General features: G+C 60.4%; 58 protein-coding genes and 2 tRNA genes (1 of these 60 running past the window's edge). 27 read left to right on the top strand and 33 right to left on the bottom strand.

The genetic code is table 11. The features are described from left to right. The coding region (locus B2344_RS04635) for an NAD+ synthase (protein WP_290484758.1) at window positions 1-1050 on the top strand (1050 nt) is incomplete at its 5' end. 15 nt (window positions 1051-1065) lie between these two features. Here the strand turns inward: B2344_RS04635 and B2344_RS04640 are convergent. Continuing rightward, the gene (locus tag B2344_RS04640) at window positions 1066-1890 is read right to left on the bottom strand and encodes a hypothetical protein (RefSeq protein ID WP_290482616.1); all 825 of its coding nucleotides are present in this window, start codon (window positions 1888-1890) and stop codon (window positions 1066-1068) included. A 129-nt stretch (window positions 1891-2019) separates the two neighbouring features. Between B2344_RS04640 and gltX the strand changes: the two genes are divergently transcribed. Together gltX and B2344_RS04650 are read left to right on the top strand one after the other, a co-directional pair. Then, entirely contained in the window at window positions 2020-3360 is a 1341-nt protein-coding gene (gene gltX / locus B2344_RS04645; RefSeq protein ID WP_290480943.1) for a glutamate--tRNA ligase, read from the top strand. 159 nt (window positions 3361-3519) lie between these two features. Further along, entirely contained in the window at window positions 3520-3849 is a 330-nt protein-coding gene (locus tag B2344_RS04650) for a hypothetical protein (protein WP_290478635.1), read from the top strand. A gap of 133 nt (window positions 3850-3982) precedes the next feature. Here B2344_RS04650 and B2344_RS04655 read toward each other — a convergent pair whose 3' ends face one another. Together B2344_RS04655 and B2344_RS04660 are read right to left on the bottom strand one after the other, a co-directional pair. Then, window positions 3983-5887 (bottom strand): acetyl/propionyl/methylcrotonyl-CoA carboxylase subunit alpha, encoded by a 1905-nt coding sequence (locus B2344_RS04655; protein WP_290484759.1) that lies wholly within the window; start codon window positions 5885-5887, stop codon window positions 3983-3985. After that, window positions 5829-6749: a DUF817 domain-containing protein gene (locus B2344_RS04660; RefSeq protein WP_290484760.1), complete on the bottom strand. Its 921-nt coding sequence runs from the start codon at window positions 6747-6749 to the stop codon at window positions 5829-5831. Before B2344_RS04660 ends, B2344_RS04655 begins: the two co-directional genes overlap by 59 nt. A 141-nt stretch (window positions 6750-6890) precedes the next feature. Between B2344_RS04660 and B2344_RS04665 the strand changes: the two genes are divergently transcribed. After that, window positions 6891-7247: a hypothetical protein gene (locus tag B2344_RS04665; RefSeq protein ID WP_034816664.1), complete on the top strand. Its 357-nt coding sequence runs from the start codon at window positions 6891-6893 to the stop codon at window positions 7245-7247. Here the strand turns inward: B2344_RS04665 and B2344_RS04670 are convergent. The 5 genes from B2344_RS04670 to B2344_RS04690 form a co-directional block, all read right to left on the bottom strand. Then, window positions 7231-8031: an enoyl-CoA hydratase-related protein gene (locus B2344_RS04670; RefSeq protein ID WP_034816662.1), complete on the bottom strand. Its 801-nt coding sequence runs from the start codon at window positions 8029-8031 to the stop codon at window positions 7231-7233. The two genes, B2344_RS04665 and B2344_RS04670, sit on opposite strands and share 17 nt — an antisense overlap. 5 nt (window positions 8032-8036) lie before the next feature. Beyond that, window positions 8037-9083 (bottom strand): acyltransferase family protein, encoded by a 1047-nt coding sequence (locus B2344_RS04675; protein ID WP_290484761.1) that lies wholly within the window; start codon window positions 9081-9083, stop codon window positions 8037-8039. 83 nt (window positions 9084-9166) lie between these two features. After that, window positions 9167-9475: an EF-hand domain-containing protein gene (locus B2344_RS04680; RefSeq protein WP_206992274.1), complete on the bottom strand. Its 309-nt coding sequence runs from the start codon at window positions 9473-9475 to the stop codon at window positions 9167-9169. 118 nt (window positions 9476-9593) lie between these two features. Beyond that, complete coding sequence (locus B2344_RS04685) at window positions 9594-10181, bottom strand: NAD(P)H-dependent oxidoreductase (RefSeq protein ID WP_290478631.1); 588 nt, start codon at window positions 10179-10181, stop codon at window positions 9594-9596. Window positions 10182-10253: 72 nt separating this feature from the next. Further along, window positions 10254-11861 (bottom strand): carboxyl transferase domain-containing protein, encoded by a 1608-nt coding sequence (locus B2344_RS04690; RefSeq protein ID WP_034816656.1) that lies wholly within the window; start codon window positions 11859-11861, stop codon window positions 10254-10256. Window positions 11862-11996: 135 nt separating this feature from the next. Here B2344_RS04690 and B2344_RS04695 point away from each other — a divergent pair, with 135 nt between their 5' ends. Continuing rightward, the gene (locus B2344_RS04695) at window positions 11997-13775 is read left to right on the top strand and encodes a patatin-like phospholipase family protein (RefSeq protein WP_290484762.1); all 1779 of its coding nucleotides are present in this window, start codon (window positions 11997-11999) and stop codon (window positions 13773-13775) included. A gap of 10 nt (window positions 13776-13785) precedes the next feature. Here B2344_RS04695 and B2344_RS04700 read toward each other — a convergent pair whose 3' ends face one another. The 4 genes from B2344_RS04700 to B2344_RS04715 all read right to left on the bottom strand — a co-directional run bounded on the left by B2344_RS04700 (window position 13786) and on the right by B2344_RS04715 (window position 18069). Continuing rightward, entirely contained in the window at window positions 13786-14958 is a 1173-nt protein-coding gene (locus tag B2344_RS04700) for an isovaleryl-CoA dehydrogenase (protein WP_206992269.1), read from the bottom strand. A 36-nt stretch (window positions 14959-14994) separates the two neighbouring features. After that, window positions 14995-16188 carry a lysozyme gene (locus tag B2344_RS04705; RefSeq protein WP_290484763.1) on the bottom strand — a complete coding sequence of 398 codons (1194 nt, stop codon included), beginning with the start codon at window positions 16186-16188 and terminating at the stop codon, window positions 14995-14997. 107 nt (window positions 16189-16295) lie between these two features. Continuing rightward, window positions 16296-17678, bottom strand: a complete 1383-nt coding sequence (gene mgtE / locus B2344_RS04710) for a magnesium transporter (protein WP_290482533.1) — start codon at window positions 17676-17678, stop codon at window positions 16296-16298. Between the two features lie 306 nt (window positions 17679-17984). Continuing rightward, window positions 17985-18069: transfer RNA gene (locus tag B2344_RS04715), tRNA-Leu, on the bottom strand. Between the two features lie 85 nt (window positions 18070-18154). Here B2344_RS04715 and lipB point away from each other — a divergent pair. Further along, on the top strand, window positions 18155-18853 hold the full coding sequence (gene lipB / locus B2344_RS04720) for a lipoyl(octanoyl) transferase LipB (protein ID WP_349679779.1): 699 nt from the start codon (window positions 18155-18157) through the stop codon (window positions 18851-18853). Here lipB and B2344_RS04725 read toward each other — a convergent pair. The 4 genes from B2344_RS04725 to B2344_RS04740 all read right to left on the bottom strand — a co-directional run bounded on the left by B2344_RS04725 (window position 18850) and on the right by B2344_RS04740 (window position 22925). Then, a complete protein-coding gene (locus B2344_RS04725; protein WP_290478625.1) occupies window positions 18850-19620 on the bottom strand; it encodes a hypothetical protein in 771 nt (256 codons plus the stop codon). The genes lipB and B2344_RS04725 overlap by 4 nt on opposite strands. A 23-nt stretch (window positions 19621-19643) precedes the next feature. Then, window positions 19644-20159 carry a DUF805 domain-containing protein gene (locus B2344_RS04730; protein ID WP_290484765.1) on the bottom strand — a complete coding sequence of 172 codons (516 nt, stop codon included), beginning with the start codon at window positions 20157-20159 and terminating at the stop codon, window positions 19644-19646. A gap of 153 nt (window positions 20160-20312) precedes the next feature. After that, window positions 20313-20759, bottom strand: a complete 447-nt coding sequence (locus B2344_RS04735; RefSeq protein WP_034816639.1) for a DUF805 domain-containing protein — start codon at window positions 20757-20759, stop codon at window positions 20313-20315. Window positions 20760-20921: 162 nt separating this feature from the next. Next, window positions 20922-22925, bottom strand: a complete 2004-nt coding sequence (locus B2344_RS04740) for an acetyl-CoA carboxylase biotin carboxylase subunit (protein WP_290482531.1) — start codon at window positions 22923-22925, stop codon at window positions 20922-20924. A gap of 143 nt (window positions 22926-23068) precedes the next feature. On the opposite strand from B2344_RS04740, the gene B2344_RS04745 reads away from it, so the two are divergent. Further along, entirely contained in the window at window positions 23069-24046 is a 978-nt protein-coding gene (locus B2344_RS04745) for a hypothetical protein (RefSeq protein ID WP_206992263.1), read from the top strand. On the opposite strand, the gene B2344_RS04750 is transcribed toward B2344_RS04745, so the two are convergent. Together B2344_RS04750 and B2344_RS04755 are read right to left on the bottom strand one after the other, a co-directional pair. Beyond that, complete coding sequence (locus B2344_RS04750; protein ID WP_206992262.1) at window positions 24043-24495, bottom strand: ion channel; 453 nt, start codon at window positions 24493-24495, stop codon at window positions 24043-24045. The genes B2344_RS04745 and B2344_RS04750 overlap by 4 nt on opposite strands. Before the next feature lie 16 nt (window positions 24496-24511). Further along, entirely contained in the window at window positions 24512-25453 is a 942-nt protein-coding gene (locus B2344_RS04755) for a hypothetical protein (protein ID WP_290484766.1), read from the bottom strand. Window positions 25454-25600: 147 nt separating this feature from the next. Here B2344_RS04755 and B2344_RS04760 point away from each other — a divergent pair, with 147 nt between their 5' ends. From B2344_RS04760 to B2344_RS04770, 3 genes are all read left to right on the top strand, one after another. Then, entirely contained in the window at window positions 25601-26416 is an 816-nt protein-coding gene (locus tag B2344_RS04760; protein ID WP_290484767.1) for an SDR family NAD(P)-dependent oxidoreductase, read from the top strand. Between the two features lie 172 nt (window positions 26417-26588). Beyond that, window positions 26589-27263, top strand: a complete 675-nt coding sequence (locus tag B2344_RS04765; protein WP_034816626.1) for a TorF family putative porin — start codon at window positions 26589-26591, stop codon at window positions 27261-27263. Between the two features lie 158 nt (window positions 27264-27421). Further along, window positions 27422-29230 (top strand): cation:proton antiporter, encoded by a 1809-nt coding sequence (locus B2344_RS04770; RefSeq protein ID WP_290484768.1) that lies wholly within the window; start codon window positions 27422-27424, stop codon window positions 29228-29230. 12 nt (window positions 29231-29242) lie between these two features. Here B2344_RS04770 and B2344_RS04775 read toward each other — a convergent pair whose 3' ends face one another. Continuing rightward, complete coding sequence (locus tag B2344_RS04775) at window positions 29243-29779, bottom strand: MlaC/ttg2D family ABC transporter substrate-binding protein (RefSeq protein WP_206992258.1); 537 nt, start codon at window positions 29777-29779, stop codon at window positions 29243-29245. Window positions 29780-30074: 295 nt separating this feature from the next. Beyond that, window positions 30075-30161: transfer RNA gene (locus tag B2344_RS04780), tRNA-Leu, on the bottom strand. A gap of 175 nt (window positions 30162-30336) precedes the next feature. Between B2344_RS04780 and B2344_RS04785 the strand changes: the two genes are divergently transcribed. Continuing rightward, window positions 30337-30702, top strand: a complete 366-nt coding sequence (locus B2344_RS04785) for a hypothetical protein (RefSeq protein ID WP_290484769.1) — start codon at window positions 30337-30339, stop codon at window positions 30700-30702. Here B2344_RS04785 and B2344_RS04790 read toward each other — a convergent pair. The 5 genes from B2344_RS04790 to B2344_RS04810 all read right to left on the bottom strand — a co-directional run bounded on the left by B2344_RS04790 (window position 30699) and on the right by B2344_RS04810 (window position 35405). After that, window positions 30699-31910, bottom strand: coding sequence for an acetyl-CoA C-acetyltransferase (locus tag B2344_RS04790; protein ID WP_290482525.1), 1212 nt, complete (start codon window positions 31908-31910; stop codon window positions 30699-30701). The genes B2344_RS04785 and B2344_RS04790 overlap by 4 nt on opposite strands. Window positions 31911-31916: 6 nt before the next feature. Then, a complete protein-coding gene (locus B2344_RS04795) occupies window positions 31917-32699 on the bottom strand; it encodes an enoyl-CoA hydratase (RefSeq protein ID WP_206992254.1) in 783 nt (260 codons plus the stop codon). Window positions 32700-32785: 86 nt separating this feature from the next. Then, window positions 32786-33271, bottom strand: coding sequence for a hypothetical protein (locus B2344_RS04800; RefSeq protein WP_290478617.1), 486 nt, complete (start codon window positions 33269-33271; stop codon window positions 32786-32788). Next, window positions 33268-34041, bottom strand: a complete 774-nt coding sequence (locus B2344_RS04805) for a competence/damage-inducible protein A (RefSeq protein WP_034816615.1) — start codon at window positions 34039-34041, stop codon at window positions 33268-33270. The genes B2344_RS04800 and B2344_RS04805 overlap by 4 nt, the downstream gene beginning before the upstream one ends. A 23-nt stretch (window positions 34042-34064) precedes the next feature. After that, window positions 34065-35405, bottom strand: coding sequence for a serine hydrolase domain-containing protein (locus tag B2344_RS04810; protein ID WP_290484770.1), 1341 nt, complete (start codon window positions 35403-35405; stop codon window positions 34065-34067). A gap of 126 nt (window positions 35406-35531) precedes the next feature. On the opposite strand from B2344_RS04810, the gene B2344_RS04815 reads away from it, so the two are divergent. From B2344_RS04815 to map, 3 genes are all read left to right on the top strand, one after another. Beyond that, window positions 35532-35969, top strand: coding sequence for an OsmC family protein (locus tag B2344_RS04815; protein ID WP_290482522.1), 438 nt, complete (start codon window positions 35532-35534; stop codon window positions 35967-35969). A 22-nt stretch (window positions 35970-35991) separates the two neighbouring features. Next, window positions 35992-36228: a hypothetical protein gene (locus tag B2344_RS04820; RefSeq protein WP_290481682.1), complete on the top strand. Its 237-nt coding sequence runs from the start codon at window positions 35992-35994 to the stop codon at window positions 36226-36228. A gap of 100 nt (window positions 36229-36328) precedes the next feature. Beyond that, on the top strand, window positions 36329-37150 hold the full coding sequence (gene map / locus B2344_RS04825; RefSeq protein ID WP_034816611.1) for a type I methionyl aminopeptidase: 822 nt from the start codon (window positions 36329-36331) through the stop codon (window positions 37148-37150). A 6-nt stretch (window positions 37151-37156) separates the two neighbouring features. Here the strand turns inward: map and B2344_RS04830 are convergent, their stop codons facing one another. Beyond that, window positions 37157-37780, bottom strand: a complete 624-nt coding sequence (locus B2344_RS04830; RefSeq protein WP_206992248.1) for a cupin domain-containing protein — start codon at window positions 37778-37780, stop codon at window positions 37157-37159. Window positions 37781-37907: 127 nt separating this feature from the next. Here B2344_RS04830 and radC point away from each other — a divergent pair, with 127 nt between their 5' ends. After that, window positions 37908-38597, top strand: coding sequence for a RadC family protein (gene radC, locus B2344_RS04835; protein ID WP_290478613.1), 690 nt, complete (start codon window positions 37908-37910; stop codon window positions 38595-38597). On the opposite strand, the gene B2344_RS04840 is transcribed toward radC, so the two are convergent. Beyond that, window positions 38598-39179, bottom strand: a complete 582-nt coding sequence (locus B2344_RS04840) for a TetR/AcrR family transcriptional regulator (protein WP_290484771.1) — start codon at window positions 39177-39179, stop codon at window positions 38598-38600. It lies immediately after the preceding gene. 66 nt (window positions 39180-39245) lie between these two features. On the opposite strand from B2344_RS04840, the gene B2344_RS04845 reads away from it, so the two are divergent. Together B2344_RS04845 and B2344_RS04850 are read left to right on the top strand one after the other, a co-directional pair. Next, complete coding sequence (locus tag B2344_RS04845) at window positions 39246-40103, top strand: NAD(P)H-binding protein (protein WP_290484772.1); 858 nt, start codon at window positions 39246-39248, stop codon at window positions 40101-40103. A 79-nt stretch (window positions 40104-40182) separates the two neighbouring features. Further along, entirely contained in the window at window positions 40183-40692 is a 510-nt protein-coding gene (locus B2344_RS04850; protein WP_290482519.1) for a DUF1772 domain-containing protein, read from the top strand. Here the strand turns inward: B2344_RS04850 and B2344_RS04855 are convergent. Then, the gene (locus B2344_RS04855; protein WP_206992243.1) at window positions 40689-41366 is read right to left on the bottom strand and encodes a Fe2+-dependent dioxygenase; all 678 of its coding nucleotides are present in this window, start codon (window positions 41364-41366) and stop codon (window positions 40689-40691) included. The two genes, B2344_RS04850 and B2344_RS04855, sit on opposite strands and share 4 nt — an antisense overlap. A 76-nt stretch (window positions 41367-41442) precedes the next feature. Here B2344_RS04855 and B2344_RS04860 point away from each other — a divergent pair, with 76 nt between their 5' ends. The 6 genes from B2344_RS04860 to rnhA all read left to right on the top strand — a co-directional run bounded on the left by B2344_RS04860 (window position 41443) and on the right by rnhA (window position 47525). Beyond that, window positions 41443-42294, top strand: a complete 852-nt coding sequence (locus tag B2344_RS04860) for a hypothetical protein (protein WP_290482518.1) — start codon at window positions 41443-41445, stop codon at window positions 42292-42294. Between the two features lie 144 nt (window positions 42295-42438). After that, window positions 42439-43956, top strand: coding sequence for a spinster family MFS transporter (locus tag B2344_RS04865; protein WP_206992241.1), 1518 nt, complete (start codon window positions 42439-42441; stop codon window positions 43954-43956). 28 nt (window positions 43957-43984) lie between these two features. Beyond that, window positions 43985-45469 (top strand): spinster family MFS transporter, encoded by a 1485-nt coding sequence (locus B2344_RS04870; RefSeq protein ID WP_290484773.1) that lies wholly within the window; start codon window positions 43985-43987, stop codon window positions 45467-45469. Between the two features lie 9 nt (window positions 45470-45478). Then, entirely contained in the window at window positions 45479-46459 is a 981-nt protein-coding gene (locus B2344_RS04875; RefSeq protein WP_290484774.1) for a homoserine kinase, read from the top strand. Beyond that, complete coding sequence (locus B2344_RS04880; RefSeq protein ID WP_206992238.1) at window positions 46456-47043, top strand: hypothetical protein; 588 nt, start codon at window positions 46456-46458, stop codon at window positions 47041-47043. Before B2344_RS04875 ends, B2344_RS04880 begins: the two co-directional genes overlap by 4 nt. A 38-nt stretch (window positions 47044-47081) precedes the next feature. After that, window positions 47082-47525 (top strand): ribonuclease HI, encoded by a 444-nt coding sequence (gene rnhA, locus B2344_RS04885; protein ID WP_290478605.1) that lies wholly within the window; start codon window positions 47082-47084, stop codon window positions 47523-47525. Here the strand turns inward: rnhA and mnmH are convergent. Next, window positions 47522-48574, bottom strand: coding sequence for a tRNA 2-selenouridine(34) synthase MnmH (gene mnmH / locus B2344_RS04890; protein ID WP_206992237.1), 1053 nt, complete (start codon window positions 48572-48574; stop codon window positions 47522-47524). The two genes, rnhA and mnmH, sit on opposite strands and share 4 nt — an antisense overlap. Window positions 48575-48650: 76 nt before the next feature. Between mnmH and selD the strand changes: the two genes are divergently transcribed. Continuing rightward, a complete protein-coding gene (gene selD, locus B2344_RS04895; RefSeq protein WP_290484775.1) occupies window positions 48651-49697 on the top strand; it encodes a selenide, water dikinase SelD in 1047 nt (348 codons plus the stop codon). A gap of 67 nt (window positions 49698-49764) precedes the next feature. Then, window positions 49765-50205, top strand: coding sequence for a thioredoxin domain-containing protein (locus tag B2344_RS04900; RefSeq protein WP_290478602.1), 441 nt, complete (start codon window positions 49765-49767; stop codon window positions 50203-50205). A 3-nt stretch (window positions 50206-50208) separates the two neighbouring features. Here the strand turns inward: B2344_RS04900 and B2344_RS04905 are convergent, their stop codons facing one another. The 4 genes from B2344_RS04905 to pdeM all read right to left on the bottom strand — a co-directional run bounded on the left by B2344_RS04905 (window position 50209) and on the right by pdeM (window position 54106). Next, a complete protein-coding gene (locus B2344_RS04905) occupies window positions 50209-50640 on the bottom strand; it encodes a hypothetical protein (protein WP_290478601.1) in 432 nt (143 codons plus the stop codon). Window positions 50641-50662: 22 nt separating this feature from the next. After that, window positions 50663-51652, bottom strand: a complete 990-nt coding sequence (locus tag B2344_RS04910) for an NAD(P)H-dependent flavin oxidoreductase (RefSeq protein WP_290482512.1) — start codon at window positions 51650-51652, stop codon at window positions 50663-50665. Window positions 51653-51739: 87 nt separating this feature from the next. Next, window positions 51740-53164, bottom strand: a complete 1425-nt coding sequence (locus tag B2344_RS04915; protein ID WP_290478600.1) for a DEAD/DEAH box helicase — start codon at window positions 53162-53164, stop codon at window positions 51740-51742. Window positions 53165-53383: 219 nt separating this feature from the next. Continuing rightward, window positions 53384-54106, bottom strand: coding sequence for a ligase-associated DNA damage response endonuclease PdeM (gene pdeM, locus B2344_RS04920; protein WP_206992232.1), 723 nt, complete (start codon window positions 54104-54106; stop codon window positions 53384-53386). Between the two features lie 126 nt (window positions 54107-54232). Between pdeM and B2344_RS04925 the strand changes: the two genes are divergently transcribed. After that, complete coding sequence (locus tag B2344_RS04925) at window positions 54233-54634, top strand: thiol-disulfide oxidoreductase DCC family protein (protein WP_290478598.1); 402 nt, start codon at window positions 54233-54235, stop codon at window positions 54632-54634. After that, a protein-coding gene (locus tag B2344_RS04930; protein ID WP_290482511.1) for an SDR family oxidoreductase crosses the window boundary here: on the top strand, window positions 54627-56225 show its 5' portion. 63 nt of this gene lie beyond the right edge of the window; the window shows 1599 of its 1662 coding nt (coding positions 1-1599); the start codon lies at window positions 54627-54629; the stop codon falls past the right edge of the window. Before B2344_RS04925 ends, B2344_RS04930 begins: the two co-directional genes overlap by 8 nt.

Genomic DNA, 56225 nt, shown 5'->3' on the forward strand with positions numbered 1-56225 from the left:
CTGTTCGTGAACCAGGTGGGCGGGCAGGACGAGCTGGTCTTTGACGGCAGCTCCTACGCGGTCGATCATGACGGGACCGAGCACCAGCTGCTCGGCGATTTCGTGACCGGCACGGCGATGGTGGCTTATGATCCGGCCACGCATTGTTTCGAGAGCGACGCGCAGGCCGAGCTGACCGAAGGCTGGCATGCCGAATACCGCGCGGCGGTGCTGGCGCTGGGCGATTATGTCAACAAGAACAGATTCCCCGGCGTCGTGCTGGGCATGTCGGGCGGGATCGATTCGGCGCTGACGGCGGCGATGGCGGTGGACGCGCTGGGGCCGGACCGGGTCTGGTGCGTGATGATGCCGTCGAAATATACGTCCTCGGACAGTCTGGAAGACGCCAAGGCCTGCGCCGAGGCGCTGGGCGTAAAGTATGACAGCATCAATATTGCCCCCGGCGTGGGCGCGATGGGCGAGATGCTGGCCGACCAATTCGCGAACACGACACCGGACACGACCGAAGAGAACATCCAGTCGCGCCTGAGGGCCGTGACGCTGATGGCGCTGTCGAACAAGTTCGGCCATATGGTGGTGACGACGGGCAACAAGAGTGAGATGGCGGTCGGCTATGCGACGCTCTATGGCGACATGTGCGGCGGCTACAATGCGCTGAAGGATTTCTACAAGACCGAAGTGTTCGAACTGGCCAAGTGGCGCAACACGATGGTGCCGCGCGGCGCGCTGGGCCCGGCGGGCGAAGTGATCCCGGAGCGGATCATCACCAAACCGCCCTCTGCGGAGCTGCGCGAGGACCAGCGCGACGATGACTCGCTGCCGCCCTATGACGTGCTGGACGATATATTGCGCGGGCTGGTGGACGAGGAAGAACCGATCGAGGCAATCCTGGCGCGCGGGCATGACCGCGCCGTGGTGAAGCGGATCGAGCATCTGCTCTACATCGCCGAATACAAGCGCCGTCAGGCCCCGCCGGGCGTGAAGGTTGGCGGCAAGAATTTCGGCCGCGACCGGCGCTATCCGATCACCAACCGCTTCCGGGACGATTGATCGGGCGTTTGGCCCCTATTCGAGCGAGCCGGGCTCAACCCCTTCATAGGCGAGGCGGTTGGCCTCGGCATCCATGCGGATCTGCTCGGCATCTTCCGGGGCAATATCGCTCGCTTCGCCATAGGCCAGCATGGGCGATGGCGCGATGCCGGGATGGTCGATAACGGATGCATAGAGCAGCCAGGGCTGCGTGCCGTCCGCGCAGGTGACGCGCACCCACTGGTCCTCAACCGTCGGCATGGAGCCGATATCGCTGATATCACGCAGCTCGGCCTCGTTGATGTCGTATTCGGCGCCGTCATAAGACACGACGGTGAACCCCTCCCCCAGATAGCGGAGGTATGTCAGCTGGTCGCCAGCCTTCAGGTCGAGCGTGTGGATGCCGCCATCGGAAATGTATTCGATGCTGGCATCCTGGTTGAGCGTGACCGGGAATGTCTTGGTCGCCACGAAGAAGCGCAGGTCATCGGCGTCGGCGCGGTCATAATTCCAGAGCTGGTAATTGGCGTATTGCGGCAGGGCGCAGCTTGTGTCGGCTTCATTGGCGCCATTCGGCACCGTCCAGGCAGGAACGGTCGTGCCAGCATCCAGCACCGCAAAACCGGCCGGATATTCGCCGGGCCAGCCCGCGCTGACATACCAGCTCTCATCATATCCCGACAGGGCCTGATAATTGATATCATCGACGGGCGGCGCGGCAGGCTCTGCCTCCAGCGCGCTGTCGAGGTCTGAGGTCACCTCGGTCGTTGCGGGCGCCGGCGTCTCTGCCGGAGCCTCCGCACGCTCCTGCCCGCAGGCCGCCAACAGGCCCGCGGCGATCAGAATACAGCCCAGTCTCATCTACCTCTCCTCGACGGCGACTCACATGCCCGTCGCACATTAGCACGAACAATAGCAAGAATATGGCATCGGCCCTTGGCTTTTTGCGTGATTTGATGTCGAAAGCACGCTTCAAAACAGGTTTTTTCCATGACTGCACCGATTGTTCGCTTCGCTCCTTCGCCCACCGGCCGCCTGCACGTAGGTAACGTGCGCACGGCGCTGATCAACTGGCTGTTCGCCAAGGGCCAGCAGGGCAAGTTCATCCTGCGCATCGATGACACCGATACCGAGCGCTCGACACAGGAATATGAAGACGGAATCCGCACCGACCTGACCTGGCTCGGCCTCGTCTGGGACGACAGTTTCAGCCAGTCCAAGCGCTTTGCCGAATATGACGCGGCGGCCGACAAGCTGCGCGAAATGGGCCTGCTCTATCCCTGCTACGAGACAGCTGACGAGCTGGACCGCAAGCGCAAGATCGCGCTGTCGCGCGGCCGCCCGCCCGTCTATGACCGCGCGGCGCTGGAGCTGAGCGATGAAGACAGGGCGAAACTCGAAGCCGAAGGCCGCACGCCTCACTGGCGCTTCAAACTCTCCGGCGGGCGCGTCGAGTGGACCGACCTGGTGCGCGGAGACCAGAGCATCGACACGTCCAGCCTGTCCGACCCGATCCTGATCCGCGAGGATGGCTCCTATCTCTACACCCTCCCCTCGGTCGTCGATGATATCGAGGCGAAGATCACCCATGTCGTGCGCGGCGAGGACCATGTCACCAATTCCGGCGCGCAGATCGAGATATTCAAGGCGCTGGGCGGCACGGCGCCGGACATGGCGCATACGCCGCTGCTGATCGGCGCGGATGGTCAGGGCCTGTCGAAACGCCTCGGCTCGCTGTCGATGGGCGAATTGCGCGCGCAGGGCTATGAGCCGATGGCGGTCTCCAGCCTGCTCGCCAAGATCGGCACATCCGACAATGTCGAGGCGCGCGAAACGCTGGACCAGCTGGTCGCGGAATTCGATTTCGGCAAGATCGGCCGCGCCCCGGCGCGCTTCGACGAGACCGAACTCTTGTCGCTGAACGCGGCGATCCTGCACGGCCTCCCCTTTGAGGCGGTGAAGGACCGGCTCGCCGATGTGGACCCTCGCGCCGCCGATGAGGCGTTCTGGACTGTGGTGCGGGAGAATTGCTCGCTGTTGCCGGACGTGGCCGCATGGGTCGAGACCGTGTTTGGCGAGATCACGCCTCTGGTGGATGCTGAAGACAAGGACTTCGTAGCGACCGCCGCAACCCTGCTGCCCGAGGGCGACCTGACGGGCGAGAGCTGGAGTCAGTGGGCGAATGCCGTGAAGGCCGAAACCGGCCGCAAAGGCCGTGGCCTGTTCATGACGCTCCGCAAGGCGCTGACCGGCCAGGAACACGGCCCCGACATGGGCGCACTGCTTCCCCTGATCGGACGCGAGCGGGCGCTCAAGCGGCTGCAGGGTTAGCACTCTCCCCGTAGACTCCTGAATCTTTTCGGATTTCAAACTTTTTGGAACAAAGTCAGAACTTTTTCCTTTCCAAAAGGTGAATATTCTGGTTATGTTCTCTTATCGCAGATCAAGCGAAGAACAGGTTCAGCACACAGTTTCACGAGGGGTTTCAGCATGTCGGGTTTGGTGATCAAGGGATGTGAGTACGATCCAATTGAGTCCAAGGATGTCGTCTATGGCGACGGCTTCCGCATGGAGCTGGAACAGGCGATTGCGCTGGCCTCGACAGGCGTTGAATTCTGGGCCGCAGAGCGCGACGGCTCTGCCGCGCCCGTCTCTGTCGCCAAGAATGAATATGGCGAACTGATCCTGAGAACCGAGCCGACGGCCTACGCGGCCAACCCGCTTGGCGAGATCAGCGCGCCGCCGATCGTGCACCGCCGCTATCGCCCCGAAGCGCAGATACCTGCACGGGTCCACTCCGGTTACGCTGTCGCGGCCTAGTCACGCAGCGGCCCCTACCCTTTACATGTTTCCTTGTTTTCGCGCGTCTCCACACCCACTCTCGGCGCGCGAGATTGCTCCGACCTCACCTGTCCGGAGCTGAAGGGCCACACCTGCAAGTGAAGGGTGGGGGTTACTCCGCCTCCAGATGAACCAGCACATCGCCCTCGGCGACCTGGTCCCCGGCGGCAGCCTCCACGGACTCCACCACGCCATCGCGCGGCGCTGGCAGGGTGTGCTCCATCTTCATGGCTTCCATCACCGCAACCGGATCACCCTTGGTGACCGTATCGCCCGGCTTTACATGCACGGCGAGCAGTTTGCCCGGCATCGGCGCACTGACCGAGTCGCCGCCCAGCACTGCTTCGACATCGGCGTCATAGTCCGGCACTTCCACAAGAACATTGTCGCCGCCGGTCGTCACCGCATAACGGCGCGGAGAGATATCTGTCACGAAGGGCAGCGGCGCGTCCGGATCGACGTCATGCTCGGACGGGTCAAACCAGTCTGCATCCGCGCCCACCGCCACGGCCGCTTTGCGCACAGGCGCCGCATTCGCCCGGAACCCATCCCGGATTCCCCATGGCGTGACGGCAGCGCTGTCATCCAGCTCGATGTCGCTGACGGCGAGAACGGATGCATGCTGATGCGCGGCGGGAGGCTGGGTCAGCGCATCCCCCTGCTCCGCAATCCAGTTCACATGATGCGTGCCATCGCGGAACGCGTCCGACTGGGCGCAGCGACGCAGGAAGCCGGTATTGGCCGGCACGCCCGAGAGTTGGGTGTGCGACAGCGTCTCGGTCAGCAGGTCAACCGCCGCGTCGCGGTCTTCTCCGTGCACGATCAGTTTCGCGATCATGGAATCATAGTTGGATGGTACGCGATCACCCGTCTCGAAACCGGCATCCCAGCGGATCGTTTCCCCATCAATGGGCTGCAACAGGCCGAATTCCAGGATCAGCCCCGCGCCGGGGCGGAAGCCATCGGCCGGGTCTTCGGCGCAGATGCGCGCCTCGATGGCATGGCCCATCAGCGGGATCTCGTCCTGCGCCAGCGGGATTTCCTCGCCGGAAGCGACCAGCAATTGCCAGGCGACAAGGTCCTGCCCTGTGATCATCTCGGTCACCGGATGCTCGACCTGGAGACGGGTATTCATTTCGAGGAACCAAAACGTGTCGACGCCCAGCGGCTTTGACCCGTCCACGATGAATTCCACCGTGCCCGCGCCCTGATACCCAACAGCCTGCGCCAGCTTCACCGCTGCGTCCGTCATGGCCGCTCGCACATCATCCGGCATGCCGGGCGCGGGCGCTTCCTCAATGACTTTCTGGCGGCGACGCTGCAGCGAGCAATCGCGTTCATAGAGATGGACGACATTGCCATGCGCATCGCCAAAGACCTGCACTTCGATATGGCGTGGCTGCTCGACCAGTTTTTCCAGCATGACCCGGCCATCGCCAAAGGAACTTTCGGCCTCACGCACCGCGCTTTCCAGCTCGGCCTTCAGCTCGCCCGCCTTGGAGACGAGGCGAATGCCGCGCCCGCCGCCCCCGGCAACCGCCTTGATCAGCAGCGGAAAGCCGACATCTTTCGCCGCCCTGGCAAGCGTTTCCAGCTCCTGCCCCTCACCGCGATAGCCGGGCAGCACAGGCACGCCGGCCTCTTCGGCAATGCGCTTGGCTTCGTCCTTCGGGCCCATGGATCGGATCGCCTTGGCCGAAGGGCCAACCCAGATGAGGCCCGCTTTCTCGACGGCTTCGGCGAAATCGGCATTCTCGGACAGGAAACCATAGCCCGGATGGATGGCATCGGCGCCGGTCGCCTTGGCAGCGGCCAAGATGGCCTCGACCTTGAGATAGCTTTCGGGCGCAGGCGACGGGCCGATATGGATCGCTTCGTCGGCCTCGCGGACATGCTTCGCGCGCGCATCGGCATCGGAATAGACGGCGACTGTCGCAATGCCGAGCCCATGGCAGGTCTCAAAGATGCGACAGGCGATCTCGCCCCTGTTTGCGACGAGCAGCTTCTGGATCTTCAATGCGTGGCCCTCCCGGCGCCCGGTGGACCATAGCCACCAGAACAAAACTGATTATCATCAGCAGATACCACGAACCGAGTTTCGATAAAGAGACCATCTGCCAGCCATGCTCTTGCCCGGGATAGGCCCAGGCGCGGGCGAATGTTCCAAGATTCTCAGCAAACCAGATGAAAACTGCCACGAGCAGGAACCCGATGACGAGCGGCATCGGCCTGTGGGCTTCATCAGCGCGGAACCAGACCAAGCATGGCCCATAAACCATCGCCGTGCCCACGAACAGGGCGATCCGGACATCCGGCAGCCAGTGATGCGCGAAGAAATTCACGTAAATCGCGGTTGTCAGACTGGCTTGAACCCAGAGTGGCGGGAAACGGTCAAACCGGAAGTCGAAGATGCGCCAGACTCGCGCCAGATAGGAGCCCACTGCCGCGTACATGAAGCCCGTAAACAACGGCACACCGCCAATGCGCAGGAAGCTCTCCTCGGGATAGATCCAGCTGCCATGATAGGTTTTGAACAGTTCCATGACCGTGCCGACAATATGGAAGACGAGGATGATTTTCGCCTCTTCCCATGTTTCCAGGCCCGTCCATAGCATCATGACCTGAATGGCAACCGCACCCAGCACGAGGAAATCATAGCGCGAGAGCGGCGCGCCTTCCGGATACCAGACAAAGGTCAGCAGCAAGAGCCCCAGCATCAGGCCGCCAAACAGACACGCCCAGCCCTGCTTGATGCCGAAGGCCACAAATTCGAACACGGTCTGGCTGACCGGGCCGTTCACGCAGCGCGCATGCAGCGCGGCGCGCGCGGCATGCAGGCGTTGTTGCGCGCGGGTCTGGGCGGGGACCGGTATCTCCATGCCCTCCTCTATCTGCAGGAAACACGGCGCAATCGGGGCACGCACCGGGCGAGGCAAGGGCCTTTGCCAGTCCAAATTCCACCTTTGACACCCCTGCCAGCTGTCGTAAGGGTTAATGCCAAGAAACCACGGGAGTGTCTTATGGCCTATGCTTCAGGAATCCGGATCAGCAGTGTCGCGGGAGTCATCGGCGCCGGCGTTGGCGGCTATATTGGTTACACGCAGGCTGCAGATGTCAGCAATCTCAGCCCCGTGGCCGGCGCGCTGATCCTCGGCGCCATCGGCTTCGTCGCGGGCAGCGCGGGTGCCTTCCTGCTGAAGTCGCTGATGCAGTTCGTGATCTACATCATCCTGTTTGGCATCGTGGCATATTTCTTCCAGCACCAGATCGAAGCGCTCACGGGGATAAACCCGATCAGCGCGACACTTAATCTGCTGGCCGACTTCGGCCTGCCGGTGGACTCCAAAGACAGTGTACTGGTTACCGACCCCAACTAGGCGGGCGCTTGTCGAGGAAGGCTTCAATGCCTTCCTTGCCCTCATCGGAGACCCGACGCGCTGCTATGCGCTTTGATGTCTCTTGGCTGAGATCCTTGTCGATGAATACGCCGGAGACATCGCGCACCAGTGCCTTGCTCTCGGCCACAGCACCGGGCGCAGCGGCGAAGACAAGATCGGCAAGGTGTTCTTCCATTGCCGTCATCTCGGCCTGGTTTTCCACGACATATTGAACGAGGCCCAGCTTCTCAGCATATTCGGCATCAAACGTTTCGGCAGTGGTGAACAAGGCCTTCGCCCAGCGCGCGCCGATGGCTTCGATCACATAGGGGCTGATCGTCGCCGGGGTCAGGCCGAGGCGCACTTCAGAGAAGCGGAACTTCGTGCCCTTCATCGCCACAGCGACGTCACAGGCGGCCACGAGGCCGGCCCCGCCACCCATGGCGGCGCCCTGCACCAGGGCAAGCGTCATCTGGGGCATGTCGTAGAGCGTGCGCAGCATTTCGGCGAGGTTCATTGCGTCGCGCTCATTGTCTTCGCGCGTATGCATCGCCGCCAGCTTCATCCAGTTGAGGTCTGCGCCCGCCGAAAAACTCTTGCCCGCGCCGCGCAGGATCATCATGCGAATGGTGCGCTGGTCGGCAATGGTGTGGAACGCATCGGTCAGTTCGGCGATCAGCTCGGCATTGAACGCATTGTGCACATCCGGCCGGTTCAGCGTGACAACCGCCAAGCCTTCCTGCGTCGCTTCGAGCGTGATGAGATCATAGTCGGAATCGCGCATGGGGATCAGTCCTGTTCAGGGTTGGAGGCCACTTTGCGGTAGTGGCTGGATGGGCGCAAGGCGCGCCGCTCGACAAGATGCCACAGCGCATAGCTGGCCACGATGACGAGAAGCGCCGACAGGGCAAAGCCGACCGCATGGCCGAATGCTGCAAAAGCGCCGACCATGACAAGGCCCTGCAGGATCGGAAAATGAGTGATGTAAACGCCGTAGCTGATATCGCCGAAGCGCGCCGCGTTCAGCGCAGGACCTGGCAGGAAAGCCAGGCAGGCAATCAGGCCCGCCAGTCCGGCCGCGCGGAGCGGCTCCAGCCAGGGATGGGCGAAGGAAAGCAAGGTCAATGCGAGCCCCACCACGCCGAACCAGAGCGGCTTTGCCTGGGCCCGACCCCATACCTGCCACAAGGCAATGCCACTGGCGAAAAAGGCCAACTGACCCGGCAGCTGGCGCGCCGCGATAAGCGCGGATTCCCCCTCCAGAAAAACAGGCACCAGATGACGCCACCCCTCCCCCAAAACATACAGGCCCACTAGGACGCTCCACTGCGCGCGGCGCATCGTCCGCAGCAGTCCGCCGATGATCGGCAGGATGAGATAGAATAGAACCTCGATCTTCAACGTCCACAACGCACCATTGACCTCTGTGAAGCGGTTGCCTTCGAACAGGCCCGGCAAATCCGGCGACAGGAAGTTCAGGAAGACGAGATTGGCACCCACATATTCTGCGACTCCACCAATACTGCCGCCCATCAGCAGGCTGATGAGCGCCGGGATCAGAATGACGACAGCATAAGCCGGGTAAAGTCGACGGACCCGCTTGCCAGCATAGTCAGCAAGGTTTTGCGACCGCATGAGCGAGCCGGCCACCAATGCGCCGGATACAATGAAGAAGCCCTGTATGGCGATCTCGGCAATTTGGCCCCAGGCGCGCTCCAACCCGCTCATCGGCGCGAGCGCGGACAGAACGATTGCATGATAGGCAAACACGGCCGAAGCGAGCGCCAGCCGGATGAGATCAAACCTGTTTGCTGCCAGTCGGTGCGCTGTCGCCATCGGCGCTGTTTATCGTATTCGTTCCAAATGGAAAGGGGCCCGCTGGACCGGCGGACCCCTTCAGCACCGACTGGGTGGGCAGCCTACCGAACCGGCAGGCCAGCCGCCGTCACGGCGCCTTGATCGGACCGTCCCCGCCAGGCAGCAAGGGCATCTGCCAGTTCTTCCTCGGACACGGTTCCATTCGAATTGAGGTCGAATTTCGTGAACTTCGCTTTCGCCTCCGACTCGCTGGCTGTGCCCGCGCTGTCGGAGTAGCTCACATATTCGTCCTCGCTGATCAGGCCATCATCATCCAGATCCAGCAACGAGAAGTCGGGCATCTCGCCCGCATGGCCCATCAGGGCCGTCATCATCGCCGCCGTTACCAGAAAGCTGCTACGTCTGACCATGTTCGAACTCCTTCTTACTCTATACGTCGCAGGGGACCGCGACAGGACTGAACATACTCGAAACAAGTGGTAATGATGCGTGAAAAGACGTTCACGACGAAGATGTAATGAACCCGGATCAGACGGCCTGCCCGCCGATCTCCTTCATGAACTCGAACCAGGATTCGACTTTTGATGGCGTCAGAGCGCCAACGCCGCCGATGATCGTGTGGTGCATCGGTTTGAAACCAGACAGGCCAAGCACGCCGCGCTCCAACGCTTTCAATGCGCCCGCATCCATGCCGAATCTATAGACTAGGTCGGGCATACCCATCGTCACGATAATGCGGGCCGACTTTCCCTTCATCATGCGCTCAGGCCATTCATGATCGGACTCACCTGTTTTCAGGAAGAATTCTGCCCGGGCCGCCTGTTCGAAGAAGGCCTTTAGTTTGGCTGGCATACCGCCCATCCAGAGCGGGAAAGCGATGACGAGGTGGTCTGCGTTGGCGATCTTCTGGCGTTCACTCAGCACCGGCTCTGGCGGGGGCATTGCGAACTCTTTCTCAGAGTTGAGGAATGGCATGTCGAAATCTGCCACGCGGATGCGAGACACTGTGTGATCGGTCGCCTCGGCGCCCTCGGCATAAGCATCGCAGAGCGCGTGGACCAGATGGTCCGGATCGGGATCGGGGTGGCCATCGATGATACAGATAGAGCGGGTCATGGGGGTCAGCCTCCTGCCATGTGACAGGGAGCTTCTACCATTGGCCGGCAACAGATTTTATACGTAGAACCCCTACATGCGAAAGACGCCGAACCCTCTGTCCGGGAACGGAGCATTGAGGCTGGCTGACAGGGCGAGGCCCAGCACGCGGCGGGTATCGGCCGGGTCGATGATGCCGTCATCCCATAGGCGCGCTGTGGAGAAATAGGGCGAACCTTCAGCTTCGTAGAGATCGCGGATCGGCTGCTTGAAGCTGTCCTCGTCCTCGGCAGACCATTCCCCGCCCTTGCGCTCAATGCCGTCGCGCTTGACGGTGGCGAGCACGCTGGCGGCCTGTTCGCCGCCCATGACGGAGATGCGGGAGTTTGGCCACATGAACAGGAAGCGGGGGCTGTAGGCCCGGCCGCACATGCCATAATTGCCGGCGCCGAAGCTGCCGCCGGTTACCACGGTGAATTTCGGCACGCTGGCGGTGGCCACGGCGGTCACCATCTTGGCGCCATCCTTGGCGATGCCGCCAGCCTCGTATTTCGACCCGACCATGAAGCCGGTAATATTCTGCAGGAAGACCAGCGGGATGCGGCGCTGGTCGGCCAGTTCGATGAAATGCGCGGCCTTCTGCGCGCTTTCAGAGAACAGGATACCATTATTGGCGAGGATCGCGACCGGCATGCCATAGAGGCGCGCAAACCCGCAGACGAGCGTCTCGCCATAGAGCTTCTTGAACTCATGGAATTCCGATCCGTCCACGAGACGCGCGATGACTTCGCGGGCGTCATAGGGCTCGCGGACATCCTGAGGCACCAGACCATGCATCTCCGCAGGGTCGTAAAGTGGCTCTGCAGGCTCTGTCAGATCGAAGGGCTGGGGCTTTGGCGTGGCCAGCGTGCGGACAATGGAGCGGACAATGGCAAGCGCGTGAGAATCATGGGCCGCATAGTGGTCTGCCACGCCGGACTGGCGCGCATGGACATCTGCGCCGCCAAGGTCTTCGGCTGAGATCACTTCCCCCGTGGCGGCCTTCACCAAAGGTGGACCGCCGAGGAAGATCGTGCCCTGTTTGCGCACAATGATGGTCTCGTCCGACATCGCAGGTACGTAGGCACCACCCGCAGTACAGCTGCCCATGACGGCGGCGATCTGGGGAATGCCCTTCGCGCTCATCTGGGCCTGATTATAGAAGATGCGGCCAAAATGTTCCCGGTCCGGGAAGACTTCTGACTGATGCGGCAGGTTCGCGCCGCCGCTATCGACCAGATAGATACATGGCAGGTGATTTTCGAGGGCCACTTCCTGCGCGCGCAGATGCTTCTTCACCGTCATCGGGAAATAGGCGCCGCCCTTCACTGTCGCATCATTGCAGACGATCAGGCATTCGCGCCCCTCAACCCGGCCGACCCCCGTGATCAGGCCTGCGCCGGGGGCTTCGTTATCATACATGCCATTGGCGGCCAGCGCACCGATTTCGAGAAAGGCGGAGCCCGGGTCCAGCAGGCGTTCGACTCGTTCACGCGGCAGCAATTTTCCGCGCTCTACATGGCGTTTGCGAGACGCTTCCGGGCCTCCGATGGCGGCATTAGCGGTTTTTTCTTGCAATTCGGCAAGAAGCGTCTCCATGGCGGCTTTGTTGGCGGCAAATTTGCTACCGGACACATCAAGACTGGATTTCAGAACCGGCATAACGCCTCCCACTGGAATTTTGTGCCTGCTTAGCGGCGCCCGGCCCACCTGTCACGCGGGCGTCATGCGAATTTGAAACACAGGGGATGAGCGAAAGGCTTTGAAAAGGGAATCGAAATGGGCATGTTCTTCAACATGGGCATTGATATCACTCCCCGCTTGCGGGCCATTGAATTCCTGAAGGATGTTCCGGCCCGCGCCATGAAGGCGGCAGGCAAGGAAGCCATCTGGTTTTCGGTCGCCGCCGGCAAGCCGCTCTATCTTGCCGGAGAACCCGCTGACACGCTCTATTTCGTCCTGTCCGGAACGTTGGGCATCTTCCGGGAAGGCGTGCATGGAAAGTCCGAATTTGTCGGCCATATCCGCTCCGGCGAGCCGGCCGGCGAGATGTCACTCTTCCTCGGCGGGGTCGACCTGACCGGCGATGGCGTGCCGAACGATGCACCCCATACGAGTTCGGTTTACGCGCTGCGCGACACGGAACTGATCGGCGTCTCCCGCAAGGGCTGGGACCGGATGGTGAAAGCCGAGCCGGAACTGCTCGAATCCATGATCCGGGTGATTTTGCGCCGATTGGGGAAATCCGGTGATCGCGTTGCCAGCGCTGCGCCGAAAGTGTTCACGCTCGTCGCCACGTCACCGACGATCGATCTGAAGCTGCGGGCCCGGTCGCTGAAACAGGCATTGGAACGCCTTGGGCGGAAAGCCGTGATTGTTGACGAGCAGATGGGCGATGAACGCCCGGCTGCCTATTTTGACGAGTTGGAGCGCGCACATGATGTCGTGATCCTGATCTCGGCCATTGGCGACAATTCCTGGTATCGCCTGTCCATGCGCCAGGCTGACCGGATCTGGGTCGTGGGCCGCGCTGATGCGCGCCCCTCCAATCCATTGATGCCGGATGACCAGTCCCCTGCCCGCACGCTGAAACTGGTGGACGTCCTGTTGCTGCATCACAGCGATGAGCGCCAGGGAGCCAAGCCGGCCGAATGGATCGCCGCGTCCGGGGCTACCCGCGTCTTTCACTGGAGCCGGGTAGAAGGCCAGGATTGCGACCGGCTCGCGCGCATCATGGCTGGCGTCTCTGTCGGCCTGATCCTGTCAGGCGGGGGCGCGCGCGCCTATTCTCATATCGGCGTCGTCAAGGCGATGCGGGAACTTGGCCTGCCGATCGATTTTGTGGGCGGCGCTTCGATGGGCTCGGTCATCGCGGCCTGTGTCGCAATGGGGTGGAGCGATGCCGAAATCGAGCAACGCATCCGCAAGGCATTTGTCGATAGCAATCCGCTCGGGGACTATCATTTGCCCGTCGTCGGCATGGTGAAAGGCGCGCGCGTCGCAGCCCGGCTGAAAGAGCATTTCGGCGACGCGGAGATCGGTGATCTCGACATTCCCTTTTTCTGTACCTCGACCAACCTCACCAGCGGCGCCACGCGTATCCATCGCGAAGGCCTGCTGCGCAATGCGCTGCGGGCGACCATCTCGTTGCCGGGCATCTTGCCTCCGGTCGTGGACGGCAAGGATTTGCTGGTCGATGGCGCAGTGCTGAACAATTTTCCGGCCGATATCATGCGGGATATGCATCGCGGCTTTGTCGTGGGCTCTGATGTCACACGCCAGCCGGAAAACATGGATCTGGAGGAATTTTCTGAACCGCCGAGCTTCTTCCGCTGGGTTTTCAATAACGGGTTTTCCAGCCCGCCCCCTATTGCCGGCCTGCTCATGCGGACCGCAACGATCCGTGCAGACACCAAATTTGGACATGACATGGCAGATGTTCTGGTCCTGCCACAACTTGCCGATGTCCAGCTGCGCGACTGGAAAGCCTATGACGAAACCGTCGAGTCCGGCTATGTCGCCACGATGAAGGCCTTCGAAGGGGCCACAATCAAGGAGAAGTGCTGCCCGGCTTAGCTGCTAGCCGCTAAGCCGTTTCGCCGAAGAGTTCCCGGCCGATTAGCCAGCGGCGGATTTCCGACGTCCCTGCCCCGATTTCGTAGAGCTTGGCATCGCGCAGCAGGCGACCGGTCGGGTATTCATTGATATAGCCATTGCCGCCAAGGATCTGGATCGCGTCTAGCGCGAGCTTGGTCGCGGTTTCGGCCGCATACAGAATGGCGCCGGCGGCGTCCTTGCGGGTCGTCTCGCCCCGGTCGCAGGATTTGGCGACGGCATAGACATAGGCCTTGGCCGCATTCATCTGGACATACATGTCCGCGACCTTGCCCTGGATCAGCTGGAACTCGCCGATCGACTGGCCGAATTGCTTCCGGTCATGAATGTAAGGGATCACGACATCCATACAGGCCTGCATGATGCCGGTCGGCCCCGCTGACAGGACGGCGCGCTCATAATCCAGCCCACTCATCAGAACGCCAACGCCGCCATTCAGCGGGCCCATGACGTTCTCTTCTGGCACTTCGCAGTCCTCAAAGACAAGTTCGCCCGTCTCCGATCCGCGCATGCCCAGCTTGTCGAGTTTCTGCGCGACCGAGAAGCCCTTGAAGTCGCGCTCGATCAGGAAGGCCGTGATGCCGCGCGAACCCGCCTGTGGCTCGGTCTTGGCGTAGACGACCAGCGTATCAGCGTCCGGCGCATTGGTGATCCACATCTTGGTGCCGTTCAGCACATAGCGGTCGCCCTTCTTCTCGGCCTTCAGCTTCATGGACACGACATCAGAGCCAGCGCCACTCTCGCTCATGGCGAGGGCACCAAGATGTTCGCCAGAGACGAGCTTGGGAAGGTAGCGGGATTTCTGGTCGTCATTCCCCCAGCGGCGAAGCTGGTTGACGCAAAGATTGGAATGGGCGCCGTAGGACAGGCCGACTGAAGCCGAAGCGCGTGAAATTTCTTCCATCGCGACCACATGTTCGAGATAGCCAAGCCCGGTGCCGCCCCACTCTTCCTCGACCGTGATGCCGAGGAGGCCAAGTTCGCCCATTTTCGGCAACAGGTCGCGCGGAAACGTATCCGTGCGGTCAATCTCTGCGGCGCGAGGGGCGATTTCGTTCTGGGCGAAACTTGCCACGGTCTCGCGGATCATGTCCGCAGTTTCACCGAGATCGAAGTTCAAAGTGGGATATGTGTTCGGAATCATGCCGCTGACTTAGCAAGACTTCCCCCGGCTGTCAGCCTAATCTTCCTGCGCCAGCATGCGGTACAGATAGTAGACCGAGACGAATAGGAGGAAGCCACCGCCCAGCGCCATCAGGGGGCCGGTATAGGTCTGGCTCGCAGCCTCGCCCATGCGCGCGCCCGATTGGGTGAGGATGCGGCGCAGTCCGTCATAAAGGCCAATCGTGCCGAGTCCTGCCAACAAGGCAAAGGGCAACCAGCGCCAACCGTGTGCGGGAGCAAAATCCTCTATCTCGGCCTGCGCGGGTGTTATCAGGCGCGATGTATCCACCTCGACCGTGGCCAGGTCATCGATCAGCTTCTGGCTTGTCGGCGGCACAGAGAGATTGTCGAGCGTGAGCCCCTCTCCCTGCGGATCCGACAGGTTTGGCGGGCGATAGGCGCGGCGGCGTTCCGACATGGAGGCTGGCGGCGCCGGAGCCGGTTCGCCATTGCCTTCGGGACCTGCCAGCGCGGAAACGGCGCGCGTAATCTCGTCAACGGTGGAATCACCTGTCGGCTGCGGGTCGGGCTCGCCGGATGCGCGGGAACCATTTTCCCCGAGTATGCGTGTCAGGCGCTGGGCCACTGCGCGGGCGGCGGCCTCTGGCGGGCTCTCGCGCTCGGCTGTGGCGCGAGCGCGGTTCTGTTCAGGTCGCGGCTCCAACACGATGGAAGTGTCCCGATTCCCGTTTGGCCCGGCAAGGCCGTCGCGTTCGGGGCGGACAAGCGCGCTCGGGATCGAAACACGGCGTTTGGGCGTATCCAGGAAGGTTGCCACTTCCACGGCGCGGCGGCGCACCAGTCCATCAATCACGCGGATCTGACCATCCACCCGACCCCGGCGCCAGCTACTCATGGCTTCAGCAGCAAGAATACGGTCACCGGAATTGAGGTGCGCGAGTACGTCAGAGGAATCGAAGGCCTTCAGACCGATATTGAAGGCGAACGAGACGAGCGCATCGAACTCGTTCTGGCTCAGCGGCGTGAACACCTGTTGCGCCAGATGGTTCTCGATCCGCTTCAGATCGTGAAAGCGCAGGATCAGTTCCGCATCAAAGGCGCTGACGGTCAGGCCAGCGCGTGCGGTCTCTGTATGCCCGTAACCGACCAACCATTTGCCATCCGGCAGGCGGCTTGCGCGCGCACGAAAGCCCTCGAAACTCTTGATGAGTTCGACTCCCTTGTCGGACGTGCGCATTTGACGGGCCAAAAGCATGGCTCCCGTTTTGGGACAGTTTGACTTTTTACTACGGGCAAGCGCTGCAAATCTCGCGCCCATTCACCCGAGAGGCGAGATTTGGCCAAGAAGTGCCCAATTTACAGGAGCACGAGCGACGCCAGGCCAAGGAAACTGAAAAATGCCATCACATCAGTCAGCGTCAGCACGAAGACCGACGATGCCACTGCAGGGTCAGCACCAAGGCGCTTCAGGCCGAGGGGAACAAGAATGCCCGACAGGCCCGCCCAGATAAACGTCGCCAACATTGCCGCGCCGATCACAAGCGCCAGCTCGACGTCACGGAACCAGACTAGCGAGATCAACCCGACCCCGATGGCAAAGATGACTCCGTTGACGCAACCGCTGAACACTTCCCGAAAGATGGCGCGGCGCGCCGCAGCGCCGTCCAATTGCCGTTCGGCAATGGCGCGCACGGCAACGGCTAGCCCCTGGCTGCCCGCATTGCCCCCCAGCGCCGCCACGACCGGCATCAGTACCGCCAATGCCACAACTTGCGCGATGGCCGCCTCGAACAGGGAAATAATGGCGGAAGCAATAAACGCGGTGAACAGGTTAACGCCCAGCCACGGCGCGCGCGCCTTCACCGTATCCCAGACCGTATCGGCACCGTCCGCCGAGGTCACGTTGAGCAGGGAGAGCAGGTCTTCGGCGTTCTCTTCCTGCATGACATCGACCATGTCATCGACCGTGATCATGCCGACGAGGCGGTCGCCTTCATCCGTCACAGGCGCCGCAGCCAGCGAGTATTTGCGGAACTGGAAGGCCACTTCTTCCTGGTCCATCTCCGGCTTCAGAGAGGACAATGCGTCTTCCATGATGTCCGACAATTGCACATCTCGCGGCGTGCGCAGCAGCGTCGCCAGCGAAACGATTCCCAGCAGGCGATGGCCCGGATCGATCACGTAGAGTTCGTAGAAGACTTCCGGCAATTCCTCGCCGAGCTCCCGCGCATGGTCGATCGCATGGCCGACCGTCCAGTATTCCGGCGCGGCCACAAACTCCGTCTGCATGAGACGGCCGGCAGTGTCTTCCTCATAGGAGAGCCCCCGCTCCAGCTGGGCTCTGTCCACCGGGGCAAGGTCGTCCAGGATACGCTCACGGCGGTCATCTTCGAGGTCTTCGAGAATGGTCGTCGCATCATCGGAATCGAGTTCGTCGAGCGCGCTTGCCACCGCCGCGTCCGGCAGCACTTCGACCGCCTCTTCGCGATAGGAATCGCGCAGTTCGATCAGGATGTCCGCTGGCAGCTCGCCGCCAAGCAGTTCTACCGCTTCAGAGAAGGTATCAAAGGACAAAGCCTCCAGCGCATCGGCGGCGTCGGCCGGATGCATGCGCTGCAGCGTCCGCGCCAGCCAGCGCGAATCCTTTTCATCAACGGCATCGATGATATCTTCCAGCAGATCCGGATCGACGTTGGGCGTCTCAGCGGTCTGGGCAGGCTGAACGGACGTTTCTGTCATGGCGCCTCTTTGCCGGGGTTACGTGGCGTCGGCAAGAACCGAATACGTTGAGCTAGCCGGGATTCGCAGGAATCTCACAGCGTGCCCGCAGTGATTGTGGCGGGTGTTGATGCGGGTGTGGGTCTTTGATTTCACTCATTCACTAAAATCGATCCTCGATCGATTTTTGGCGCGACGCGCCACCGTGGCAGCCTTGAGCAGCGTCCAACGCGGAATGAAATGTAGCGGGGATGAGTCTTTGATTTCATTCATTCACTAAAATCGATCCTCGATCGATTTTTGGCGCAACGCGCCACCGTGAATGAATGGTGCGGTCAAGAGGACTCGAACCTCCACGGGTTGCCCCACAGCGACCTCAACGCTGCGCGTCTACCAATTCCGCCATGACCGCACTGGTCTTCATTGAGGCAGACGGGCCGTATAAGGCGACACCAGCACTTTGTGAAGCCCTGAATGTCGCCTATATGCCCCCGGTGATGCAGAAATTCCCCGACACAGAATGGGCCGTTTCAGACCGCCTGGTTCCTTATAAGAATGCGGTCCGATTCATGGAGGCGCGCGCCCGCGCGATCCGGGAGGATGGCGCGCCGGAACTGGTCTGGTTCCTGGAGCATCCACCGCTTTACACGTCAGGCACGTCTGCCAAGCCGGACGACCTGCGTGACCCGGCCCGCTTCCCTGTCTTTGATGCCGGGCGCGGCGGCCAGTATACATATCATGGCCCCGGCCAGCGGGTTGCCTATGTGATGCTGGATGTTGCCCTGCGGGGGCGGGACGTGCGCGCCTTTGTGCAAAATCTGGAGACCTGGATCATCAAGGCGCTTGCCGCTTTCAATGTCGAGGCGGGCCCGCGTGACGGCCGCGTCGGCGTATGGGTTGATCGCACGAAAGCCGGCGGGACACTGCGCGAAGACAAGATTGCCGCCATCGGTGTACGCCTCAAGAAATGGGTCAGCTTCCACGGTATTTCATTGAACGTGGAACCAGACCTCGAACATTTCTCAGGCATCACACCCTGCGGGATCGCAGACCCGCGCTATGGCGTGACCAGCCTGGTCGATCTCGGAATCCCTGCCGCAATGGATGATGTCGACCTGGCCCTGAAAGATGCTTTCGAGACCGTATTCGAAAGTCGGCTGGTACGCGCTCCCGATCCGATCAGAGAACCTGCCTAGGCTGTTTCGTAAGCTTTCAGGCGCTGTTCTTCCTGGGTCAGATCACTGCCTGTGCGAAACGGGCCAGCGCCACCATTCGGCAGGCGTGCAACATGCAGCAAGGTCCACAGCATGACGAAAAAGGATGAGAGCGCCCAGAGCGGCATGGCCAGGCCCATGCCGCCGCCCATTGCCATCTGCATCTCTGTCGGTGGCGGTCCATCCGGACGGCGCGGGCCACGCGCTTCCTGCGGTGCCGCAGCATCTGTCTCTGCCGCCTCCCCGCCCTCTGCGGCGACAGTCTCTGCCTGAGCCGCCTTTGCCTGCTGGGCCTGATACTGCGCAGATCCTGACACCACACCTCCGGCAAATCCGAGCAAGCCAAGGAAGAGTGGGACGAGCACGATGGCGGCCTTCAGCGTCGAGCGGTTCGCTTCCGCAAACCGGCGCACATGCGCCACCCATGATGTGAACTCCGTGATGATCGTGAAGAAGAAGAACGGCAACAACAGCGCTGGCAGTGGAATACCAACTGATTTGACCGGCTGCCACGCGCCTGACATGTCGGCGCCCGCAAGACCGGCAATGAAGGCAACAAAGACCGGCACGATGAATAGCAGCACCCGCCCCATGAACATGAAGGTCCACGCCCGGCTGAAATGCAGCTTTCCGGTCATGCCCATCGGGTTGAACAGGGTCTGAAACCAGTCCATCCGGGCCGGGTCGTCCCGCTCATCCCTGATCCAGGGGCGATGCGCATCGATGGGGGTCATTGTGTGATGGGTCATGCCGGCAGGGTCCTCTGGAGTGGTCAGGAATAGGTGTTGGACGTTGGGGTGCCGGATGTCGGCGGGCCATACCGGTTCGTTTCCAGATCGGTAGGCAGGCGCGCGGCGATGAAGCCGAGCAATGCGGTCGTCAGCAGGAAGCTGGCTAGCGAGGTCAGGGCGGTCAGGCGCTCGAATTCCTGAATGTTCTCAGTCAACGCATCCATCGCGCCGGACAGGTCGCTCCCGAATTGGGCATACATCTCGAACGCGACCGGTGACAGGATGGGCATCAACAGAGCGCTGACTATGCTGCCCACAATCCCGTAGCCAGCCAGGAACAGGAGATAGAACCAGCCCGAATGGCCAGCATCGTGCAGTCGCTTGGAGAACAGGCAGACATACACATAGACCATCGGATAAACGAGAATACCGAACATGGGCGAGATGAACGTGTTCGCCACTTGCACGATCATGAAGGCGGCCGTGATCACTGTGAGACCGCGCAGGAATGTGCGCGACCCGATACGGCCTTTTGACGACAAGAGGACATATCTCATGTCCATAGGATTTCAGTCTCCTCGATCCGGGTCCTCACACGGCAGGGCCATGTCGAACACTACGCGTCCTTATCAATAAACGATAAACTCTTGCAACAAAAAAGAGCCGGACGACTGTCCGGCTCCTCTGGATTTCGATTGCTGCGACAGCGCCTAAACGAACGTGTCTGCGGTACCAGCCATCGGATTTTTCGGGTCTGGGCCATACTTGTTCGGGCCAACCGTTCCGGGGATACAGGCAATTACAATCTGGGCAATCGATGCCAGGAAATTGATGAATGGGATGAAGCCGGCAATCACGAGACCGAGATAAATCCAGCCAGTCTGGTTGATATCGTGAAGACGGCGGATGAAGAGTGCGATGCTCGGAATGATCACGGCAAGGCCATACAAACCCATCAGCGCGAAGAAGATCATGCCGATCGGATTCATTTCACCTGTTTCGAAATTGCCGCCGAGGCCGAATGCGAGGGCCGCCAAGACCCCGAACACGATCAAATTGAAGAGTACGACCCACCAGTATTCCGAGCGGCGTGAGCGACCCTGAAAATCCACATAGCGGGAAAAGAACATTTTTACTGCATCTGGAAAACTGACCATCTCGGCCCCCTTTGAATTGCTTTCACCATGAAAGGCCGGTGCACTTTCGGTGCATCAGCGGCAAGGTCAAGGGATGACTCGTTAATCTCCCCCTGCCCCACAAGGCAGGATTCCGCGTCGATTTGGTTAGAGCAGGGTTAATAGTTCAGGCGTGAGCCGACCTTAGCCGAACTCCACCATGATCTCGTCGGCGGCCACACTGTCGCCAGCGCCGACATTGATGGCCTTCACAGTGCCATTGGCTTCGGCGCGGATGATGTTCTGCATCTTCATCGCCTCGACCACGCAGACCGCTTCGCCTTCCTGCACTTCCTGTCCAAGCTCGACATCCATCGAAACGACAAGGCCCGGCATGGGGGAAATGATCAGCTTGGACGTATCCGGCTTTTCCTTTTCCGGCAGGCGAGCGTGCAAATCGGCTACGTTCGGCGTGCAGACCAGCGCGCGCAGGGCAACGCCGCGATGACGAAACAGATAGCCTTCGGTCCGGTCAGCAAACTTCACGGCAAAGGGCTGCCCATCCAGCAGGCCTTCGACCAGATGCTGGCCCGGATACCAACCGGTGACCAGCGTGTGCGTCTTGCCCCCATTGATGGTGATCTCGGCTTCGCCATCTTCGCCGAGGTCCAATGTGACGGGGTGATGCTTGTCGCCCAGAATGACAATCCAGTCGCGGCGCGCATCCGGCGTCGGCGACATGCGGCCGCTCGTATCGGCGGCGCGGCGCGAGAAGAAGCCGTGCACATAGGCCGCAGAACAGATCAGCTGGATTTCCTGCGCTTCGGTCGGCTCCACGCCGTCAAAGCCGTCCGGGAATTCGTCCTTGATATAAGCGGTCGTGATATTGCCAGAGCGGAACCGCTCTTCGTCGATGACGGCCGCGATGAAGGGCATGTTGTCCTGGATGCCTTCAATATGGAACCGGTCCAGCGCCTCTCCATGCACGTCGAGCGCGGTGTCGCGATCCTTGCCGTGCGTGATCAGCTTGGCGATCATCGGGTCATAATACATGGAGATTTCGTCGCCCTCGCGGACGCCGGAATCCATACGGACTTCACCGCCAGCCAGCGCGCCTTCTGATGGCGCGTGGAAACGCTTCAGGCGACCAATCGATGGCAGGAAGTTGCGATACGGGTCTTCGGCATAGACGCGGCTTTCCACGGCCCAGCCATTGATCTTGATATCGGACTGTTTGAGCTTCAGCGTCTCACCATAAGCGACCCGCAGCATCTGTTCGACCAGATCAACACCGGTGATCATTTCGGTCACCGGATGCTCCACTTGGAGACGCGTGTTCATTTCAAGGAAGTAGAAGCCCTTGTCGGCGCCAGACGCCACGAATTCCACGGTGCCGGCGCTGTCATAGTTCACGGCCTTGGCCAGGGCCACGGCTTGTTCGCCCATCTTCTTGCGGGTTTCCGGGTCGAGCAGCGGCGATGGCGCTTCCTCGATGACTTTCTGATTGCGGCGCTGGATCGAGCATTCGCGCTCAACGAGGTAGATACAATTGCCATGCTTGTCGCCAAGCACCTGGATCTCGATATGGCGCGGCTCAAGAATGAACTTCTCGATAAAGACGCGGTCGTCCCCGAAGGACGCTTTTGCCTCGGCCTTCACGGCCGGGAAGCCCTCTTCGACTTCCTTGTCATTGGCCGCAACCCGGATGCCCTTGCCGCCCCCGCCCGCGGACGCCTTGATCATGACCGGATAACCGATTTCCTTGGAAATCTTCACCGCTTCCTTGGTGTCTTCGATCAGACCCATATGGCCTGGCACGGTCGACACGCCGGCCTCGGCAGCCAGCTTCTTGGAGCTGATCTTGTCGCCCATCGCTTCAATGGCGTAGGCGTTCGGGCCGATCCAACCGATCCCCTCTTCTTCAAGCCGTTTGGCGAACACAGGGTTTTCGGACAGGAAACCGAAGCCAGGATGGATCGCCTCTGCACCGGTCTGGCGAACCGCATCAATGATCTTGTCGGCAACCAGATAAGATTCTGACGCAGGTGACGCACCAATATAGACAGTCTCGTCGGCCATCTCGATGGCCATGGAATCCGCATCGGCGTCTGAATAGACCACCACTGTCTGTACGCCCAGCCGTCGACAGGTCTTGATGACCCGAACTGCAATTTCCCCCCGGTTGGCGATCAGAATCTTTTTGAACATGCTGCCTCGATCCAATGTAAAGTCTTTCAGCGACTGCACTAAGCCGCCCGAAAGCCGATGTCCACAATTCCCATAGGGGAAGTCGGTTGCCACGATGCCGCAGATATGTTAGCAAGCGCTCACTACTTATGGAGATAGTTCTCATGTCCCGGATCATACTCGACCTCGATGCCCTGCTGGCCAATGGCCAGATCGACTCCTCCGAAGCCGCGCGCTTGCAGGGTTTCGCCCTGCCTGATCGCAGGAATGGTGTGCTGATAAACATTCTGCTGATTTTCGGAGCCATCTCGGTCGCCGGCGGCACGATCGCACTTGTGCCGAACGCCATAACCGGTCTCGTTCTGGCACTTGTCGCGTTGGGCGGCGCGGAATTCCTGCGCCGCAGCGCACGTGGAAATTCCCTGAAAACCCTCGGCATGGCGCTAACGCTTATGGGTACACTTGGCGTGGCAGGCTGGATCGGATGGGAATTCCGGGAAGTGGATGATGGCACGGTGCCCACCGTACTGATCGCACTGGTCATGACCGCGGCAGCGCTGTGGTTCCGTTCGGCACTTCTGGCAGCGTTTGCAGTCTTGTCCCTCGGTGCCATTCTTGGTTCTGGCACAGGCTACTGGCATGCCAGCTACGCCCTGTTCGTCGAAGAACCGACCATCACGATCCTTGTCTTCGGCCTGCTCGCCCTGGGTCTCTATCGTGCCCGCAATACCCTGTCAGACGCATGGAACAATCTGGTCACCGTCGCAGCACGCACGGCCATGTTCATGGTAAATTTTGCCTTTTGGGTGGGTTCGCTCTGGGGTGACCGGATTGGCGAACACTGGTTTGCGCCGCAGCGCTGGTCGGACCGGTCGGAATGGCGTGAAGCTGCCATTGCCATCCCCGACCATGTCTTCACCTTGGGCTGGATTGGCGCGCTCGTCGCCATGATCTTTACGGCACGCCGGAACAGCTTCCTGTCGATAACCTCAATCGTGTTCCTGACGATCCATGGCTACACGCAATATTTCGAGTATCTCGGCGCGAAACCGGAAACGCTGGTGATTGGCGGACTGGTTCTGGTGGGCCTGGCCGTAGCCGGGGCGCGCTTCTTCATGAAGCAGGACGTGGAACCGGCCTAGTCCTTGTCATCCAACTGCTCGATGCGCGCCTCGAAGTTGCGCACCCGAGCAGAAATCGAGACAAGGAATGCCGTCGACCAGCCGAGCAGCAGGAAACCAATGACGGATTCTGCTGCCGCCAGCATGCGCCAGTCCTTGTCGATCAGCACATCGCCATATCCCACTGTGGAAAAGGTCGAGGTAGAAAAATAGACGGCTGTTTCGACATCCGGAAACGTACCCAGCGCCAGATAGGTCAGCGTGAACACCCAGATCTCGATCGAATGGATGGCAAACAGGCTGAGCAGGACAAAGAAGATGGCGAGCCCCTGCCCGACCACGGTCGACAGGTTCACGTGCGGCACGTCGCGCTTGCGGATCACCGCAGACAGGGCCACCAGTCCCGCGAAGTGGATGGCAAACGTAATCGCCACCAGCGCTCCCGCCACAATCAGATTGAGCAAGAGCATGGCGAAATCCTCCGTTTTAGCGTGCCGCGACGACCAATCCGGCCAGCAAACCTGGCGCTTCACGGTTGAGGAAGTCAACCAGGGTATTGCTCGCCGTGGTGACCGGGTTCGGTGGCGGGCTCTTGCGCCACCAGCCAGTACGAGGTGGCGGCTGGGCAGGCTTTGATTTCGCGGCGAGGCTGGCAGTTCGGCGGGCCAGGCTCGCCCTTTCCGCTTCCCTACCCATTTGCTCGAACCAGCTTCCCTTGTCGAATCCCAGCGCAAGACACCCGACAAACTTGCCGGGATTGGGATCGTTCGGGTCAAGCCAATGCTTGCGGTTGAGCGCATGGCGTTCCGTGTGGGGATTGGGATGCGCGCGGGCGACCAAATGGTTCCCGATGGCCCGTGCAAACAGGAAGTTCCACGACGGGTCGTTCTCGCTGCCCTCTATGCTCTCCTGTGTGTGGAAGAGAATCGCTGCCTCAGCCCGGCTGACCCAGGGCGCATGCTCCGGGCCCGAAAGCAGAAGCGTTTCAGCGACGTTCCCCACGGATGTTGCATCTGCCTGATTATCCAGGATCATCTGGTCGCATAAATGGGATAACACAATCAAACCGAACCCATCGGGCGTCCCGCTGGCTTTGCGCAGCAGCCGCATGAACAGGCCTGCCAGATTGCGGTTGCGCAGCCTGTCCCCGATCGCGACCCGCGCCTGTAGCCAATCGAGATTGGCTGGCGTCAACGCCCCATTGGCGGCATCGCGGGCAAGCACATAACGCGCCATCACCCGGACAAACCGGCTGTCCCAGTCAGGGTCCGCTCCCCTCATTCGCGCATTGAAGTCGAACAGAGCCTGAGCCTCGGCATCAGATTGCGGCCCGCGTGAGCACATTTCCTGCGCGACCTGCCGCATATCCTCGCGTGATCGTCGCGAGACGGCCTGAATGCGCTGAATGATACTGGCCGACCTGACCATGGGTTGCTGTCTCCGGTATAGGCAGCGACGGGTACCAATGACGGGTTTCAGCTTTCTTGACCAATTCGGTGAAACCTGTTGCCACCATTGCTCAACGCCCCGTACATTCCAGCCCAGACACATATGGAAATTACGGGAGAAAACGCGATGACACAGCCAAAAGAACTCGCCGGGCGCAAGGCGATCGTAACCGGTTCAGCCACAGGATTGGGACGGTCAATCGCCTTGAAACTTGCCGAGCGCGGCGCTGATGTGATCATCAATTGCGCCAGATCCGTTGCGGAGGGCGAAGCGACCGCAGCGGACTGCCAGGCGCTCGGTTCGCAGTCGCGCCTTGTTCAGGCTGACGTGTCGACGGATGAAGGCTGTCGTAAACTGGCCGAGGCTGCGGCCCAGGCCGGGCGGCTGGACATTCTCGTCAACAATGCCGGCACGACCAAACACGCGCGCGACCATTCCGATCTGGACGCCCTGACCCGCGAAGACTTCCTGGACCTCTACGCAGTCAATGTCGCCGGTCCCTTCCTGATGATGCAGGCCTGCAAACCCCTGCTCATTGAAAGTCACCGTCAAACTGGTCGCGCCGCTGCTGTGCTGAACACATCCTCCATCGCGGGTGTTACGGGTATCGGCTCATCGGTGGCCTATGCGGCGACCAAGGGCGCACTCAACACGATGACCCTGTCGCTGGCCCGCGCACTGGCCCCGGAGATTCGGGTGAATGCGATTTGTCCGGGCTTTATCGGCACGCGCTGGTTCAAGGACAAGATGGATGAAGAGCAGTATCAGCGCATGGAAGCCTCCGTTGCGGCCGCGACACCGCTCAACGTGGCCAGCGGGCCCGACGATATTGCAGATTCGGCCCTTTTCTTCCTGACTGATGCCTCTCGACACGTGACGGGAGAGACGCTTTTGGTCGATGCTGGCACACATCTTGGGTACGCGCCGTTGACCGCACGGTGACCAAAACCAGAGCGCACAAGCCTAAGGCATTGTCGCGCCTGCGTGCACAAAATTCTGGCGTTCCGGTTGCCGTCCCGCAACCTCCATATTTTTGTTTCTGATCCCGGATAAAGCCGCGTCATCGTGGTTTTGGCGCTGGCAACAGCGCGATTCAACAACGGGGTACTAAAACATGAAACAACAGCTTTTCCGCGCAGGGGTAGCACTTGCAGCAATGCTGGCAGTGGCTGGCACGGCAGCTGCCGAGGGAGAATGGTCCGGTAACGTCGCTCTCAGCACAGACTATGTCTGGCGTGGCGTCTCCCAGTCCAATGAGGACATGGCCATCTCCGGCGGCTTCGACTATGCGAACGGTATATTCTATGCGGGTACATGGGCATCGAATATCGACTTCGAAGACGGTTCTGACTCCAATGTAGAGCTCGACCTCTACGCCGGCGTCGCCAGCGAATTCTCGAACGGCGTCTCCTGGGATCTCGGCGTCATCTATTATTCCTATCCGGACTCGGATGATGAAGACCTCGACTTCGTCGAACTGCAGGCCGCTCTGGGTTATGCTTTCGAAGGCGGAGTTGAAGTAGGCGGCGCCGTCTACTGGGATCCAGACAATGAGAGCGTCTATGTTGAAGGCTCTGCGGGGTATGCCTTCACCGACGCTTTCGCAGCTGACGTATCCGTCGGCAACTACTCCTTCGATGGTGGCGGCGACTACACCAACTGGTCGCTTGGTGGCACCTACTCGCTGCCAATCGGCATCGATGTGGACCTGCGTTACTGGGATACCGACATCGACGGTACGGACATCGCCGACGAGCGCATTGTCCTGACTCTCGCAAAGAGCCTCTAGCGCTCGGATATTCTTCACAAACTGTGCGCGAGACATTGCCCTCCTTCGCGTGCAGTCTGGTGAAGGCCGCCGGTTCCCTCGAGAGCTGGCGGCCTTTATTTTTGCGCAATCCTCCTTAAGTTGGGAGTTCGACTCCACCCAGAAGAAAGAGCTCCCCCATGGCCGCTGAAATGAGCCCTGCCGACGCCGTGGGCGCGCTCGTTCCCGCAATCACCCTGTTGGGGTTCGGCGCGGCAGCCGCCCTGGTGTCCCGGGCGCTCAATCTCAGCCCCATCGTTGGCTACCTCCTCGCGGGAATTCTGATCGGTCCGGGCATGCTGAACCTGATCCATGAGAGTGGCGGCACGCATTTGCTGGCCGAGCTCGGCGTGGTCTTCCTGCTCTTCGATATCGGCATGCATGTCTCGCTCCGCGAACTGAAAGAAAGCCGTGGTGACCTGCTCGGCCTTGCCCCTGTCCATCTGTTGCTGACAGGCCTGATCAGTGCAGGCGCGCTCTATATGCTGGGCATATCCTGGTCGATTGCGATCGCGGTAGGCCTCAGTCTTGGCCTTTCGTCTACAGCGGTCGTTGCGCGGATCCTGACAGAGCGCGAGCAAAACTCGTGTCCGATCGGGCGCACGGCCACACATGTCCTGATCTTTCAGGATATTGTCGCCATCTTCCTGATGATCTTCGCCACGTCGCTTGGGGAAGGAGAGACCGCCGCCGGCCTTGCGGGCCTTCTGTCAGAATATCTCCTGAATGGCGGTGCAGTCCCGCTGGCGGCTGGATTGTTGCTGGCCTTTGTGCAGGCCCTGATCGCTTTCGGCGCAGCCATGCTGTTTTCACGCTACCTGCTGAACCCGGTTTTCCGGACGCTGGCAGCCACCCGCAATGACGAAGCCTTTACGGCTTTCACACTGTTGCTTGTGCTGGCGGCCGCCTGCGCGACTGCCATGATCGGACTTTCGCTGACCCTGGGCGCATTCCTGGCAGGCCTGGCCGTGTCCGGCACACCGTTTCGCCACCAGGTGCAAACGGAAATGGGACCATTTCGCGGGCTGCTCCTGTCCTTCTTTTTCATCAGTGTCGGCCTGTCGATTGACTTGCCGGGCCTGCTGAGAAACCTGCCGCTCGTCGTGATCGGCGCGTTTGGCATCCTGACGGTCAAGACTGCGCTCGGCTATATCGCCGCCCGCATGAATGGCTGGAGTGTGCCCGGCGCTACCCAGCTCGCCACATTGTTGGCACAGGGGTCGGAATTCACACTCGTCATCCTCTCATTGGCCTCAATCACTGCCAATATGCCCCCTGCCCTCATGGGCAGCCTGATCGCCGCCATTGCACTCTCTCTGGCGCTGGCACCGAGTTGGGCCATGCTCGGAGGCAAGCTCTCGCGCGAATTGGCGCGGCGCAAGCAGGTCACGATGGAAACATCAGGCGAACCTGCTGGCGAGCGGCCTGTCATCGTCATTGGCATGTCTGCCGCCGGGCGACTGGCCGTCGACGCTCTGATCGACTTTGACATCCCCTATATCGCGACTGACGGAGATCCCGACCGCTTTCTGTCTGCGGTCGCAGATGGATACAATGTCTCGTTCGGAGATGCCGCCAACATGAAGCTGATCGAAGCTGTGGGGGGCAGCAATGCGCGCGCGGTCGTGCTTGGAAAAGCGCGTTATGAAGTGTCCAAGGAAGTCACACCCAGCATCAATCGCCGCTTCCCAGACCTGGTCCGACTCGTGGCTGTCGAAACCATCCATGATCTCGACCGATATCTCGAACTGAACATACGCGCGCACCTCGTGGCTGGAGAGCCCAAGGGAATTGAGATGGTCGCGGATATGCTGAGAGTCCTGGGCGTACCCGACAAAGAACTGGCAGATTGGCTCAGCCGCGAGGCCGACCTGTTCACGATCGGCGACGCGTCAGACCGTCAGGACAAGTCCGATGAGGAAGAAGCTGTGGTCGACGAAGCCGCCTGACCAGATTCCAGGTCAGGAATTGAGGGCGTTGATCGCATCATCAATCGTGGCGCGCGGACGGTCCATGATAGCCGCGATCTGGGCACGCTGTTCGATGGCGAGCCACAGGCCCAGCACTTCGACATCCACGACACGCCAGTCGCCATTCTTTTCAATAACACGCCAGCGCACTGTCTGAGGCGCCTCGCCGGGGCGAACGACTCGCGTTTCCACGATGGAATCTGTCGGCGTGCGATCCTTTGATCCGGTAACCGTGATCTCTGCATCGCGGAATTTTTCACGCTGATCTTCGAAGCTGCTCAACAGATAGGTTTCGAAGGCGTCTGCGAACCTGCTGCGTTCCTGATCCGTGACGCGGCGGGCATATTTCCCGAGGGTGAAATTGGCGACTGTATCCAGGTCCATGGACTGGCGCAGCGTCTCGCGGCCCTTCTGAGGGTCGGCAATATGCTTTGCGGCGCCTTCGATTACGGCCTCCGCTTCCGGGCCGGCGAAGGCAGGCAGGGCCATCAGGCCGAGGGCAGTGGAGGCAATAAGGGCGCGAAACATGAGGGCTTGTCCTTGTGAATTCTCTGCGTGTTGCCCTCTAGATATGATCGAGATTGTCCTTTTGTTCCCCGAAAGCCGAAATAGGCTCTATGCGTTTTGGGAATGAAACCGGTGCTGCAGGCGTCGGCAGGCAGGCCCCCGATAGGCGCAGGACCTGTAGTTTCGGGCGGCGGCAGGACAGAATGGCTGGGTACATGTGATTTCTCCTCTTGGGCGAGAAACATGCAAGCCGTGTACCAAGGACGCGACCTGCGCGTTCTGTCTCGATCATAAGAGTCGACCAAACATGATGGCATGGTGCGGGCGGCCGGGCTCGAACCGGCAAGGCCTTGCGGCCGAGGGATTTTAAGTCCCTTGCGTATACCAATTTCGCCACGCCCGCATGGCCGATGCTGGACATAACGGTATTTTACGGGGGATGCTAGATTTCATCGTTGAAACCAGCAGAAAGAAGGACGACCTGCGCGTTGAAAAACAGCCTCCCGACACTCTGGTTCATCTCGGCTGCTCTGATGATAGTGACGGCCACAGCCATTCCTGCGTTTATCGCGCCAGACATGAGCAGGTTCGCCAGAACCGCTATGCTGGCATCCACCCTGCCGCAAGGCGTCCTGTCAGGATTGTCTGCGGTGGCGTTTGGTCTCGTGCATTTGCTCATCCTGCGGGTCCGGCCTTCAACGGCGGCCAGCGTATTTGGCGCGCTTCACCTCGGTGCAGCGCTGTTCGGTCACGCCGCGCAAATCAAAGGACAAGTTCTACGGCAGCAGGTCATCCTCGGGACGCATGATGTCAGCAGTACGGCTCAGACAATGGGAATGGTCCATATTGCCAGCACCCTGTGTTACCTGCTCGGCGTCGTCTTCTTCATTATCGCGGTGGCCGTTGCGCTGAACACACGGCCACCGGCTGAAGATGTGTTCTAGCTGACCCGCTCGAACACGGCTGCGAGCCCCTGCCCGCCCCCGATGCACATGGTCTCCAAGCCATAGCGCGCCTCGCGGCGCTCCATTTCCCGGAGCATCGTGGTCAGGATGCGCACGCCGGTCGCGCCGACCGGATGGCCGAGCGAGATGCCGGAGCCGTTCACGTTCAGCCGCTCCATGTCGTCCTCGGAGAATTCAAGCGCCTTGGTGCAGGCAAGCACCTGCGCCGCGAAGGCTTCATTCAGCTCGATGACGTCAACGTCCTTCAGTTCAAGACCTGCCGTCTTGAGGGCCTTCTGGCTGGACGGCACCGGCCCAATTCCCATGACTTCAGGCCCAACGCCTGCAACCGACCATGAAACCAATCGCCCAAGCGGCTTGAGGCCATATTTCTCTGCCGCCTCGCGCATACAGACGATACAGGCTGCCGCGCCATCATTCTGGCCGGACGCATTGCCAGCGGTCACCGTCGACTGATCGTCCACCTTGCCCCGGATCGCGCGCAGCGTGGACAGCTTCTCCAGAGAGGAATCCGGGCGAATGTGCTCATCCTGGTCCACGACCGTATCGGCCTTGCGACCTTTCACGGTGTACGGAATGATCTCCTCAGAGAACTTGCCGGACTTCTGGGCCGCAGCCGCTTTCATGTGCGAATTGTAAGCGAACTGATCCTGCGCGTCGCGCGTGATCTGATAATCACGGCGCAAATTCTCCGCCGTCTCGATCATGCCACCCGGCACGGGATGGTTCTTGCCGCCGGCTGTATAGCGACCGCGTGACAGGCCATCATGCAGCATCAGGCCGTCGCCCTTGATGTTCCACCGCATATCGATGGAGAAGAAGGGCGCATTCGACATGCTCTCCGCCCCGCCCGCGATGACAACGTCATTTGCGCCGGTTGCCACCTGCATCACGGCATTGATCACCGCCTGCAGGCCGGAGCCACAGCGCCGGTCGATCTGGTAGCCACCGGTCGAAGTTGTTAGCCCGGCATCCAGTGCCACCATGCGCCCAAAGGCCGGGGCTTCCATGGTCGGATAACATTGCGCGAAGATACAGTCTTCCACCGCCTCGGCGGGCAGCTTTGTCTTTACCATCAGCTCACGGATGACATGTGATGCCATCTCGTGCGCATGCACGGTCTTGAAGGCGCCGCCAAAGCCGCCAACGGCGGTGCGGACGGGTTCGCAAATGACTACGTCTCTCATGGTGCTCTACTCCTGCTGGTCCCGGCCACGCGCGGTGACCTGTTTGCGAGCCTCTTCCACAGCGTCTGCCGTCACAGATTCGGCATGAGCAATGGAGCGTTTGACTTCTTCCTTCATGGCGGCGGCGAAATTCATGCCATAGCCATCATCGATCAGCGCCTTGTATTGCTTGAGCAGGTCCGGCTGGGAACTGCACATGTCGTGCGCCAGCTTCATGGCAGCCGGCACGAGTTCGTCGGATTCGTAAACACGGTTCACAAGTCCCCAACGTTCCGCGGTGTGGGCATCGAGGAAGTTACCGGAGAAAGACAGCTCCTTGGCTCGGCTGATACCAATCATGCGCGACAGCTTCTGTGAGAGGCCCCAGCCCGGCACGATGCCGACGCGGGCATGTGTATCGGCAAACTTGGCATGTTCAGAGGCCAGCAGCACGTCGCACATCAGCGCCAGTTCGAACCCGCCGGTGATTGCAAAGCCGTTGATCGCGCCGATGATTGGCCAGGGATAATCGGCCAGTGCGCGCGCCATATCTATGGACTTGGAATCTTCGTCAGCGCCCAGGGCGAAACCGGTCTGGCCGGCCTCCTTCAGGTCGATCCCGGCGGTGAAGGCCCGCCCGGCACCAGTCAGCACAACCGCGCGGACATCCTTGTTCTCTTTCAGCTCGTTGAAGACGCTGACGATCTCGGCGCGCAGGGCTCGGTTCAGCGCATTCAGCGCGTCGGGCCGGTTCAGTGTTACGAGCGCAACCGGTCCGTCCAATTCGACCTTTACGATATCTTCCGCCATGGGATCCTCCAATTTTCCTGTTTGCCTCTCTTAGCGAGGACAAGCGGGGAGGACCATGCTTGACGTTAGGGCGGTTTTGGAAGGGATCAGGCCCGGCGCTTGCGAACCAGATTCACAATGCCGATCACGAGAGCAATCACGGCGATTCCGGCCGCAAGGAAGAACAGGCCAAATTTGAGGGGCGTCAGCCACGCCTTGGCATCAAGCGCGTCGACCCATCCCGCCAAGGCCAGCACCTGAACCATGTTCTCAGTCAGGTCGGCGATCACGACCCCGAACGCTGGTAGCGCTGCGTACTTTCCCATGCCGCCAAAGAAGCGCAGGGCCAGTCCGCCGAGGAAGCCCCCATAAGCCAGGGGATACGCCGTATCCAGCAACACCGTCACCCAGGCATGGGCGGCACGTTGGGCGTCACTCATCGTGGCAATGATCGTTCGGCTCATCTCCGGATCGGAGGTCATGTCGAGAAATGCCCCGCCCACCATTGGCCGACACAGACCGAAGCCTGCACCAATCACCAGCATCGAAACGAAGCTGACAAGGATCGCGGGGGTGCGCGCCAGAAAACTCATGCGTTTGCGTCCTCGACCCGCTCCGGCTGGACGCCCGTCGCAGAGATGATCGCTTCCAGCTTGTCAGTAATCATGGGGATAAGGCTTTCCTGTATCGTGCTGGCAACCAGGTGGACACCATTGTCACCAATGCCCCGAAACCAGGGATAGGAACCGAGTGCGACGTCCGGCATCTCCTTGGCCAGCACGCCCAGCGGTTCGGCAATGTCACCTTCGCGCAAGCCCCTGCCCCGTATCGTGACCTTGTGAATGACTGCGCCTGTCTCCAGCCTCGGCCCGATATCTTCCAGCATGCCGCGCGCAACCGACGGAACACCCGCCAGGGTAAAGACATTCCCGGTCTGGAAGCCCGGCGCCCCGGACACGGGATTGGCCACGATCTGGGCGCCATGCGGAATACGCGCCATGCGCCGACGGGCTGGCGTGTAGTCTGTGCCCATTGCCTCATAGCGTTGGGCCAGCATAGCCGTGACTTCAGGATGTTCTGAAATCTCCACCCCGAACGCCTTGGCGATGGCATCAGCCGTGATGTCATCATGTGTCGGACCAATGCCGCCCGTTGTGAAGACATAGGTGTATTTTGCGCGCAGCGAATTCACGGCCTCGACAATCTCGTCTTCCACGTCGGGCACGATCCGGGTCTCCCGGACGGGAATACCGAGCGGCGCAAGATAGGAAGCAATCTGTTGCAGATTGATGTCGCGCGTCCGACCGGAGAGCAGCTCGTCCCCGATCAGGAGGACGGCTGCCGTGGGAGATTCTTTTGTCATAAAGACACTTTGCCCAGACTGGCTTATTCTTCAAGCGCCTCATAGACGAGCCGCATCGATTCCTCACGAAAACCCGCCGGCTCCCCGGGTCGTGCGCCGAAGCGCTGGATCATGCCGATAAAGAATAGATCATTCTCCGGATCGATCCAGAACCATGTCCCAGCAGCCCCGCCCCAATAATAAGTGCCGGTACCGGCTGGGCTGTCCATGGCGACGGGATCAGAGATGATGGCGAAGTCAATGCCGAAATCGCGACGCTTCGGCGTGAAGACACTTCGCTGCGTGCCATCAAATTCCACGCCTGCATTTGGCGGCAACTGGTTTGTCCGCATCAGGGCCACCGTGTCCTCCTGCAGAATACGATGGCCGTCCAGCATGCCACCATTGAGCATCATCTGGCAGAACCGGGCATAGTCGTCGATCGTGGACACGAGCCCGCCGCCCCCCGATTCGAAGGCGATGGTTGACTGCCTGAACTGCACAGTCTCGGTGTAGAATGGCTCGAACCGATCCCGCTCGGAGGCATAATACACGACGTCGGATAGCCGATCATACTCCGCTTCGGGAACATAAAATCCGGTATCATCCATGCCCAGCGGCGTGAGGACGTTTTCCTTGAGGTATTCGCCAAGAGACAATCCCGAGAATTTTTCTACCAGGTAACCCTGAATGTCGACCGAGACCGAATAGTACCAGACTTGCCCCGGCTCATGCAGCAAGGGGATACCTGCGACCTTGGCGATGAAGGTCTGCGGATCAGGCGATTTGAGGACATTCTGCTCCCGAAATTGGGCATTGGCATAATCATCTCCACCAAGGCCGTAAGCGAAACCGGCCGAGTGACTCATCAGTTCCCGCATGGTCGCGGGGCGCGATGGGTCTTTCAGGATCGGTGTTCCGTCTTCATGCTCGCCCACCAGCACTTTCAGCGCTTCAAATTCAGGGATGTATTTTGTGATCGGATCGTCGAGGTCAAACTTGCCATCTTCATGGAGCTGCATCAGGGCAACGCCCGTGATCGGCTTGGTCATGGAATAGATCCGGTACAGCGTGCCCGGTTGCACGGGTGTCGATGTTTCAACATCCCTCACACCGTACTGACCATAATGAGCAACCTCACCATCTTTGACGAGCAGGGCCTGAAGGCCCACGACATGCTCGTCCGAGACGAACTTTTGCAGGCGTTCGTCGAGCGCATGCAGTCCATCCGAGCTGAACGCCTTGGCGGGCCCGGCAGGAGCGAGAGGCGGCCAGTCTGCTACCTCATTCTGTTCCGCCATTGCGGGCAGCGCCGCAAGAGACAGCGCCGTCAAGGCGAAGGCAAACCCGGTGAGACACCGACGACAGACTTCCAATTTGAGCATTGCGCGCATTCCTTTTCTTCCCGCAGGACCAGACCATGACCAATGCATTTAGGAGAGACAAGCGGGAACGTATTGAGTCTGCGCGCATTGCATTTTTCAATACCCAATTGATTGAAAGGACACGCCATGAAACGTCATGCCACCGCCCATTGGTCCGGAAACCTCGCGGACGGCAAAGGCTCGCTCACGACGCAGAGCGGCGCGCTGTCCGATCACGCCTACTCCTTCAAGGCGCGATTTGAAGATGAGAGCGGCACGTCGGGTACCAATCCGGAAGAATTGCTCGCCGCCGCACATGCGGGCTGTTTCACCATGCAGCTCTCCCACCTGCTGGCCGAGAACGGAACACCTGCCACCGATCTGGATACGAAATGCATCGTGTCGGTCGAGCCGAAAGAGGGTGGCGGATTCGAAATCACGCGCAGCGCCTTGACGCTTACGGCCGTGGTTGAAGGCATCGAACAGGATGATTTTGACGCCATCGCCGACAAGGCCAAGAACGGCTGCCCGATGTCGGTCGCCCTCGGCGCCATCGACATCACGCTTGGCACCCAGCTCCAGTAACCCTTTCAGAGGATCAAGACCCATGGCACCGGAACTCTTATATGGCGTAGGCGCGCTGCTCTTGCTGATCGCCCTGATCTGGGGGGTTAGCCGGGGCCGACTGAAATCCCGCACCGCGGAAGCGGTCAGCGAGGAAGGCACGCGCGAGATTTACCAGGAGCCCGAACGGTTTGATGACGAGCGGCGCGAAGAACTGAAACGCGCTGCAGAGTCTGCCGAAGCGGCCGCTGAAAAGCGCGACAAGACGGATGGGGCCTGAGTCTGATACTGTTTGGCAGGCCTGAAGGTGGAACTTAGCCGGGCAAATTGCTATCTAGGGGGCAGATACAGGTATTTCCGCCCCTGAAAGGCCCCGATTGATGACTGACACTTCCCTCCTGCTGCCGATGCGCACGGGCGAAATTCGCATTCACGATGCCGAAGGCTTCGCAGGTATGCGAAAGGCGGGACGTCTCGTGGCCGAATGCCTCGATATGCTGGTGCCGGAAGTGAAGCCCGGCGTGACCACCGAACATCTCGACAATCTGGTGCGGGAATTCGTCATGGATCATGGCGCAACCTCCGCGACGATCGGCTATCGCGGCTACCGCCATGCCAGTTGCATTTCACTCAACCATGTCATCTGTCACGGTATCCCCAGCGCCAAGCCGCTGAAGGAAGGCGATATCGCCAATATCGACGTCACCCTGATCATTGATGGCTGGCATGGCGACCATTCGCGCATGTATGGCGTCGGCAATGTGAAGCGGAAGGCCGAGCGCCTGATGGATGTGACCTATGATGCGCTCATGGCCGGCATCGCGCAGATCCGCCCCGGCAAGCGCTTTGGCGACATTGGCGGCGCGATCTCCGAAATTGCCAGGCTGAATCGCATGTCGGTCGTAGAGGACTTCTGCGGCCACGGCCTGGGACGCCTGTTCCATGACGAGCCAAACGTCGTCCACTCATCGGATTACAATACCGGCCCGGAACTGAAGCCCGGCATGTTCTTCACGGTCGAGCCGATGCTGAACCTGGGCCGCAAGGACGCTGCGATCCTGCCAGATGGCTGGACGGCCGTGACTCGCGACCGCCAGCTGTCGGCGCAGTACGAACATTCTGTCGGCGTGACCGAGGATGGTGTTGAAATCTTCAGCACATCCCCGAAAGGTTGGCACCAGCCTCACAAGGTCCAGCTTTAGCGGGCGCTATTCTTCGGGCGGCGGCGGCATATAGATTGGCGCGGCTTCCGGAGGCATCTTCTCCATCGCAATCGTGATCCCGTATTCGGCTGCAAGCTGGCCGATTACAGCGCCTGCTGCTTCGGCTGAATCCGGCTTGGCCTCCGCAATGCGCGGACCGGCATCATTCATGAAACCTTCAAAAGACCCACCGGTGGTGGTCATGATCAGCCTCGTGGTCTCATCGCTGCCATTCCAGAACATGTGCGTGTTGCCCCGGTTCAACGCAGCGAAGTCGCCCGGATAAAGCGACAGGATCTCGTCGCCCGACATGACACTGAGCGCACCGGACACGACGTAGAAATACTCATCCTCGCGCGTATGGGTATGTGGCGGTGACCCAGGGCTGCGCGGAGGCAGTTCAAATTCGTATACTGTCACATCGCCCGACGATTCTTCGGACGACAGCAATAGTCGGACAGGATGGAACGGGTTCTCGATGGCCTCCCCTGCTCCCGCAACGACAAGTTTGTCGGGATGCGCGTGAACATGATCTGCTGAAACACCGCGATGGTCATGGTCTTTCGGCTGGGTCATGCAAGCAGACAGCGCCAGCAAGCCAGCGCTGCAAAGCGCGATTTTGTTCAACATGTTTCATTCTCCCACGGATTGTCCCTGGGGGAAGTCTATCCGCGACCACACAATTCTCAAGTTCAATCTGGGGCCACGTGATCTAAGTCACTTTATCGAAACGTCATTTCATGGTTTTTCAACCATAATGAGCACGTCCCCCGAAGAACCCCACTGGAAAGGTCATCGCGACCGATTGCGAGGCAAACTGCTGACGCGCGGCGCAACCGCGCTGAGCAATTACGAAGTGCTCGAAGTCTTGCTCATGGCCTTCATCCCGCGCCGGGATGTCAAACCCATCGCGAAAGCGTTGGAAGCCCGCTTTGGCAGTCTGTCGGCCATCCTCGCTGCCCCGACATCCGACCTCATCAAGGTCAACGGTGTCGGCGAGACAGTCGCAGCGTATCTCAAGGCCATTGCGGAACTCAACGCCCGGGCGTCCAGAGAGACGATCCAGAAGAAGCCCGCCATTTCCTCCTGGTCGGCGCTCATCGATTATGTTCGCACCGAACTCCAGCACGAAAAGCGCGAACAGTTCCGCATCCTGTTCCTGGATCGGAAAAACCAGTTGATCGCCGACGAAATCATGGGACATGGCACGGTCGACCATGCGCCCGTCTATACGCGTGAGGTCGCCCGCCGCGCGCTGGAGCTGCATGCATCAGCGCTCATTCTGGTGCACAATCATCCGTCAGGTGACCCCACACCGTCGCGCGCAGACATCGACATTACCCGCGAGATCATTGATGCACTCGATCCATTCGACATCACCGTGCACGATCATCTGATTGCCGGCACGGGCGGCGTCACCAGCCTGAAATCAGCCGGACTGATCTGATCAGGACACCAGACTGTCGCGCGCCATTTTCTGAACAGCCGTAATATAGACGGCCTGCGACCATCCGCATTCGAACCGCAGCTTTTCCCACACTTCGACTGACAACAGCGCCCAGAGCAAATCCGTTGCCTGTTCGACTGAATAGTCGGGCATCAGCTGGTCTGCGGACTTGAGCGCCATCACAGCGGCTTCACATCCATGCCGTACGGCTTGCATTCGGTCATTCCAGGCAGCCGCAGCGGCGTCGTCGGTGTCTCGCATGGCGATCAAGGCGCGCCCCACTCCGTGAATTTCCGGAATATAGTTCCCCCACGCCTCCACCCACAAATCCAGACGGTCCGTTCCTTTGGCCTTACGGCTCGCCGCAAGACGTTCGTCTATGTTTCGGACTTCGTCCATATAGCGCGCCGTCCCGGTCAGCAGGTCCGCGCGTGTCGGGAAATGAAGATAGACGGCCTGGCGGCTGATGCCCGCGGCCTTGGCGATATCGCTCATGCGTACGCCGGACCCGCCAGATTCCTCCAGCAATTTCCATGTAGCGCGCATGATTTTTTCGCGGGTTTCGAGATTCTCACTTGACATGATGTCAATTTATAGGCACTTGACGCCATGTCAACTTTACACGGTGTCAAGCAAAGGAGATTGAACATGACACAGCACCTTCATAACCAGACAACGCATCGCGGGCCTGTGCTCGTATTGGGTGGCACCGGAAAGACCGGTCGTCGGATTGTCGGCCGTTTGCGCGAGCGGGGTATTGATACCCGGGTCGGATCAAGGTCCGGCTCGCCCGCCTTCGATTGGGATGAGCCGTCCGGCTGGGACGCCGTGCTGGCTGGCATGAGCGCGGTATATATCAGCTACACGCCTGACCTCGCCGTGCCCGCCGCCAAGCAAGCGATCCGGCACCTTGTCGAACGCGCAAAAGCGCAGGGCGTGCAGCATCTCGTCCTGCTGTCTGGACGCGGCGAGCCAGACGCCCAGGCCTGCGAGCGCATCGTGCAGGAAAGCGGTCTCGACTGGACCATTGTGCGCGCCAGCTGGTTCAATCAGAATTTCTCCGAAGGCGATTTCCTGCCGCTGGTCCTGTCTGGTGACATCACACTGCCAGCTGGACATGTGCCGGAACCGTTCGTGGATGCCGAGGATATTGCCGACGTGGCCGTCGCTGCTCTCACCGAGACCGGACATATTGGCGAAGTCTACGAAGTGACCGGTCCCCGACTGATGACGTTTGACGAACTGGCCAGCGAATTGTCACGCGCAACCGGCCGCAAGATCAGTTTCGTCCGTGTGCCTGCTAATGAATTTCTTCAAGGGTTTCGCCAGGCTGGCGCTCCGGAAGACATGATCTGGCTGCTCGACTACCTATTCTCCACCATACTCGATGGCCGCAATGCCCAAATCTGTGACGGTGTGGAACGGGCCCTGGGCCGACCGCCAAAGGACTTTTCCGACTTCGCGAACGAAGTCGCCGCCTCCGGGCTCTGGAGCGCCGCTGCGTGACGCCCGCCTCACTCACCCCGCATGTCCGTAGCTGACTGATCCTCTTCGGCGGGCATGCCACATCCAAGGAATCAAACTCATGACGACCCATCTCTTTGTCTATGCCTGCCTCACCATCGGTCTTTTTACCGCCCTCGTCGGCGGTGTGTTTCAAGCCTTCTCCGATTTCGTAATGGCCGGCCTCATCCGCGCCGCGCCAGCTGGCGGCATCGACTCCATGCAACAGATCAACCGGACAGTGTTTCGCTCGGCATTTCTGGCGATCACGTTGGCATTGGCACCTATCATGCTCGCCGCCTCCCTTTATGCCTGGCAAAGCCTGGAAGGGTCACCAAAGATCCTGATACTGATCGGAACCGCGATCTACATGACGGCCGTGCTCGGGGTCACCATGTTCGGCAACGTTCCGATGAATAAACATCTCGACGGCCTTACGCCTTCTTCGCCGGATGCCGCGATCTATTGGAAGAGGTTCGGTACCGTCTGGACAGGGTGGAACCATGTTCGCACTTTCGGGTCGATTCTTGCGGCCATCTGCTTCCTGCTAGCTGCAACTGGCTTGCCCGACACCCTTACTGCCATGACTTAGCTCTGGCCGAACCGGCGCACCAGATTGGAAATACTCTTCGACAGAACCAGCATTTCCGGAGACTGAAGATCCAGCCTGCCCGACAGGCTGGATCGCAGATTCTCAAGGTCAAAGATGATCTCCCGTACCGCCGCATCTGGCACGCTGCTCTCAATCCAGCCAACACAGACGAGCCGCTTGCCGGAAGTCACCGGCGCAACCCGGTGCAGACTGGTCGATGGATAGAGCACCATGTCTCCCGCGTCCAATTTGATGGACTGGGTCATCCCCGCCAGATCGATCTCCAGCTCGCCCCCCTCATAGTCGCCCGGATCGGACAGGAAGAGCGTGAAAGAAAAGTCGGTGCGCAAGCGCGACTCCCCTGCTCCCATGAATGGATTGTCGACGTGATGACCGTATCCGCCGCCCTCCTCGGTCCGGCTGACAATCAGTTTCGAGAACTGGCGTGGCTGGGCCGCCGCACGCAGAACAGGGTGTCGCTCCACCTTGGCCTTCAGCAGCTGGCGAACCTGAGCGCCGGTACGGGATGTCAGATCTGCTTGCTGGTTGCGCTTGACCGCCCGGGCCATGCCACCGGCCGTTTCTGCGCCATCGCGCCAGCCGAGTGTTGCGACCAGATCGCGGACATCACGCAGGTCGGCCTCATCGAGTACGTTGGAAAGGGTCAAAAGCATGTTGCGCCTACTTGCGAATAATTTGCATTTGCGTCATTCAGCGCTATAGCAGATCGACGCAAAGAGGAAGTATATCATGGCCTTTGACACCAAACTGAAGCAGTGGACCAGTCTTGGTCTGGGCACCGTCCTGATGACTGGCGCGCTTGCAGGTTGCAGTGAGCCTGCCGCCCCTGCCGACGAGGCAGGCACAGAGATCGCGCAGCCTGAAACACCTGCAGAAGTGGATCCAACCGCAGAAGCCAACACACTGGCTACTGAAGGCGGCGAAGGCGAAGGCGGTGTGACCATTGACGCCGCTTATACCGACCCGGTCGTCTACAAGGCCGCGCTGGCCATTGCAGCAGCCCACGTCCTGGCCGCGCGCGACGCCTACGCCAAAGGCGAAACGACCGCCGCGGCTGAAATGTACGCGCATCCGGTCTCCGAAGTCCTGTTCGACATGGAACCGGTCTTTGCAGCTCAAGGCGTCGCCGACTTTACCGACCTGTTTACAGACACGTCTGCAGCGGTCTTTGCCGGGGAAAGCCAGGAACAGATCAACGCCCGCACGGACGCGATCCTTGCCGCGCTCGACAAAGCCGCCGAGAGCGCCCCCGCCACCGACATGTCCGATGCCATGGTCAGCGCCCATGTCGCCTCCGACCAGATCGATCGCGCATCCGACATGTATCGCCTGTCGCTCGATTCTGATTTCTACGAGACGTATCTGGACGGCTACGGCTTCTATCAGGCCGCCGAGCGCGCCTTTACGCAAGCGGAAAGCGACATCACGGCCGAAAATTCCGATGCAGCAGAATCCATTCGCGCGGCGCTTGGCCTGTTGGCTGAAGCCTACCCGACCGCGCTTCGCCCTGCCCCAATGGACGCTGATGCTGCAGCCCTCGCCGTTGCGGCGTCGGAAGTACAGTTGGCGCTGAGCCAGTAGTGGCAATTTGACCTCCGCAAGGCCTTGCTCGCACGCTGTCGCAGAGTAAGGCCTTGCGCCCCCTGCACATGTCATTACCGTAGGGGGACATGTAGAGAGGCGCCGCCAAGACGCGCCCGGTATTTTCGGGAGGATTTTCGGCGGATGACCGACACGACAGCTGGCCAAACGGCCACGGGCGGACACATCACAGGCTTCGGTTCAAAAGGCTATCGCACCTATGTGCTGATCGCCCTGATGCTGGTCTACACGCTGAACTTCATCGACCGAACGCTCATTTCGGTCGTTGCCCAGCCGATCATCAACACATTTCAGCTGAATGACACGCAATGGGGCCTCTTGTCCGGGCCGCCCTTCGCATTGTTCTATGCCGCTATGGGCATTCCGATCGCGATGTGGGCTGACCGCGCCAATCGCGTATTGATCATTGCGCTCTGCATCATCGTCTGGTCCGTCATGACAGCGCTTTGCGGGGTCGCTTCAGGCTTCATCTGGCTACTCGTCTTTCGCGTCGGCGTTGCCGTCGGCGAAGCAGGCTGCACACCGCCCGCCAACTCTTTGATCACTGACTATTACCCCCCGAAAAGCCGCGCGGGTGCGCTCGGCATCTATTCCATGGGCGTCACGCTTGGCGGCGTGCTTGCGCAACTCTTCGGCGGCACGATTGCCGGCATCAAGGGGGCTGATTTCGGCAACTGGATCGGTTCGCTCGGTCTTGGGGGTTTGTTTGGTAATCTCGACTGGTCGACCGTGGAAGGCTGGCGTATCGCGTTTGTGGTTGTCGGCGCGCCGGGCGTGCTGATCGCGATCATCCTGATGTTCACCATCAAGGAACCTCCCCGCGGCTATTCCGACCCGCCCTCGGCAAAGGGCAATGGCAAGGCCCCTTTCTTTGATGCCTTCCGTGAATTTTCTGCCAAGCCGACATTCTGGTGGCTATCGCTCGGCGCCGCTCTGGTGGCCTTTGTCGGCTATGGACTGATCAGCTTCCAGGCACCTTTCCTCCAGCGCGTTCATGGTATTGATGTGCGCGACGCTGCCGTACTCTATGGCGCGCCGCTGGCTGCAGTTGCCGCTCTCGGCACATTCCTCGGCGGGTACATCTCGGAAAAGCTCGCAGGCCGCTTCTCCACGATCTCGGCATGGCTCCCGGGCGTTGGCCTGCTGATTGCCGTGCCCGCCTATGTTGGTGCCTTCTTCGCCCCGACCATCGAGATCGCCTTTGGTCTGTGGATCATCGCGGGCACGATGCACTACGCCTATCTTTCCAGCCAGTACATGGTCGGCACGGCCATTGTCAGCCCACAGTCGCGCGCCACCACGATTGCCGTGCTGCTGCTGATTGTCAGCCTGATCGGCAATGGCATTGGCCCGCTCTTTGTCGGGGCGATGAGCGATTTCTTCATGGGACAGGAAATCGGCAAAGCCGGCCTGTCAGCCTTTGCGGACGCCTTCAATCCGCGCCTCTGCGGCACGGACCCGGCTGCCCTCGGCGCGGAAGGCCCTGAGCTTTGCCGCGCCTATGCCAATGGCCTGCGCCACTCCATGGCCGCGACGGTCTTGTTCTTCATCGTCGCCGCATTTTGCTACTTCATGGCTTCGCGTTCATTCATGAGGGATCGGTACAATCCCGATTCCCCAGCCGCCGACATGAATTCCTGAAACACAGCGACGGAAAGACACAAGTAGAATGACAGACACGACCGCTGCGCTCGACGAGAAACCCGGTTTTGAAACCGGCTATCGCACCAAGGGATATCGCGCCTATGTGCTCGGCTCCCTGCTCATCGTCTACATCTTCAATTTCATTGATCGGTCCATCTTCGGCATCCTGACCGATCCGATCCGCAACAGCCTTGGTCTGGAAGACTGGCAGATGGGTCTGCTCGGGGGTCTGGCATTCGCCACGTTCTACACCACGCTCGGTATTCCGATTGCCCGTTTTTCGGAGAAGACGAGCCGCATGATGATTATCGTGGCCTCATTGACGATGTGGAGCCTGATGACCGTCCTTTGCGGATTTGCCGTCAGTTTCGCGACCATGTTCGCCTTCCGCCTTCTGGTCGGAGTTGGTGAGGCCGGGTGTACGCCGCCGGCGCAATCGGTCATCGCCGACTATTTCAAGCCCGGTAGTCGGGCGACCGCCGCCTCAATCTACGCGCTTGGCGTGCCGCTTGGTGGCATGTGCGCCGGTCTCGCCGCAGGCCCGATCAATGATTATGTTACGGGCGAGAATGTCCACGCCCTGCTGGAAGGATGGGGCTGGACTTGGGTCGCAGACATGATCGACTGGAAGAGCCTCGAAGGCTGGCGCATTGCGTTCATTGCGGTCGGCCTGCCCGGCCTGGTGTTCGCGCTGATCATCGGCCTCACGGTCAAGGAGCCGCCGCGCGGCTACACCGATCCGCCGAATGCTGTGAAGCCGGAACGGGAATCCTTCGGCGCCGCACTGAAGAAGCTCAGCAAGAAGCCGACCTATGTGCATGTCGTCTTTGGCGCAGCGCTCGCCTCATTTGCAGGATACGGGATCGCGGCCTTCTCCACCTCCTTCCTGCTGCGCACGCATGAACTGACCCTCACACAAGCCGCCCTCATCTTCTCTCTGGTGCTGGGCCTGATGGCTGCCATTGGTGTGTTCCTGTCTGGCTTCCTCGCTGATCGCCTCGCGAAACGCTACCCGACGGCCCTGTCCTGGATGCCTGCTCTCGGCATGGGCCTGTCGGTGCCGCTCTACTGGCTCGGCTATCTCAGCCCGTCGGTCGCGCTGATGCTGCCACCGCTCATGGCCGCCGCCATGCTGCACTATTTTTATCTCGGGCCAATGTATGCCGTCTCAGCCGGCGTCGTGGATGCGCGCACGCGGGCGACCGCCGTGGCCATCACGCTCTTTGCCGTCAACCTGATCGGGCTCGGCCTTGGCCCCACCCTGATCGGTCTGTTGTCCACAGTGCTGAAGACGATGATGCTGTCGGGTGCCGATCTCGGTCTGACACTGGACCTCTGCAAGGAAGCTGCAAGCCTCAGCGCCGACCAGGTTGCCGCCTGTACCAGCGCCGACGCACGCGGCCTGCAATGGTCGATTATCATCTTCGCATCGATCTATGGCTGGGCAGCAATCCACTATCTGCTGGCTGGGAAGACGCTGCAGCGTGACATGGTCGCCAAGACCGCCTAATCGGTCTTCATGGCTGTTTACACTCAGGTTTCAGACGACGCGCTGGCGGCGTTTCTCGACGATTACAATCTCGGCAATGCCCTGTCTTTCAAGGGCATTGCCGAAGGCGTCGAGAATTCGAACTACTATCTCGAAACCACGACGGGCCGGTTCATTCTTACCCTGTTCGAAAAACGGGTGAATGCGGATGACCTGCCCTATTTCATTGGCCTGAAACAGCATCTGGCGGGCAAGGGCTTCCCCTGCCCGGAGCCCATCCTCGCGAAAGACGGCAAAGCGCTCCGCACGCTCGAGGGACGGCCCGCGGTGATCGTGTCTTTCCTTGATGGACTCTCGCCGAAAAAGCCGACTCCCGCCCAGTGCCGTGGTCTGGGGGAAGGTCTCGCGCGGATGCATGTCACGCTTTCAGATTTTGAGATGACCCGTCCCAACAGTCTTGGTCCATCGGCATGGCCGCGCCTCTGGGCAGGCCAGTCGGACGAGGCCGAAAAACTGCAACCCGGCTTGTCAGCCCTGATCGACGAAGCCCTTGCTGATATCGCAGAGGCCAAGCCACAAAGCCTGACCCTGCCGCGCGGGACTATTCATGCCGATCTCTTCCCGGACAATGCGTTTTTCCTGGGCGAAGACTTTTCCGGCATTATCGATTTCTATTTCGCCTGCACAGATGCGCTCGCCTATGACCTCGCCATCTGCCTGAATGCGTGGGCCTTTGATGACAATCCAGGGCGCGGCGCCATCGACTACAATTATTTCAAGGGCGAAAACCTGATCGCAGGCTATGAGAGCGTGCGCCCGCTGCAGCCAACTGAGCGCGACGCCCTGCCCCTGCTGGCACGCGGCGCAGCATTGCGTTTCTTCCTGACGCGGATGGTGGACTGGACCTCGACGCCTGAGGGCGCCCTCGTAAAGCCCAAGAATCCCCTCGAATATGCCGGCCGCCTCGCCTTTCATCGCAAAGTGACGAGTGCGGAAGGCTATGGTGCATGACAGAGTTCGGACCAAATGGTGAGGTGGTTGGCACCGGTCCGTCTGACCTTTCGGTCGACTATCGAGCCCTCAGCAAGGACCGAAAGATCCGCCGTGTAAAACTCGGCCTGCTCTTGTCCTCCCTGGCGGCGTGCCTTGGCGTTACGCTGATCGGACTTTTCCTGACCTTTGTCTTTGGCGTGCTCGAAGGGATTGGCATGTTGCCCACCATGTTCGATCGCCCAAATAGCGGCTTCCTGTTCGGCATCCAGATGGCTGCGATGATGTCCCTGTTCAACTTCATCCTGTTCTTCGTCACCGTGCCAGCCGCGTGGCTGGCCATGGGTCTGTCCATCGGCAGGTTCCCGCATCAGGGAATCGCGGCCCGCGCGCCCTACTTGCGCTGGGCCAGCATCTGGGGCGCCCTGCTCGTCGGTGGCACGACAGGGGGATTCGGCGTGACAGCGTCGCTGTTGACCGGCCTCGGCGCAGCCCTCACCGGCGCCTGTATCGGTGCGCTGGCCGGCCTCGTCTGCGGCCTGCTCTTTCTCGCCATCGTCAAGCCCGCGCAACAACTGCATGAGGCAGACATCAGCGTCTTCTGATGCTTGACGGACCCGCCAAAGCCCCGCACCTGAAAGCCATGACTGACAAGATCGAAATCTGGACAGATGGTGCCTGCAGCGGCAATCCCGGCCCCGGCGGCTGGGGCGCCCTGCTCGTGGCAGGCGACAACCGCAAGGAACTCTGGGGCGGCGACAAGGCCACCACAAACAACCGTATGGAAATGCTGGCCGTGATCGAGGCGCTGAACGCGCTGAAAGGTCCGTCCAGGATCACCCTGCACGTCGATTCCACTTATGTGAAAGACGGCCTGACCAAATGGATACATGGCTGGAAACGCAATGGCTGGAAGACCGCCGCAAAGAAGCCGGTCAAGAATCAGGATCTCTGGATGGCGATGGACGAAGCCTGTCAGCGCCATGACATCACCTGGAAATGGGTGAAGGGCCATGCCGGTGACCCCGGCAATGAAAAAGCCGACGAACTGGCCCGGCGCGGCACGGAAGAGGCGCGCGGACGCTAGGCGCGGACCACCAGTCTCTCTGCGGCTCGCTTCAGCGCCGTATCATCCAGGCTCTCCAACCTGACCATATCTACCGGCGCATCGTCGCGCCGTTTGCGGCTGCGCGCATAGAGTGGATCGTAGTGCCGGTCCATCAACTGGCGCGCCAGCGCGCGATAGTCTCCCGCCTCCGCCAATGCCTGCCACTCGGCCAGCGTCTCTTTCGACTGCAGGCCCTTCAGCTTGGCGAGCGCTTCCATCAGCCGGTCCTTGTCCCGGATGATGTCTTCATAGGCAGAGAGCAGGAAGTCTGCCCGTACGTCTGAAGGAACCCTCATCTCGATGCGCGGCGCCGCCAGCATGGAGTGCCACAGGCGCCGGGGCACGCGGCACCGGCCGACCCGCGCGGACTCCGCCTCGACAAAGACCGGACGGCTCAGATCGAACTGACGCAACTGCTGCCAGATGCCGCTTTCGAACAAGCGCTGCGCTGGCTGTGGCGCGTCACCAAGATCACCAAAAGCCGAACCGCGATGATGGGCGAGACCTTCCAGGTCAATCACCTGCCCGCCCGCCGCTGCAATGGCCTGCAACAACGCCGTCTTGCCCGTGCCGGTTTGGCCATCGATCAGGCGCACCGGCAGCCGGCTGTCCTCATGCTCCAGCCCTGTTACGACTTCCCGCCGCCACGACTTGTACCCTCCCTTCACCACGCCGCTCGGCCAGCCGACCGAGGACAGGATCGTCGCCATGGAGTTCGAGCGCATCCCGCCACGCCAGCAATAGACTAGCGGTCGCCAACTCTTCGGCTTGTCTGCCAGCGCGGTCTCCAAGTGGTGCGCAATATTGCGCGCCACAATTGCGCCACCGACGCGATTGGCGCGGAACGGGCTCTCCTGCTTGTAGATGGTGCCAACGCGCGCGCGCGCTTCATTCGACAGCACCGGCAGACTGATGGCGCCCGGCATGTGATCATCCGCGAACTCGGCCGGAGAGCGCACGTCAATGATCGCATCGTAGCGCGACAGGTTTTCCGGGCTGATATCCGTGACGGTTTCGAGATAAGGCATCTCTCTTCGATTAGCAGGTTTTGTTTGCCCCGCCAGTGCCCGGCGCGGTAAGCCTGCAGCCCGAGAGGATCCCATCATGCCCGACCATCACACTGAACCCCGCCTGACATCCCTCGCCCATGGGGGCGGCTGTGGCTGCAAGCTCGCGCCGAATGTGCTGGCGGATATTCTCAGTGAGATGCCCCTGTCACTTGGCCATTCAGACTTGATTGTGGACGCGGGCAAGAGCGATGATGCGGCCGTCTACCTCATTAACGAGACAACCACGCTCGTTGCCACGACCGACTTCTTCACCCCCATCGTCGACGACCCGCATACATTCGGGCGCATCGCCGCAACCAATGCCCTGTCGGATATCTTCGCGATGGGGGCGAAACCCATCTTTTGTCTCGCCATTGTCGGCATGCCCATCGGCAAGATTGCCAATGAAACGATCCGCGCCATTCTTGCGGGCGGGCGCAGCGTGGCCGAGGCCGCCGGCGCGCCCATCGCGGGCGGGCATTCGATTGACTCCGCCGAGCCAATCTACGGCCTCGTAGCCCTCGGCATGGGCCATCCCGACAAGTTGCTGTTGAACTCCAACGCACAGGCGGGCGATGTCCTGATCCTTGGTAAACCACTCGGCATTGGCATCTATTCCGCCGCGTTGAAACAGGAACTCCTCTCCCCTTCCGAGTATGACGAAATGGTCGCCTCGACGACACGGCTCAATACGCCGGGCACGGAGCTCTCAGAAATTTCTGATGTTCATGCCGCAACCGACGTGACCGGATTTGGCCTGCTCGGCCATGCCAGCGAAATGGCGCGCGGTGCCGGCCTTCAGATCGTTATCGAGAAAAACAAGGTCCCTGTCTTTGAAGGCGCCCGTCGCCACGCACAGTCAGGCATCAAGACCGGCGCGTCCGGCCGCAACTGGGATTCGGTATCTCATATGGTCACGGGTCAGATGTCCGCGATGGAGACCGACCTGCTCTGCGACCCGCAGACCAGCGGCGGGCTGCTCGTTTCCTGTTCGCCCGAGGCGGCGCACTCGGTATTGGTAACCTTCCGCCGCCACGGCCATGCCGATGCGGCCATCATCGGTCGGGTAGAGTCAGGTGCCGCCAGCGTTCGCGTTGAATAACGCAAGTGTGACCCCACAAGGTCTACGCTCATGCTAAGTCTGCTTGCTCAAACTTCAGGAGAATTTCATGCGCTTCAGCCTTGCTGCCATCTCGATCGCTGCGCTTGCCGCATGTGGCCCATCCGTGGCTGCGTCCGGCAGTCTTGCTGATGTCAAGGAAATCACCGCGCCTGCTGAAGACACGAAAGTTCTGGCAGTCCTGAGCTATGCCAGCTGGTGTGGCAGCTGCAAGGTGCTCGATCCCAAGGTCGAAACCGTGCGGGCCTCAAACCCGTTTGACGGCGCTGAGTTCTTCGCCCTCGACTATTCATCCAGGGACGACTCTGCCTATTTCGCAGACGCAGAGACCCTCGGCATCGCTGGCACGATGCGCGAAATCTTCCCGGACAAAATAAAGACCGGCCAACTCTATCTGATTGACCGGTCTTCTGGAGATGTGATCAGCACCGTGACAAAATCTATGTCAGAAGCTGAAATCGCTGCCGCGATCGAGGCTGCGCTATCCTGAGATTCAGGACGCCGTGCAGGCGCTGTCATCCTTGTTCAGCTCACGGCGAACCTGATCGATATAGGTGCCCGTCATTTCGAAATCACTCCGAGTGATACCATAGGCCGGACTGCTGCCATCCTCGATGAAATCACTCATCAGGCGACCGGCGGCGTCTTCCAGGCCCAGACTCTCATCTTCGCGAATGTCCGCCACGACCTGGCTGACTTTCAAAATGTCGGCCTGATCGTCTTCGGACTTATCAGCCAGCAGGGTCTGGTAGCAGCCGCAATAGACTTCGATCGTATCGCCGTCCTCGGCGAGATCTTCCACAATCTCCGGATCCCCCGCCAGCATGGTATTGCAAACAGATGCTGCGTTATTGTCGCTTGAGACGCCCATACCGCAGGCGGCGAGAGCGAGACAGGCACTGGCGAAAAGGGGGATACGGATCATGAGAAAGTTCTTTCAGAATGGATCAGGCCGGAACCTTGCCCGACAGCATGCCTGCCAGACGGTTTGTGATGATATCTTCAGCTTCTTTCATGATTCGGTCGATCAGTTCCTTACAGGTCGGAATGTCGTGGATTAGACCGGCGACCATGCCGCAGGACCAGGCACCTGCATCCATCTCGCCTTCCTTCATGATGCGCGGGTAAACGCCGGCGACTTCCTCGATGATGTCCTCGAATTTCAGATCCGCGCCGAGGGCGCGTTCCTTCTCCAACAGGCGCTCAACCGCAACATTGGTCAGCACGCGCTCGGTATTGCGCAGCGGACGCATGACAAGGCGGGTATCGAGTTCGGACGCGGCAACGATGGCATCCTTCACATTCTGGTGCACGGGGGCTTCCTTCGTCGCGATGAAGCGTGTGCCCATGTTCATCCCCGACGCGCCCATGGCGAGAGATGCCACGAGGCTGCGTCCATCCGCCTGACCACCTGAGGAAACGAATGGAATTTCCAGTTCATCCGCCGCACGCGGCAGAAGGATCATGTTCGGGATATCGTCTTCGCCAGGGTGTCCGCCGCACTCGAAACCATCGACGGAGACCGCATCACAGCCAATGGATTGTGCCTTCAGCGCGTGGCGTACGGCGGTACATTTGTGGATCACCTTGATGCCGTGCTCTTTCAGGATCGGCAGGACCTGCACAGGATTGTTCCCGGCGGTCTCAACAACTTTCACACCGCCTTCGATGATGGCTTTCACATAGCCTGGATAGTCCGGCGCGTTGACGACCGGCAGGAACGTAAGGTTCACGCCGATCGGCTTGTCAGTCATGTCACGACAGCGCGCGATCTCATTTGCGAGGTCTGCAGGGGTTTTCTGCGTCAGGGCCGTAATGATGCCGAGACCGCCAGCATTCGACACGGCGGCAGCCATTTCGGCAAACCCGACATAGTGCATGCCGCCCTGGATGATCGGATGCTCGATTCCGAACATTTCTGTGATGGCAGTCTTCATGGCATATCCTCCTTGTTTCCGGCCTATCCTTGGCGGAAGGACGGCGCGGAAACAAGGCTGACATTGGGTAAAGAGTGCAGGCCGGCCTTAGCTGACGGGCGACCAGGACTTGTTCGGTTTGCTCCGGCGCTTCTGACCGTTGCCACCCTGACGGGAGCCACCCCCGCCGGATTCGGAACGCGCGGCGCTTCTATCGCCGCCATCCCGTGATCCACCGGGCTTGCCGCCCTTGTAGCCACCTTTGCCGCCCCCACCGCCGGAGCGATTACGGTTCTGCGACTGGCCGCCCTGACGACGTCCGCCGCCCTGGCTTCTGCCACCGCCGCCTCGGCTCTGCTTGGTGTGCGGACCCGGCTCTTCCGGCAAGGACAGGTCGAGCGCCATGTCTTCGTCCAGATCAATCCGGTCGATCTTGCGACCAATCAGTTTTTCGATGTCACGCAGATATCCGCGCTCATCATTGCCCACGAAGGACAATGCAATGCCGCTTTTCCCGGCGCGAGCTGTCCGGCCGATGCGGTGAACATAAGATTCCGGCAGGTTCGGCATGTCCATGTTCACAACATGGCTGACGCCGTCGACATCAATGCCGCGCGCGGCAATGTCGGTCGCAACCAGGATCGGGGCCTTGCCCTTCTTGAAATTGTCCAATGCACGAATGCGCTGGTTCTGGCTCTTGTTGCCGTGGATCGCTTCGGCATACAGGCCTTCATTGGCAAGGTAGCGGACCACTTTGTCAGCGCCATGCTTGGTGCGGGTGAACACGATGGCGCGGTCCATGTCGTCCTCAGACAGGATTTCGGCCAGCAGGCGCGGCTTGGCCGTACCCTTCACCATATAGACCGCTTGGTCGATCTTTTCGGCAGGCTTGGAAACGGTGGCGACGGTCACTTCGGCCGGATCGCGCAGGAAATCATTCGCAAGCGAGCGGATTTCCTTCGGCATAGTCGCCGAGAAGAGCAGCGTCTGGCGGCGCGTTGGAATGGCCTTCATCACCTTACGGATCGCAGGCAGGAAGCCCATATCCATCATCTGATCGGCTTCATCCAGCACGACCGCTTCGGTACCGCTCAGATTCACGGCGCCGGTTTCCATATGGTCCAGCAGGCGTCCCGGTGTTGCCACCAATACGTCCACGCCGCGTGCCAGCGCACGGACTTGTCCGCCGGGCTTCACGCCGCCCACGACAATCGCCGTGGTCAGCTTCATCTGGCTACCATAAACACGTACGCTTTCGGCAATCTGGGCGGCCAGCTCACGCGTCGGCGCCAGGATCAGGATGCGGGCTGCCTTGGAGACAGGGCGGCCAGGATTGGACGCCATACGGCTGAGCAGCGGCAGCACGAAAGCTGCGGTCTTGCCAGTGCCGGTCTGGGCAATGCCCACAAGGTCGCGGCCTTCCAGCAGTGTCGGGATCGCCTGCTCCTGAATCGGAGTCGGCTTGGTATAGCCCTCAGCAGCAATCGCCTTGAGGACGGGCTCGGCGAGGCCGAGTTCGGTAAACTGTGTCAAATCAATACTTTCATGTGCGGGCGCCCAGCGGACTCAAAAGTCCGCGCGCCCTGTTAGGCTCTAAATTTTAGGAAGCCTGCTTTCGATCGGCATCCCGGTTGTTGGCGCACTCGACGCGAACCCGGAAAAGGCAACGATCAATGCGAGAGCAGCAGCTATTCGCCCTGCTACAGCGGCATATGGCACGCTTTTGTGCGATGCACAAACGATATTAGCCGCTCAGAATTTCCAGCGCGCGCCGCGTGGCATATCGGCCACAAGGCTTTTGGCGGCCACCATGAACACCCGGTCCTGCCCCAATGCGAAGGCCATGGCCCCTTCCGGGAAGATCGGTGCGAACGCTTCATCCAGCACGTTCAATCCGCCCGTAAAGGCGCCCATGGCGGGCATCACCAGCCGCGCGCCATCGCTGGCGAAGCAGCGCCGCCGTACCGAACGCCCCCGCCCGATGATCTTGGCGGCCGGATGCAAATGCCCGGACACCTCGCCGATTTCCCCCGTCGGCTCGTGCCGGAAGACCAGCGCCCCGATGCGCAGCACCTTGCTGGCGCGGCCGCCGAGATGGGCCGGCGGGTCCGGATCATGATTGCCCTCTACCCAGACCCAGTCATGCGCCGATGTCAGCGCCTGAATGCGCCGCGCATATTCCTCCGGCAGGCGCAGCTCGGCCGCCCGGTCGTGGAAACTGTCGCCCAGCGAGATCACGGTCTTCGGCTGGAGCCCGGCACAAAGTCGCTCGACCAGTGACAGCGTCGCGGCCGTATCGTAGGGCGGCAACAACTGGCCCCGCGCCGCAAACGCGCTCCCCTTCTCGAAATGGAGATCGGACACGACCAGCACCCGCTCGGCCGCCCACCACAACGCCCCCTCCGGCAGCGGTGTCAGCAGCTCCCCGGCCAGGTGCAGGTGTGTTTCAGAGGGTTTCTTGGCGGCAGCAGTCATGGACCATGAATCTGGCCCGCAATGGCCCGGGGGTCAACGTGGCACCCGCACGCCGCAGCGCGCAATTGACACATATTTCAACCTTTTCACGTAACCTAAGTTCAACCTGAAAGGTGGACCGACTTCATGGACCGGGATACATGCGACCTCTACATCTATGATGGCGATTGTGCGCTGTGTTCGCGCTTCGTGAGGTTTCTGGTTGCACACGATCCGGAGGGGTGTTTCGCCCTGATGACAGCGCAGTCATCGGCAGGTCGGAAAATTTATATCGCCCTGGGGCTCGACCCGGACGCCATGGAAACGGCCCTCCTCCGTATTGATGGCCGGCACTACCGCAATCTCGACGTCTTCACCGAAAGTCTCGCTGTCCTGGAATGGCCTTGGAAAGCCGCCATGGTGTTGCGCTGGCTGCCCTCCCCGTTGGCAAATTGGCTGTATCGCCGCATCGCGAACAATCGAAAACTATTGCAGGGCAAAAGTTGTCCAGTGCCGACACCTGAGATCAGGGTGCGCCTCATTGAATAGCCGCATACTAATCATTGGGGGATACGGGGTATTCGGAGGCCGCCTTTCTGCAGCCTTGCTTCAAGGGAATGAATACGATGTCATCGTCGCAGGGCGCAGCCTTCAGAAGGCAGAAGCGTTTTGCGAGCGACACGGCGGCATACCGTACACGATTGATATCGATGCAATCGATCTTACTGAACAGGTGCGCGGTCTGGCGCCAGCAATCATCGTCGACGCTGCCGGTCCTTGGCAGGATTATGGGAAAGATCCCTACAGAGTTGCACGCGCCGGCCTCGCCTGCGGCGCGCACTATCTGGACCTGTCCGACGATGCGGCCTTTTCCGAGGGCATCGCCAGCCTCGACACAGACGCGCGCACCAAAGGCGTGGTCATCATATCTGGCGTCTCAAGTGTCCCGGCCCTGTCGTCTTCGGCGACCGACGCCCTGTCGAAAGGCATGACGAGTATAGAGCTTGTCGAGAGTGCGATCACGCCGGGCAACCGCGCACCTCGCGGGCAATCCGTGATACGATCCATCCTCTCCCAAACAGGTCAGCCCCTGAAAGTCTGGAAGGCCGGAGCGTGGCGCCACGTGACCGGCTGGGGCGCAATTCGCTCTATCACACTGACTGTGCCGGGCATTCCTCCCCTGAAGAACCGCTGGCTCAGCCCTATCGGCGCGCCAGACCTTACGCTCTTGCCATCAAGATACGACGCCGCAAGTGTTCAGTTTTCTGCCGGACTGGAACTCAAGCTCATGCATGGCGGACTGTTCCTTTTGGGTAAGCTTGTTTCTCGCGGGCTCGTGAAATCTCTGACATCCTGGACGAGCGTGCTTCAACCGCTCGCCACCCTGCTGCGTCCGTTCGGATCCGACCGCGGGGGAATGAGGGTTAGCGTTACAGGAAAAACTGCACAAGACACCCACGAAAACCGTATCTGGACACTTATAGCAGAAGCAGGAGATGGCCCCGACATTCCGACCGTGCCGGCGCGGATCATGATCCCCAAACTCCTGACCGGGCAAATCGACCCCGGCGCCAGACCTTGCCTTGGCGAATTCACATTGGATGAGGCCGAGGACGCGCTATCCTCCCTTAACGTGTCAACTGGACGGACCGATACGGAAATCACGCCCGTATTCAGGCAAGTCCTTGGTGGCGCCTTCGACAAACTCGCCGCTCCCCTTCAACACCTTCACACAGTTACAAGCGAGCATGTCTGGGAGGGCGAAGCGGAGATCCATCGCGGAAAAGGCTTTCTGGCTCTTCTGGCCAACAGACTTGCTGGCTTCCCGCCGTCTGGGCGAAACGTACCCGTCCGCGTCAGCATGGTGCGTAACCGGAACGGAGAAATGTGGACCCGCCAGTTCGGGACACATCGGTTCTCATCTCACCTGCGCCGCGTCGAAAAAGACGATAGCGGGATTATCCGTGAACGTTTCGGCGTACTGGACTTCTCGATCAGGCTGCTGGCAGGCGAAAACCAATTAGAGTTTCCGGTCATGCGAGCCCGGTTCCTAGGAGTCCCTCTTCCCCGCTTCCTCCTACCTGTCAGCAACACTCGGGAAACTGTCCTGCCAGACGGCTCCTGTCAGTTTGACGTCGCG

This window comes from Hyphomonas sp. UBA3195 (assembly GCF_002366485.1).
In the GTDB taxonomy this organism is placed as follows: domain Bacteria; phylum Pseudomonadota; class Alphaproteobacteria; order Caulobacterales; family Hyphomonadaceae; genus Hyphomonas.

Coding starts and splice junctions, on each gene's coding strand:
- B2344_RS04805 (WP_034816615.1), bottom strand. CDS start 34,041: ATGACAAAAGAATCTCCCACGGCAGCCGTCCTCCTGATCGGGGACGAG.
- rnhA (WP_290478605.1), top strand. CDS start 47,082: ATGACTGACAAGATCGAAATCTGGACAGATGGTGCCTGCAGCGGCAAT.
- B2344_RS04810 (WP_290484770.1), bottom strand. CDS start 35,405: ATGCTCAAATTGGAAGTCTGTCGTCGGTGTCTCACCGGGTTTGCCTTC.
- B2344_RS04740 (WP_290482531.1), bottom strand. CDS start 22,925: ATGTTCAAAAAGATTCTGATCGCCAACCGGGGGGAAATTGCAGTTCGG.
- gltX (WP_290480943.1), top strand. CDS start 2,020: ATGACTGCACCGATTGTTCGCTTCGCTCCTTCGCCCACCGGCCGCCTG.
- B2344_RS04760 (WP_290484767.1), top strand. CDS start 25,601: ATGACACAGCCAAAAGAACTCGCCGGGCGCAAGGCGATCGTAACCGGT.
- B2344_RS04755 (WP_290484766.1), bottom strand. CDS start 25,453: ATGGTCAGGTCGGCCAGTATCATTCAGCGCATTCAGGCCGTCTCGCGA.
- B2344_RS04875 (WP_290484774.1), top strand. CDS start 45,479: ATGGCTGTTTACACTCAGGTTTCAGACGACGCGCTGGCGGCGTTTCTC.
- B2344_RS04905 (WP_290478601.1), bottom strand. CDS start 50,640: ATGATCCGTATCCCCCTTTTCGCCAGTGCCTGTCTCGCTCTCGCCGCC.
- B2344_RS04700 (WP_206992269.1), bottom strand. CDS start 14,958: ATGATTCCGAACACATATCCCACTTTGAACTTCGATCTCGGTGAAACT.
- B2344_RS04685 (WP_290478631.1), bottom strand. CDS start 10,181: ATGACCCGCTCTATCTGTATCATCGATGGCCACCCCGATCCCGATCCG.
- B2344_RS04820 (WP_290481682.1), top strand. CDS start 35,992: ATGGCACCGGAACTCTTATATGGCGTAGGCGCGCTGCTCTTGCTGATC.
- B2344_RS04880 (WP_206992238.1), top strand. CDS start 46,456: ATGACAGAGTTCGGACCAAATGGTGAGGTGGTTGGCACCGGTCCGTCT.
- radC (WP_290478613.1), top strand. CDS start 37,908: ATGAGCACGTCCCCCGAAGAACCCCACTGGAAAGGTCATCGCGACCGA.
- B2344_RS04640 (WP_290482616.1), bottom strand. CDS start 1,890: ATGAGACTGGGCTGTATTCTGATCGCCGCGGGCCTGTTGGCGGCCTGC.
- B2344_RS04690 (WP_034816656.1), bottom strand. CDS start 11,861: ATGCCGGTTCTGAAATCCAGTCTTGATGTGTCCGGTAGCAAATTTGCC.
- B2344_RS04910 (WP_290482512.1), bottom strand. CDS start 51,652: ATGAAGACTGCCATCACAGAAATGTTCGGAATCGAGCATCCGATCATC.
- B2344_RS04670 (WP_034816662.1), bottom strand. CDS start 8,031: ATGCGCGATTCCGACTATGATCTCATCACGCTCGAAGCGACGCAGGAA.
- B2344_RS04695 (WP_290484762.1), top strand. CDS start 11,997: ATGGGCATTGATATCACTCCCCGCTTGCGGGCCATTGAATTCCTGAAG.
- B2344_RS04770 (WP_290484768.1), top strand. CDS start 27,422: ATGGCCGCTGAAATGAGCCCTGCCGACGCCGTGGGCGCGCTCGTTCCC.
- B2344_RS04830 (WP_206992248.1), bottom strand. CDS start 37,780: ATGTTGAACAAAATCGCGCTTTGCAGCGCTGGCTTGCTGGCGCTGTCT.
- B2344_RS04735 (WP_034816639.1), bottom strand. CDS start 20,759: ATGGTCAGTTTTCCAGATGCAGTAAAAATGTTCTTTTCCCGCTATGTG.
- B2344_RS04680 (WP_206992274.1), bottom strand. CDS start 9,475: ATGGTCAGACGTAGCAGCTTTCTGGTAACGGCGGCGATGATGACGGCC.
- B2344_RS04750 (WP_206992262.1), bottom strand. CDS start 24,495: ATGCTCTTGCTCAATCTGATTGTGGCGGGAGCGCTGGTGGCGATTACG.
- B2344_RS04840 (WP_290484771.1), bottom strand. CDS start 39,179: ATGTCAAGTGAGAATCTCGAAACCCGCGAAAAAATCATGCGCGCTACA.
- selD (WP_290484775.1), top strand. CDS start 48,651: ATGCCCGACCATCACACTGAACCCCGCCTGACATCCCTCGCCCATGGG.
- B2344_RS04675 (WP_290484761.1), bottom strand. CDS start 9,083: ATGGCGACAGCGCACCGACTGGCAGCAAACAGGTTTGATCTCATCCGG.
- mgtE (WP_290482533.1), bottom strand. CDS start 17,678: ATGACAGAAACGTCCGTTCAGCCTGCCCAGACCGCTGAGACGCCCAAC.
- B2344_RS04765 (WP_034816626.1), top strand. CDS start 26,589: ATGAAACAACAGCTTTTCCGCGCAGGGGTAGCACTTGCAGCAATGCTG.
- B2344_RS04795 (WP_206992254.1), bottom strand. CDS start 32,699: ATGGCGGAAGATATCGTAAAGGTCGAATTGGACGGACCGGTTGCGCTC.
- B2344_RS04865 (WP_206992241.1), top strand. CDS start 42,439: ATGACCGACACGACAGCTGGCCAAACGGCCACGGGCGGACACATCACA.
- B2344_RS04845 (WP_290484772.1), top strand. CDS start 39,246: ATGACACAGCACCTTCATAACCAGACAACGCATCGCGGGCCTGTGCTC.
- B2344_RS04650 (WP_290478635.1), top strand. CDS start 3,520: ATGTCGGGTTTGGTGATCAAGGGATGTGAGTACGATCCAATTGAGTCC.
- B2344_RS04790 (WP_290482525.1), bottom strand. CDS start 31,910: ATGAGAGACGTAGTCATTTGCGAACCCGTCCGCACCGCCGTTGGCGGC.
- B2344_RS04900 (WP_290478602.1), top strand. CDS start 49,765: ATGCGCTTCAGCCTTGCTGCCATCTCGATCGCTGCGCTTGCCGCATGT.
- B2344_RS04870 (WP_290484773.1), top strand. CDS start 43,985: ATGACAGACACGACCGCTGCGCTCGACGAGAAACCCGGTTTTGAAACC.
- B2344_RS04815 (WP_290482522.1), top strand. CDS start 35,532: ATGAAACGTCATGCCACCGCCCATTGGTCCGGAAACCTCGCGGACGGC.
- B2344_RS04850 (WP_290482519.1), top strand. CDS start 40,183: ATGACGACCCATCTCTTTGTCTATGCCTGCCTCACCATCGGTCTTTTT.
- B2344_RS04925 (WP_290478598.1), top strand. CDS start 54,233: ATGGACCGGGATACATGCGACCTCTACATCTATGATGGCGATTGTGCG.
- B2344_RS04860 (WP_290482518.1), top strand. CDS start 41,443: ATGGCCTTTGACACCAAACTGAAGCAGTGGACCAGTCTTGGTCTGGGC.
- B2344_RS04725 (WP_290478625.1), bottom strand. CDS start 19,620: ATGACCCATCACACAATGACCCCCATCGATGCGCATCGCCCCTGGATC.
- mnmH (WP_206992237.1), bottom strand. CDS start 48,574: ATGCCTTATCTCGAAACCGTCACGGATATCAGCCCGGAAAACCTGTCG.
- B2344_RS04660 (WP_290484760.1), bottom strand. CDS start 6,749: ATGGAGATACCGGTCCCCGCCCAGACCCGCGCGCAACAACGCCTGCAT.
- B2344_RS04855 (WP_206992243.1), bottom strand. CDS start 41,366: ATGCTTTTGACCCTTTCCAACGTACTCGATGAGGCCGACCTGCGTGAT.
- pdeM (WP_206992232.1), bottom strand. CDS start 54,106: ATGACTGCTGCCGCCAAGAAACCCTCTGAAACACACCTGCACCTGGCC.
- lipB (WP_349679779.1), top strand. CDS start 18,155: ATGCAGAAATTCCCCGACACAGAATGGGCCGTTTCAGACCGCCTGGTT.
- map (WP_034816611.1), top strand. CDS start 36,329: ATGACTGACACTTCCCTCCTGCTGCCGATGCGCACGGGCGAAATTCGC.
- B2344_RS04745 (WP_206992263.1), top strand. CDS start 23,069: ATGTCCCGGATCATACTCGACCTCGATGCCCTGCTGGCCAATGGCCAG.
- B2344_RS04775 (WP_206992258.1), bottom strand. CDS start 29,779: ATGTTTCGCGCCCTTATTGCCTCCACTGCCCTCGGCCTGATGGCCCTG.
- B2344_RS04665 (WP_034816664.1), top strand. CDS start 6,891: ATGGCCTATGCTTCAGGAATCCGGATCAGCAGTGTCGCGGGAGTCATC.
- B2344_RS04800 (WP_290478617.1), bottom strand. CDS start 33,271: ATGAGTTTTCTGGCGCGCACCCCCGCGATCCTTGTCAGCTTCGTTTCG.
- B2344_RS04785 (WP_290484769.1), top strand. CDS start 30,337: ATGAGCAGGTTCGCCAGAACCGCTATGCTGGCATCCACCCTGCCGCAA.
- B2344_RS04730 (WP_290484765.1), bottom strand. CDS start 20,159: ATGAGATATGTCCTCTTGTCGTCAAAAGGCCGTATCGGGTCGCGCACA.